Origin of the sequence: Lysobacter sp. BMK333-48F3, assembly GCF_019733395.1 — a bacterium.
GTDB lineage: Bacteria > Pseudomonadota > Gammaproteobacteria > Xanthomonadales > Xanthomonadaceae > Lysobacter.
Genome location: NZ_JAIHOO010000001.1, coordinates 4,280,983 through 4,337,633 on the forward strand (window position 1 = coordinate 4,280,983; position 56,651 = coordinate 4,337,633).

Here is a 56,651-nt window from a genome sequence, read left to right on the forward strand (position 1 = left end):
CCGCTCCGCAGCTCGGCCACGCGCTCAAGTCGCGGCAACTGGTGATGATGGGGTTGGGCAGCGCGATCGGCGCCGGTCTGTTCCTGGGCTCCGGCGTCGGCGTGCAGACCGCCGGGCCGGCGGTGCTGCTGTCGTACCTGATCGCCGGCACCCTGATCATCATCGTCATGCGTGCGCTCGGCGAAATGGCCGCGGCGCGCCCGACCAGCGGCGCGTTCTCGGTCTACGCCGCCGACGCGATGGGCCCGACCGCGGGCGCGACCCTGGGCTGGCTGTGGTGGGTGCAGATCGTCATCGTGGTCGCGGCCGAATCGGTCGGCGCCGCCGGACTGCTGGCGACGGTCTGGCCCGGATTGCCGGTGGCGGCGACCTCGCTGGTGTTCATGACCGCCTTCACCCTGGTCAACCTGCTCGGGGTGCGCAACTTCGGCGAGTTCGAATTCTGGTTCGCGATCCTCAAGGTCGGCGCGATCCTGGCCTTCATCGCCATCGGCGCGGCCCTGCTGCTGGGCCTGCTGCCGGAGGTGGCCTCGCCCGGTCTGGCCAATTTCACCGCCCACGGCGGTTTCGCACCCAAGGGCTGGGCCGGGGTCGGTGCCGCCTTGCTGGTGGTGGTATTCGCCTTCGGCGGCACCGAGATCGTCGCCGTCGCCGCGGCCGAAACCCAGGACCCGGAGCGCAGCATCACCCAGGCGATCCGCACCGTGGCCTGGCGCATCCTGGTGTTCTACGTCGGCTCGCTGGCGGTGATCATCGCGGTGGTGCCGTGGACCAGCGAGGCGTTGAAGTCGCCGTTCGCGGCGGTGCTGGAGGCGGCACGGATCCCGGGCGCAGCCACCGCGATCACCCTGGTCGCGGTGGTGGCGCTGCTGTCGGCGCTCAACGCCAACCTCTACGGCGCATCGCGCATGATTTATTCGCTGGCCCAGCGCCGCGAGGCGCCGCGCTTCCTCGCCCACCTCAGCCGCAGCCAGGTGCCGGTGGCGGCGGTGCTGGCCAGCGTCGCGTTCGGTTTCGTCGCCACCGCGCTGGAGCTGTTGTACCCGGAGAAGGTGTTGCCGGCCCTGCTCAACGTGGTCGGCTCGACCTGCTTGCTGGTGTGGACGCTGTCGCTGCTCTCGCAGTTGATCCTGCGCCGCCGCGCCGATCGCGACGGCACCGCGCTGCCGTTCAAGATGTGGGCGTTCCCGTACGTGACCTGGCTCGGCCTGGGCATCCTCGGCCTGGTCTTCGTCCTGGCCCTGATGACCCCGGGCCCGCGCCTGCAGTTGCTGTCGACCGTGGCCCTGACCCTGATCATCGCCGCGCTGAGCGAGATCGCCCGGCGCCTGCGGGCGCGTTCCTGATGGCGAATTACTTTAAATAAGTAATGTAATCTATTGATTTACATAATTAAGTGACGCGTAACTTAAAGTGATTTCGAGCTACGCCATCGCCGCCGGGCGAGCCATCGCACGGACCAGGGCATGAGCGCCGGCGAACACCGCATCGGCCTGGTCGGCGCCCTGCTGATGCGCGACGGCCAGGTCCTGCTCGGGCTGCGCGCCGGTTTCAAGCGCCTGGCGCCGAACCGCTGGGACATGCTCGGCGGCCATGTCGAGCCCGGCGAATCGCCGGAGCAGGCCTTGCGCCGCGAGCTCGAAGAAGAAGCCGGCGTGCGCATCCGCGCCTGCGCCGAGCTGGCCGAACTCGAGCGCGGCGGCATCGCACTGCGCGTCTACCGCGTCGACGCCTGGGACGGCGAGCCGCAGGCCTGCGGCGACGAGCACCGCTGCCTGCACTGGTTCGAGCCGGCGCAGGCGGCCGAGCGGCCCGACCTGTCCGATCCCTGGATGCGCGAGCTGCTGTTGAAGCTGGTTTGAGTGCCGGCCTCAGCCGCTGGTGAACTGCTCGATCAGCATCCGCTCTTCGAGGTTGTGCTCGCGGTCGAACAGCAGGGTCACGGTGCGGTCGCGCGACTCGCGGATCATCACCTCGACCACGTCGCGCACCTCGTGCGAATCGGCGGTGGCGCTGACCGGGCGCTTGTACGGGTCGAGCACGCGGAACTTGACCTCGGTATCGGCCTTGAGCAGCGCGCCGCGCCAGCGCCGCGGCCGGAACGCGGCGATCGGAGTCAGCGCGATCACCGCCGAGCCCAGCGGCAGGATCGGCCCGTGCGCGGAGAAGTTGTAGGCGGTGCTGCCGGCCGGGGTGGCGACCAGCACGCCGTCGCAGATCAGCTCGTCCAGGCGGGTCTGGCCGTTGAGGTCGATGCGCAGGTGCGCGGCCTGGCGGGTCTGGCGCAGCAGCGAAACCTCGTTGTAGGCCAGCGAGCCGAAGGTCGCGCCGGACTCGGTCTGGGCCACCATCTCCAGCGGCCGCAACACCGCCGGCTCGGCCACCGCCAGGCGTTCGAGCAAGCCGTCGCCGGCATCGGCGTACTGGTTCATCAGAAAGCCGACCGTGCCCAGCTTCATCCCGTACACCGGCTTGCCGAGCGCGCCGTGGCGGTGCAGGGTCTGCAGCATGAAACCGTCGCCGCCGAGCGCGACCAGGACGTCGGCATCGCCAGGTTCGTGCTGGCCGTGCCGCTGCGACAGGACCGCGAGCGCGCGCTGGGCGTCGTCGGTGTGACTGGCGAGGAAGGCGATGCGGGGCGTCGCGGTCATCGGCGGCTCCGTGAACAGGCCGCCAGCATAACCCGCCGACCGTGGCGGTTTCCGCACGCTGCGTCGCGCCTCGCCGGCGCCGGCCTGCGGGCGCGTTCCGCAGGACGCGCCGCATCCTTCCAGGGTAGGAGCGGCGCGAGCCGCGACCGCGTCGCCACAGCCACCGCGCAAGCGCCGCATTCCCTGCAGGAGCGGCGTAAGCCGCGGCCGCGCCGGCTCGGTTGCGGCGCCGGCCCGGATCGGCCGTGGTTCTGCGGTCGCGGCTTGTGACCAGAGGGAATCCCTGAGGGACGCCGCTCATACCCCGAAGAGAAGCATGGGCCAGACAACAAAAAGCCCCCTCCCTTGCGGGAGAGGGCTCGATGGCGATCGGTTGCCGCGCGCAGGACCGGCCTGGCGGCCGGTCCTCGCTCGATCAGCCGCGTGCGGCCAGCTGCGACAAGCGCTGCACCGCGACCGAGGCGGTCGGGTAGTCCAGGCTCTTCTGCGCCGCCAGCTCGTTCAACATCGCCAGGGTGAAGCGCAGCGACTGGTCGTCGCGGCCCAGCCACTGCTGCACCTTGGCCTCGGCGGTGGCGCCCGACATCTTCAGCACCTGGCCGACCAGGATCCGCTGCTGGGTCGAGAGCTCCTCGCGCAGCACGCCGCGCGCGACTGCGTGCCAGCGGCCGTCGACCACCAGGGCGTCGATCTGCTCCTGCAGCCACGGCAGGCGCAGCGCTTCGCCGAGGCGGAAGTGGACCTTGGCCACCTCGACCGGCTTGAGCTTGCGCTCGCGGGCCAGTTCGATGATGTCGCAGCTCGGCTCCAGGTACGGCAGCGCCGCCAGCTGCGCCGCCAGCGCTTCCGGCACGCCCTTGGCCTTCCAGTCGGCGTAGGCGGCGTCGTGCGCCGGCCGCTGGCCGTCGCCGAGGATGCCCTTGCCGGCGCGGATGTCCTTGAAGCCGTCGTGGTAACGCTCGACCGCGGTGGTGATGTCCGGAATCGCGCCCGGCCGCGACAGCAGCCAGCGGGTGAACGAGCGCTGCAGGTTCCAGATTACCTGCAGGGCGTCGATCTGGGTCGACTCGGCGACCGCGCCGTCGAGCGCGTCGATCTGCGTCCACAGGGCGCGCGCGTCGAGAGTCTCGCGGGTGATGGTGAAGGCCTTGGCGACTTCGCCCGGGGTGCGGCCGCTGTCTTCCTGCATGCGCAGCAGGAAGGTCGCGCCCATCCGGTTGATGGTCGAGTTGGTCACCGCGGTGGCGATGATTTCGCGCTTCAGGCGGTGGTTCTCCATCGCCTTGGCGTACTTCTTCTGCAGCGGCTCGGGGAAGTAACGGACCAGTTCCTTGGACAGGTAGGGGTCTTCCGGCACGTCCGAATCGAGCATCTGCTGGAACGCCACCAGCTTGGAGTACGACAGCAGCACCGACAGTTCCGGACGGGTCAGACCCTGGCCGCGCGCCTTGCGTTCGGCGATCTCGGCGTCGGACGGCAGGAACTCGATCTGGCGGTCGAGCAGGCCCTGCGACTCCAGGGTGCGGATGAAGTGCTGCTTGGAGCCCAGGCGGCTCAGGCTCATCCGCTCCATCAGGCTGATCGCCTGGTTCTGGCGGTAGTTGTCGTTCAACACCAGGCCGGCCACTTCGTCGGTCATCGACGCCAGCAGCTTGTTGCGCTCGGGCAGGGTCAGCTTCTTCGCCTGGACCTGGCCGTTGAGCAGGATCTTGATGTTGACCTCGTGGTCGGAGGTGTCGACGCCGGCCGAGTTGTCGATGAAGTCGGTGTTGAGCAGCACGCCATGCTGGGCCGCCTCGATGCGGCCGAGCTGGGTCAGGCCCAGGTTGCCGCCCTCGCCCACCGTCTTGCAGCGCAGATCGTTTCCGTTGACGCGCAGGCCGTTGTTGGCGCGGTCGCCGACGTCGGCGTTGGACTCGCTGGAGGCCTTGACGTAGGTGCCGATGCCGCCGTTCCACAGCAGGTCGACCGGGGCCTTGAGGATCGCGCTCATCAGCTCGACCGGGCTCATTGCCGCGACCGCGCCCTCGATGCCCAGCGCCGCCTTGATTTCCGGCGACAGCGGGATCGACTTAGCCGAACGCGGGTACACCCCGCCGCCCTTGCTGATCAGCTTCTTGTCGTAGTCGTCCCAGCTCGAGCGCGGCAGCTTGAACATGCGCTCGCGTTCCTTGAACGTCTTGGCCGCGTCCGGATTCGGGTCGAGGAAGATGTGGCGGTGGTCGAACGCGGCGAGCAGGCGGATGTGCTTGGACAGCAGCATGCCGTTGCCGAACACGTCGCCGGACATGTCGCCGATGCCGACCGCGGTGAAGTCCTGGCTCTGGCTGTCGCGGCCCATCGCGCGGAAGTGGCGCTTGACCGACTCCCAGGCGCCCTTGGCGGTGATGCCCATGCCCTTGTGGTCGTAGCCGACCGAGCCGCCGGAGGCGAAGGCGTCGTCGAGCCAGAACTTGTGCTCGGCGGCGATGCCGTTGGCGATGTCGGAGAAGGTCGCGGTGCCCTTGTCGGCGGCGACGACCAGGTAGGGGTCGTCGTTGTCGTGGCGCACCACGTTCTTCGGCGGCACGATCTTGCCGTCGACGATGTTGTCGGTGATGTCGAGCAGGCCGTTGATGAACATCTTGTAGCAGGCGATGCCTTCGGCCAGCACGGCGTCACGGTCGCCGCCCAGCGGCGGACGCTTGGCGAAGAAGCCGCCCTTCGAACCGACCGGCACGATCACGGTGTTCTTGACCATCTGCGCCTTGACCAGGCCCAGCACTTCGGTGCGGAAGTCTTCGCGGCGGTCCGACCAGCGCAGGCCGCCGCGGGCGACCGGGCCGAAGCGCAGGTGCACGCCTTCCACGCGCGGGCCGTAGACGAAGATCTCGCGGTAGGGCTTGGGCTTGGGCAGGTCCGGCACCTGGGCCGAATCGAACTTGTAGCTGACGTAGCCGCGCTCGCCGCCGTCGGCGGCGCGCTGGTAGTAGCTGGTGCGCAGGGTGGCGTTGATCACGCCGATGAAGCTGCGCAGGATGCGGTCTTCGTCGAGGCTGGAAACGCGGTCGAGCAGGCCCTTGAGCGCGCCCAGGGTCGCTTCGGCCTGGGCCTCGCGCTTGCCGCTGCGGGCGTCGAGCACCGGCTGCAGCACCGCCAGCACCGCGGCGTCGCCGCCGGCGAGCACTTCGAACTGCTCGCGCAGGCGCTCCTGGCCGGCCTTGATCTCGGCCTTGCTCTCGCTGCCGGTGGTCGGGTCGAAGCGGGCTTCGAACAGCTCGACCAGCAGGCGCGCCAGCAGCGGATAACGGCTGAAGGTTTCCTCGACGTAGCTCTGCGAGAACGGCACGCCGACCTGCAGCAGGTACTTGCAGTAGGCGCGCAGCATCGCGACCTGGCGCCAGGACAGGTTGGCGGCCAGGATCAGGCGGTTGAAGCCGTCGTTCTCGGCGTTGCCGCGCCAGATCTGCGCGAACGCGTCCTCGAAGGTCTCGTCGAGGCGGTCGACGTCGATGTCCTGGGTGGTGGTCTCGACCTCGAAGTCCTGGATGTAGACCGGCTGGCCGTCGACGCTCAACCGGTAAGGGTGCTCGGAGATCACCCGCAGGCCCATGTTCTCCATCATCGGCAGCGCGTCCGACAGCGGGATGTCGTCGAGCTGGCGGTAGAACTTGAAGCGCAGGCCGCCCTCGCCCGAACGGGTACGGCACAGGCTCAGGCGCAGATCGTCCGGGCCGCTCAACGCGGCCAGGTGGGCGATGTCCTGGGCGGCGACCGCGGCCGAGACTTCATCGATATAGCCCGCCGGCAAGGCGCGGCCGTAACGGTTGGCCAGGGCCAGGCCCTGCTGCTCGCCGTGGCCGCGGACCAACGCGTCGCGCAGCTCGTCCTGGCGGTTGCGCACGATCTCGGCCAGCTCGGCCTCGATCGCGGCGTTGTCGATCTGCACCGCCTCGCCCGACTTCGGCCGCACGATCAGGTGCAGCTGGGCCAGCGGCGATTCGCCGATGTGCACGGTGGTGTCGACGTGCTCGCCGTGCAGCTTGTCCTTGAGCATCGCTTCCACGCGCAGGCGCACGTCGGTGTTGAAGCGCTCGCGCGGGATGTAGGCCAGGCCGGAGAAGTAGCGGCCGTAGCGGTCGCGGCGCAGGAACAGCTTGCTGCGCACGCGCTCCTGCAGGCCGAGGATGCCCGAGGCGGTCTTGAACAGCTCTTCCTCGCTGGACTGGAACAGCTCGTCGCGCGGCAGGGTTTCCAGCACGTGGCGCAGGGTCTTGCCGCTGTGGCTGTCGGCGGCCAGGCCGGACTGCTGCATCACGTAGGCGTGGCGCTGGCGCACCAGCGGGATGTCCCAGGGGCGGCGGTTGTAGGCGCTGGAGGTGTACAGGCCGAGGAAGCGCTTTTCCGCCACCGGACGGCCTTCGGCGTCGAAGCTCAGCACGCCGATGTAGTCCATGTAGCCCGGACGGTGCACGGTCGAGCGGGCGTTGGTCTTGGTCAGGATCAGCGCGTCGACCGAACCGGACTGCGGCATGTAGTGCGCCGCCAGCGAGGTCAGCGGACGCGGCTTGCCCGCGTCCTTGCCGCGCAGCAGGCCCAGGCCGCTGTCCTTGATCGCGCGCAGCACCTCCTGGCCGCCCTGCTTGACCACCTCGTATTCGCGGTAGCCCAGGAAGGTGAAGTGGTTGTCGGCGGCCCAGTGCAGGAAGGCCTGCGCCTCGCGCTTGCCTTCATCGGCGACCGGCATGCGCTCGCCGACCAGGTCGTCGGCGACCGCGTTCATGCGCTCGCGCATCTGCGCCCAGTCGCGCACGATCGCGCGCACGTCGGCGAGCACCACGTCCAGGGCCTGCTTGATCGCGGCCATCGCCTCCGGCGTCTGGCGGTCGATTTCCAGGTGCATCAGCGACTCGGACACGCCCTGCCCGACCGCGACCAGCTTGCCGGCCTTGTCGCGCTGGAAGGTCACCACCGGGTGGCCGAGCACGTGCACGCCGATGCCCTGGTCGGCCAGGGCCATGGTCACCGAGTCGACCAGGAACGGCATGTCGTCGTTGGCGATCTGCAGCACGGTGTGCGGCGATTCCCAGCCCTGCGCCTTGAGGGTCGGGTTGAACAGGCGCACCAGCGCGGTGCCCGGCTTGCGGTCGCGGGCGAAGTCGAGGAAGTCGGCGGCCAGCGCGGCCCAGCCCTCGGCCGGGTGCTGCGGCAGTTCGTCGCCGCTCATGCGCTTGTAGAACGCCTGGGCGAAGGCCTGGGCCTCGACATGGCGCGCCTTCGGCAGGCGCTTGCGCATGGCTTCGACGATCGGGCCCAGGTCGACGGCCTGCGCTTCGGCCGCCGGCGCGATGCGCGGCGCCTTGGCCGCGGCGGACTTGGCGGCCGGCTGGGTCGCGGCCTGCTTGACCGGGGCTTGCTTGGACGAAGCCGGCTTGGCGGCCTTGGCCGGTTTGGCGGGTTCGGACTTGGAAGCTTTGGTTTTATTGCTCATGGGAACGTTGGCGATCCGGATGGAATGAGGCCCACGCTTTCGCGCGGGCCAAGAGGAAGTCGGTGCGGGGGATGGGGGCGATCGAGGCTTGCAGGGCGGCGATGGACGCGGCGCCGTAATCGAGCGACGCGCCCACGCGGCCGCGCGCCATCGGGCGCGGGCCGGGTACGGCGGCGGCGTTCGCGACGCGCAAGCCCATGCCGCCGTCCTCAGGACAGGCGGTGGGCCGTGACGAGCCGAAACGTTTCATCGGGCTGTGGCTTCAGCGCAGGCCGGTTTCGTTGCGGGCGATGACCAGGCGCTGGATTTCGCTGGTGCCTTCGTAGATTTCGGTGATCTTGGCGTCGCGGAAATAGCGCTCCAGCGGCATTTCCTTGGAATAGCCCATGCCGCCGTGGATCTGCACCGCCTGGTGGGCGATCCACATCGCCGCCTCCGAGGCGGTCAGCTTGGCGATCGCCGCCTCGTTGCTGAAGCGGCCGCCGTTCTTCTCGGCCTGGCCCTTCTGCCAGGCCGCGCGCAAGGTCAGCAGCAGGGCCGCGTCGAGCTTGCACTTCATGTCGGCGATCTTGGCCTGGGTCATCTGGAACGCGCCGATCGGCTGGCCGAAGGCCTTGCGCTCGCGCACGTAGGCCAGGGTCGCCTCGTAGGCGGCGCGGGCGATGCCGATGGCCTGGCTGGCGATGCCGATGCGGCCGGCGTCGAGCACGCCCATCGCGATCTTGAAGCCGTGACCCTCGTCGCCGAGCACGTCCTCGGCCGCGGCGACGTAGTTCTCGAACTCGATCTCGCAGGTGGCCGAGGCGCGGATGCCGAGCTTGGGCTCGGTCTTGCCGCGGTGGAAGCCCGGCTTGGCGGTATCGATCATGAACGCGGTGATGCCGCGCGCGCCCTTGTCCGGGTCGGTCATCGCGAACAGGACGATGTACTTGGCGACCGGGCCGGAGGTGATCCAGCTTTTCTTGCCGTTGATCACGAAGCTGCCGTCGGCCTGCTTGACCGCCTTGCAGCGCATCGCGGTGGCGTCGGAGCCCGACTGCGGCTCGGTCAGGGCGAAGGCGCCGATTTCGCGGCCCTCGGCGATGGCGCGCACGTACAGCTGCTTCTGCGCCTCGGTGCCGAACTTGAGGATGCCGTTGCAGAACAGCGAATTGTTGACCGAGACGATGGTCGAGTGGGCGGCGTCGCCGGCGGCGATCTCGACCATCGCCAGGACGTAGCTGATCGGGTCCATGCCCGCGCCGCCGTACTCGGCCGGCACTTCGATGCCCATCAGGCCGTTCTCGCCCAGGGTGCGGATGTTCTCGAGCGGGAACTCGCCGGTCTGGTCGTGGTGCTCGGCGCTGGGAGCAATCTTTTCCTGGGCGATACGGCGCGCCACGTCCTGGATCATCAACTGCTCTTCGGTAAAGCCAAAATCCACGTCGCACCTCTGCTGGGTTTGAGCGCTGCGGCCGTTCCCCCATCGCGGCGCGCTCTTCGGCGCTGCCGCGTCCCGGAACGACCGGCGCGTTGGTTCTGCGTCCTGGTCCGCGCTCCGTTGCCCGGACCGCGACTGCGAATTGTAGCCGCGCGCGCCGAATAACCCCACCCGTCCGGCTGCCCGGATCTGGCGTCATCCGCGCGCCGCCGGCGCGCTTCAGTCGCCGTTGCGGCTTGCTGCACCGCCGCACGACTTGACCTGGGCGCACGGTCGGCACACACTCATCGCTATATCGCGATACGTTGATGGAAGCCGGGAGTCGTTCACGGGAATCGGGAATCGGAAGAACCCCGCCGCGGCGCCCCGCTTTGCCGTACCGACTCCCCTATTCCCCATTCCCCATTCCCGACCCCATGGATCTCGAAGGCTGGTCCTCCCGACTCAAAGTATTCGCCGACGCCACCCGGGTCCGGCTGCTTGCGCTGCTCGAGCGCGAGGAGCTGACCGTGGCCGAGCTTTCGGCGATCACCCGGCTGGCGCAGCCGCGCGTGTCCACCCACCTGTCCAAGCTCAAGGAAGCCGGGCTGGTGCGCGACCGCCGCGCCGGCGTCTCGGCCTATTACCGTTTCGACGAGGCCGCGCTCGACCAGGCCCAGCGCGCCCTGTGGCAGACCCTGAGCACCGGCAGCGACGACCCGCTGCTGCGCCAGGACGCCGACCGCGTCGCCGCGGTGCTGGCGATGCGCGCCTCCGACCAGAACTGGGCCGATTCGGTCGCCGGGGACATGGAACGCCATTACTCCCCGGGCCGCACCTGGGAGGCGCTGGCGCGCTCGGCCCTGCCGCTGCTGCAGCCCGGCGACGTGCTCGACATCGCCTCCGGCGACGGCGTGCTGGCCGAGCTGCTGGCGCCGCACTCCAACCGCTATGTCTGCCTGGACGCCAGCACCAAGGTCGTGGCCGCGGCCTCCGAGCGCCTGCGCAAGCTGCGCAACGTCGAAGTCCGCGAGGGCGACATGCATGCCCTGCCGTTCGAGGCCGCCAGCTTCGACCTGGTGGTGCTGATGCACGCCCTGACCTATGCCGAACACCCGGCCCAGGCGGTGGTCGAGGCGGCGCGGGTGCTGCGCCCCGGCGGCCGCCTGCTGCTGACCAGCCTGGCCCGCCACGAGCACCGCGGCGCGGTCGAGGCCTTCGGCCACGTCAATCTGGGTTTCGCCGAAAAAGACCTGCAGAAGTTCGCCAACAAGGCCGGCTTCGACATCGTCAGCTGCGAAACCGTGACCCGCGAGCGCCGCCCGCCGCATTTCGAAGTGATCGCCCTGATGGCGCGCAAGCCCGGCGCCGAGCCGGCGCGCAAGCCGGCGAAGAAGTGAGGACCAGCCGATGAAGCAGCTACCGTGGATCCATCCCGAACGCGCCCAGGCCCTGCTGCAGGGGTTGGCGCAGCGCATCCTGGTCATCGACGGCGCGATGGGCACGATGATCCAGCAGCACACGCTGGAGGAAGCCGATTACCGCGGCGAACGCTTCGCCCACGGCTACGACCGGCTGTACCTGGCGCACGGCGACGACCACGTCCACGACGACGGCTGCGGCTGCGCGCGCGACCAGCGCGGCAACAACGACCTGTTGACCCTGACCCGGCCCGACATCATCGCCGGCATCCACCGCCAGTACCTGGAAGCCGGCGCCGACCTGGTCGAGACCAACACCTTCAACTCGACCACGATCTCGCTGGAAGACTACGGGCTGGAACACCTGGCCCGCGAACTCAACCTCGAAGGCGCGCGGCTGGCGCGCGGGGTCTGCGACGAGATCGAAGCGCGCGACCCGTCGCGGCCGCGCTTCGTGATCGGCGTGCTCGGCCCGACCAGCCGCACCGCCTCGTTGAGCCCGGACGTCAATCGCCCCGGCTACCGCGCGATCAGCTTCGATCAGCTGCGCGCGGCCTACCGCGAGGCGGCCGACGGCCTGATCGACGGCGGCGCGGACGTGCTGATGGTCGAGACCATCTTCGACACCCTCAACGCCAAGGCCGCGCTGTTCGCGATCGAGGAAGCCTTCGACGCCCGCGGCGCGCGCCTGCCGGTGATGATCTCCGGCACCATCACCGACGCCTCCGGCCGCACCCTGTCGGGCCAGACCGCCGAAGCCTTCTGGTACTCGGTGCGCCACGTCCAGCCGACCGCGATCGGCTTGAACTGCGCGCTCGGCGCCAAGGACCTGCGCGTGCACATCGACGTGCTGGCGCAGATCGCCGACGCCTGCGTCAGCACCCACCCCAATGCCGGCCTGCCGAACGCGTTCGGCGGCTACGACGAGACCCCGGAAGACATGGCCGGGGTGCTCGGCGAGTTCGCCCGTGCCGGCCTGCTCAACCTGGTCGGCGGCTGCTGCGGCACCAGCCCGGCGCACATCGCCGCGATCGCCCAGGCGGTCGAGGGCGTGGCGCCGCGGGCGCGGCTGCAGCTGATCGACGCGGCGGCATGAGTTTCCACCGCCTTCCCGCGCGCCCTTCCTATCGTCATTCCCGCGAAAGCGGGAATCCAGAGACTTCAAAGCCCTATCGCGATCAAGCCCCGGATCCCCGCTTGCGCGGGGGTGACGGGCAAAAGCGAACGCCAAGAATCAGCAGCAGGCAATGACCGATTCCCTTCCCCGCCATACCCGTCTCAGCGGCCTGGAGCCGCTGCAGATCACGCCCGAAAGCAACTTCGTCAACGTCGGCGAACGCACCAACGTCACCGGGAGCGCGCAGTTCAAGAAACTGATCCTGGAAGGCCGCTACGACGAAGCGGTCGTGGTCGCGCGGCAGCAGGTCGAAAGCGGCGCCCAGGTCATCGACGTCAACATGGACGAGGGCTTGCTCGATTCCGAGCAGGCGATGGTCACCTATCTCAACCTGATCGCCGCCGAGCCGGACATCGCCCGGGTCCCGGTGATGGTCGACAGCTCCAAGTGGAGCGTGATCGAGGCCGGGCTGAAGTGCCTGCAGGGCAAGGGCATCGTCAACTCGATCTCGATGAAGGAAGGCGAGGCCGAGTTCCTGCGCCAGGCCCGGCTGGTCCGCCGCTACGGCGCGGCGGTGGTGGTCATGGCCTTCGACGAGGTCGGCCAGGCCGACACGGTCGAGCGCAAGGTCGAGATCTGCTCGCGCGCCTACCGGTTGCTGACCGAAGAGATCGGCTTCCCGCCCGAAGACATCATCTTCGACCCCAACGTGTTCGCGGTCGCCACCGGCATCGAGGAACACAACGACTACGCGGTGGCGTTCATCGAGGGCACCCGCGAGCTCAAGCGCCGCTTCCCGCACAGCCACATCTCCGGCGGCGTCTCCAACGTCTCGTTCTCGTTCCGCGGCAACGAGCCGGTGCGCCAGGCGATCCATGTGGTGTTCCTGTACCACGCGATCCGCGCCGGCATGGACATGGGCATCGTCAACGCCGGCGCCCTGCCGCTGTACGACGACCTCGACGCCGAATTGCGCGAACGGGTCGAGGACGTGGTGCTCAACCGCCGCTCCGACGCCACCGAGCGCCTGCTCGAGATCGCCGACCGCTACAAGGGCAAGAAGGGCGAGAAGAAAGTCGAGGACCTGCGCTGGCGCGACAAGCCGGTGCGCGAACGCCTCAGCCACGCCCTGGTCCACGGCATCGACCAGTGGATCGAAGAGGACACCGAGGCCGCCCGCAGCCAGGCCACGCGCCCGCTGGACGTGATCGAAGGCCCGCTGATGGCGGGCATGAACGTGGTCGGCGACCTGTTCGGCGCCGGCAAGATGTTCCTGCCGCAGGTGGTCAAGTCGGCGCGGGTGATGAAGAAGGCGGTGGCCTACCTGCTGCCGTACATCGAGGCCGAGAAGTTGCGCACCGGCGACGCCGGCAAGTCCAACGGCAAGATCGTCATGGCCACGGTCAAGGGCGACGTGCACGACATCGGCAAGAACATCGTCGGCGTGGTGCTGGCCTGCAACAACTTCGACGTCGTCGATCTCGGCGTGATGGTGCCGGCGCAGACCATCCTCGACCGCGCCCGCGCCGAGAACGCCGACCTGATCGGCCTGTCCGGCCTGATCACCCCTTCGCTGGAAGAGATGAGCCACGTCGCCCGCGAGATGCAGCGCCAGGGCTTCACCATGCCGCTGCTGATCGGCGGCGCGACCACCTCGCGCGCGCACACCGCGTTGAAGATCGACCCGCACTACCAGGCGCCGACGATCTGGGTCAAGGACGCCTCGCGCGCGGTCGGCGTGGCCCAGTCGCTGATCTCGATCGAGCTGCGCGAGCCGTTCGTCGCCGCCAACGCCTCCGACTACGCCGAGATCCGCCAACGCCACCGCAACCGCGGCGACGGCAAGCGCCTGATCTCGCTGGACAAGGCGCGCGGCCAGCGCTTCGACGGCGGCTGGACCGAGTACGCGCCGCCGGCGCCGAAGCTGGCGCCGGGCGTGTACGCGTTCGACGACTATCCGCTGGACGAACTGGTCGACTACATCGACTGGACCCCGTTCTTCAACACCTGGGAACTGGCCGGGCGCTACCCGGCGATCCTCAGCGACGACATCGTCGGCGCCCAGGCCAGCGAGCTGTATCGCGACGCCCGGGCGATGCTGGGCAAGATCGTCGCCGAGAAGTGGATCTCGGCCAAGGCGGTGTTCGGCCTGTGGCCGGCCAACGCCGCCGCCGACGATGTCGTGGTCGATCTGGGCGACGCCGCCCCGGGGGCCGGCGATGCGCCGCAGTTCGCCGCCCCTGCCCCTCGCCGGGTCGAATCCCGGATCCCCAATCCCGAATCCCAAACCCTGCACTTCCTGCGCCAGCAGGCCGACAAGCCCGCCGACCGGCCGGACTTCTGCCTGGCCGACTTCATCGCCCCGCAGGGCAGCGGCCGGCAGGACTGGATCGGCGCGTTCGCGGTCACCGCGGGCCTGGGCATCGAGCCGCACGTGGCCCGCTTCGAAGCCGACCATGACGACTACAACGCGATCATGCTCAAGGCCCTGGCCGACCGTTTCGCCGAGGCCCTGGCCGAGCGCCTGCACGAGCGCGTGCGCAAGGAGTTCTGGGGCTACGCCGGCGACGAGGCGCTGGACAACGAGGCCCTGATCGACGAGGGCTACCGCGGCATCCGCCCCGCCCCCGGCTATCCGGCCTGCCCGGAGCACAGCGAGAAGGCCAGCCTGTTCGCGATGCTCGACGCCGGCGCCAACGCCGGCCTGGAGCTGACCGAAAGCTTCGCCATGTACCCGGCCGCGGCGGTGTCCGGCTATTACTTCAGCCATCCCGACAGCCAGTACTTCGTGGTCGGCCGGGTGTCCAAGGAGCAGGTCGAGGACTACGCCCGGCGCAAGGGCGCGAGCCTGGCCCAGGCCGAACGCTGGCTGGCCTCGAATCTGGATTACGATCCCGAGTGAGCGACGCGGGCCCTGCGGCCCGCGTCCGCTCGCGCCTCCCCGCCCGGTCCCATCGACCGCGACGTCCGCCGCGCGGCGGCGGTCGCGTTGTCGATGGCGGGCGCCCCGCCCCACCGACCATCGCCGTCACCCAGAGAGTTGCCAGGATGAGCGACATTCTGCTGCCCGAAGACATCGCCGAGGACGCCTCCTCGGACCCGCGCGGCAATGCCGCCTTCATCGAGAAGCACGCCGGCCCCGGCCGGATCGGCCTGTGCGGCGGCCGCGACTTCATCAACAAGCTGATCCGCAAGGCGCAGGCGCCGCTGACCGAGGACGGCCATCGCAGTCTGTGGTCGCACGCGTTCTTGTTCAACGAACGCCGCAGCGACGGCCAGTGGTGGGTGATCGAGTCCGACCTGGACCTGCGCTATCGGCAGATCCGCCTGGGCGTGCAGGAAAACCGGGTCGCGCGCTATTACGACGCCGAAGCCTTTCCGAACATCGCGATCCTCGACTTCGGCCTGGACCCGGCGCAGATCCGCCAGGTCCAGATCGCCGGGCTGGACCTGCTGGCCGGCTTGTCGAGCTATTCGATCAGCGAACTGGTCGGCACCTTGATGGCCATGCACAGCCGGCGCCTGCGCCGGCGCAGCAATCTGCTGGCCAAGGAGGGCGCGCTGTACTGCTCGGCCCTGGTCCAGCACTGCTATCACGCCGCCGGCATCGAGTTCCTGCCCGGCGTGCCGGGCAAGAACATCGCCCCGCACGACATCGACGACTCGCCGATCCCGCACGCCACCCACCGCATCATCCGCGACCTGGGCGTGTCGACGGTGCGCACCCTGGCCCACAGCGCCCGTGCGCGGCTGAGTTCGGCGCTGGACTGAAGCCCCGCGCAAGCGAACGCCGCCGGCGGGCCGGCGGCGTCGCGATGCTGGACGGCGGGTTCGAGCGAAACCGCGCCGCGGGGTTTACGGACCGGACGGCGGCAACGGACGCTCGACGTTGTGGCGGGTCACCGCGCATTCGGAGAAGCCCGAACGCTGGGTATTGATGAACACGTTCTCGACGCAGGTCGCGTCGACCGCGCCGGTCATGCCATTCGGCAGGCTCGGTTCGGACTGCATGATCGTGTTGTGCACCACCCGCGCCCGCGGCGAACGATCGAACTGGATCATCCGGTCGACGCCGGCGAAGTCGAGGAACTGGTTGCCGATCAGTTGGGTGTCCGGCGCATCGGCCAGCCACAGGCCGCGCCGGCCGTCGCGGAAGCCGGCGACGACGTTGTTGCTGAGGATCGCGCGGTTGAGGCCGATCACCTGCACCGCCGCGTGCGTGCCCCAGGACGGTTCGGTGTCGTAATAGCCGAAGATCCGATTGCCCGTGACCCGGATCGGCGTGGCCAAGGGGTCGTAGTGGCCGTGCACCAGCAGCGGCGCCTGCCTGGCGCGCAGCACCGTGTTGTTGACCAGTTGCGAGGCGCCGTTCGCGTCCAGTTCGATGCCGTGGTCGAAACCGTCGACGCGGCAATTGCGCACGATCAGGTTCTCGCCGTGGGCGCGGATGCCGGCGGGGCCTGCGCCGCCGCCGGGCGGCGCGATCAGGCTGCGGCTGCGGCAGTCCAGTTCGATGTTGCTGCCCTGGATCTCGATCGGCAGGCTGCGGTTGGCGCTGAGGCAGTACTTGCCGGGATGGAACACCTGCACCTGCTGGGGATCGAGCACGGTTTCGCAGGCCAGCGCGGTCGCGCTGAGCATCAGGCCCGACAGAGCCAGGCCGGTAATGGCGATGAGTCGCATGAAGTTCCTCTTCGTGAGTTGTCCGATTGCGGCACGGGGCGCCGCCCCGGCGCCCCGTCCGCATCACGATGATGGACCCGCGATGTCGCCCTGGCCGCGACCGGGGCCGCGGCCAGGGACCAACCCGACGATTCAAGGGACGGGCTGGTCAAGGGACGGGCTGGCTGATCTGCTCGAGGTTGTTGCGCTTGGCCGCGCACAGCGCCAGGTTCGACGGCGTGGTGTTGACGAACACGTTCTCGATGCAGGTGGCGTTGCCCACGCCCTCGCCTTCGATGCCGCGCACGTTGTACGGCCGCAGCGCGGTCACGGTGTTGTGGACCAGACGCGTGCGCGGCGAGTAGCGGTCCAGGTAGAAGGCCGAGCCCACGCCCGACTCGAAATCCAGCACCTGGTTGCCGGTCAGGCGCACGTCGGCCGAATGCTCGACATGGACCACGCCTTCGCCGCCGAAGCCGGCGACCACGTTGTTGACTGCCTCCAGGTGGTTGGCGCCCTGCAGCCGGATCGCCACCACCGGCTGCAGGGCGCCCTGGTTGCCGTAGTTGGCGATGCGGTTGCCGATCAGGCGCACGCCGTCGCCTTCGGGCGAGTCGTTGCCCTGCACCAGCAAGCCGGCCGACTGCGGGCGCAGCACGGTGTTGTTGACGATCTGGGTATCGCTGGCGCGGTCGACGTACACGCCGCGCGGCCAGCCCTCGATGCGGCAATTGCGCACGGTCACGCCGCGCCGCGGCGATACCGTAATGGCCGTGTCCCAGGACGACCCGGCGCCGTTGCCGAGCAGGCGGCCGCGGCAATCGAGTTCGACGTTGTCGCTGCGGATCTCGATAGGAAGTTCGCGGTCGGCGAACAGGCAGTACTTGCCGGGATCGTAGATATCGCGTTGGTCGGGCTGGAGCACGAAGTCGCAGGCCGAAGCCGAAGCGCTGGCGAAGACGGCGGCCAGGGCGAGGCCCGCACGGGAAACGATGCGCATGAAATCCCTCTCTTTGTGGTGGTCCATCGATGGCGATCGATTGACGGCAATCGATCCGGTGCGCGGCGAACGCACGAGCGCCGCGCCGGCCGAGTATGCGCGCGCGCCGTTTCACCGAGTCAGACAGGAACGGCAGAACGACGACCCGCGACGCCGGAACGGCGCCCTGCGGCAACGGCGCGGTCAGGGCGCGATCAGGGCCCGGCTTCGATCCAGTCCCGGGTCTGCGCCAGCAGTTCGGCCGACAGCTCGGGATCGTCGCTGGCGCGGGCCAGGATCAGCGCGCCGACCATCGCCGACCAGCGCCCGATCGCATGGCGGCGGCGCTCGGTTTCGTTTGCGCCGGGCGCCGAGGCGGTCATCGCCTGCAAGGCCTGGCGCAGGAACCCGGTCATCGCCGCGCGCGCCTGCGGCGACTGGCGCAGGGTCTCGGCCGCCAGGCCCGCGGTCGCGCAGCCGCCGGCGAGATCGGCGCAATGCTCGGGCGAGAGATAGGCGGCCAGGAACGCCGCCGGGTCGGCGGGCGTCGCGGTGGAGGCCAGGGCATGGGCCAGGGCCTGCGCGATCAGATCGTCCTTGGACTGGAAATGGCCGTAGAAGGCGCCATGGGTGAGCCCCGCCGCCTTCATCACCTCGGCCACCGTCACCGCCTCGAACCCGCGCTCGCGGAACAAGCGCGCCGCGGCCTGCAGGATCCGCCGACGGTTTTCTTCCACCTGCTCGCGACTGACTTTCATGACCCCTCCGGCACAGGCTTGACATGTTACATGATGATCATCATGATAACTTAAACATGACGTTCATCATAAATAAATCGCTGTCCTCGCCCTTCCGCCCGCTGCCTCCTGCCTTTCAACCGCTAGCTGCTAGCCCACCCAGGCCCTACCCATGCCCACTCCCACCGTCCTCATCACCGGCGCCTCCAGCGGCATCGGCGCCGTCTACGCCGACCGCTTCGCCCGCCGCGGTCACAATCTTGTCCTGGTCGCGCGCGATCGCGCCCGCCTGGACGCCCTCGCCGAGCGCCTGCGTCGCGACGCCGGGGTCCAAGCCGACGTGCTGGTCGCCGACCTCAGCGATCCGGCCGCGCTGACGGCGGTCGAAGCCCGCCTGCGCGACGACGCTGCGATCGAAGTGCTGATCAACAACGCCGGCGCCGCCCTCGCCGGCGGCTTCCTCGACCAGGGCCCGGACCGGATCGGCCAGCTGATCGCGCTCAACGCCGTCGCCCCGGCGCGACTGGCCGCGGCGATCGCGCCGCGCCTGGCGGCCGCCGGCCGCGGCGCGATCGTCAACATCGGCTCGGTGGTCGGGCTGGCGCCGGAGTTCGCGATGGCGGTGTATGGCGGCACCAAGGCCTTCGTCCAGCATTTCAGCCAGGCCTTGCAGGTCGAACTGGGCCCGCGCGGCGTGTACGTGCAGGCGGTGCTGCCGGCGGCGACCCGTACCGAGATCTGGCAGCGCTCGGGCAAGGACGTCGACAGCCTGCAAGGGGTCATGGAGGTCGACGAACTGGTCGACGCCGCCCTGCTCGGCTACGACCGCCGCGAGCCGGTGACGATCCCGCCGCTGCCGGACGAGGCGCAGTGGACGGCATTGGAAAACGCCCGCCGGGCGATGCTGCCGAACTTCGCCCAGTCCCGCGCCGCCGCGCGCTATCGCAACCGCGACTGAGCGCGGCGCGGGCCGTCTGCGCCGGGCGCCGCAAACCGCGGCGCGCGGCGCTGTCGCCCGACAGTACGCAATGGTATGTTTGGCGCCCCGCGCCGCTTCGCCGGCGGCATCCGCGACCCGCGCCCGCTCCATGACCGATCTGTTGTTGTTCTCCCACGCCAATGGCTTTCCGGCCCCGGTCTACGACCTGATGCTGGAGTCCCTGGCCGGTCGCTTCCGGATCGAGCGCCCGGAACGGATCGGACACGACCCGCGCTACCCGGTCACCCGCGACTGGCCGCACCTGGTCGAGGAGCTCAGCGCCCGCATCGGCGCGACCGCCGGCGACGCCGGCCGGATCTGGCTGGTCGGGCATTCCTTGGGCGGTTATCTCAGCCTGCTGGCCTCGCTGCGCCTGGCCGGCAGCGCGCTGGGCGCGCGCGTGGCCGGAGTGGTGATGCTGGACTCGCCGCTGATCGCCGGCTGGCGCGCGCGCCTGGTCCAGGTCGGCCGCCGCACCGGCCTGGACAATCTGGTCATGCCGACACGCGCCACCTTGCAGCGCCGTCGGCATTGGCCCGACCCGGACGCGGTGCGCGCGCATTTCCTGGCCAAGCCGGCGTTCGCGCGTTGGGATCGGCGGGTGCTGGACGCCTACGTCGAACACGGCACCCGCGCCGCCGACGACGGCTCGCGCGAGTTGGCCTTCGAACGCGAGATCGAGTACCGCATCTACCGCAGCCTGCCGACCACCGCGCTCAGCGACTGCGTGCCGCAGGTGCCGGTGCCGGTCGGGTTCCTGGCCGGCACCCGTTCGCGCGAGTTGCGCCACGCCGGCCACGCCGCCACCCGGCGCCTGGTCGGCGAACGCTGGCGCTGGCTGGAAGGCAGCCATCTGTTCCCGATGGAACGGCCGCTGGACACGGCGCAGGCGATCGAGGCGATGATCGACAGCCTGACGCCGCAGGCTCGGCGCTGAGCGCGCAAGCGGTCCGGCGCGCGATCGCCGCGCCGGCGCCGTAGCGGCGCGTCCGCGGCGGCTGGGGCTCGCGGCCCCACAAACGAAAACAGCGGCATTGCGCCGCTGCTCGACCGTCGACGAGGCGCCGGGCCTGGACGACCCGGCGCGGCGGACTCACCAGACCAGGTCGTCGGGCACCTGATACTGCGGATCGGCGTACGGGTCTTCGTCGGCCGGCGCATTCGGGTCGACCTTCAGCGCCACCGCCGGGGCGAACACCGCCTCGGCCTGGGCCAGCATCGCCGCGGTCACCAGCACGTAGCGGCCTTCCATCTGCACCACGCCGAGCTCGCCGGCGTTGAGCTGCTTGAGCTGGGCTTCGGTGACGTAGATGCGCTTGATCTTGCCGCCATAGGGAAAATGGCGCGCGATCTCGGCGTCGGCGACGTTCAGCGCCTGGTCCTTGAGCAGTTCGGCGAGCTTGGCGCGCGCCTCGCGGCGCAGGCGCGCCTCTTCCTGCTTGGCCTGCTCGGCGGCGATGCGCTCTTCCTTCTCGCGCTGGGCGCGGATCGCATAGGCCTTGGCCAGGTCGATGTCCTCGCGCGTGCGCGGCTTGCCCTGACCCGGACGGCCTTGTCCCGGTCGGCCCTGGCCGGGCTTGGCACCGCCCGGCTTGTGGCCGCCGGACGGACGGCCGTCGGCGCGGGCGCCGTCGGGCCGGGGGCCGCCGGGCTTGCGCGCGTCGTGGCGCGGCTGGCCCGGGCGCGCGCCCGGCTTGGCGTCGGCGCGGGCGCCGCCGGGCTTGCCGCCGCGGCGTTCGTCGGGCTTGCGCTCGCTGCGTTCGGGCTTGGGCGCGGGCTTGAAGCCCAGGCCCAGCAATTGGTCGCGGAGACTGTCGCTCATGATTCGGTACTTGAGGTTCGGTGCTGGAGCGAAAGCGCTCAGTAATGCGGCGGGGGCGGTTCGGCGGCGGCGTCGCCGGTCAACGGCGTCGCGGCCATGGCGGCGCGCAGGTGCTTGATCTCGTCGAGCGCGCGGTACAGCAGCAGCGAATTGCGCGCTTCTTCGCTGCGCGCGGCGGCCAGCGCGTCGCTGAGTTCGTTGAGCGCGTGCTCCTGGAACGCGAGCCGCGTTTCCAGGTCGATCAGGCGCCGGTCGAGTTCGGTGGTCACGGTTGCGCTCGCTCGCAAGAAAGGCGGTCGGCCGGCTCAGCCGGCGTCGACCAGGATCGAACGGCCGCGGCCGATGCCGTAGTACGCCAGTTCGGCGGCTTCGACTTCGTCGGGGTGGTAGAGGTTGCGCCCGTCGAAGATCACCGCGTCGGCCAGAGCTTGCCGGATGCGGAGGAAATCCGGGCTGCGGAACTGCTTCCACTCGGTCACCACCACCAGCGCGTCGGCGTCGGCCAGGGCGGCGCGGGCCGAGTCGCACAGCACCAGGTCCTCGCGCTCGCCGAAGATCCGCTCGGCTTCCTCGTTGGCTTCCGGGTCGTAGGCGCGCACCCGCGCGCCGGCCGCCCACAGCTGCGCCAGCAGGGTGCGGCTGGAGGCCTCGCGCATGTCGTCGGTGTTGGGCTTGAACGCCAGGCCCCAGACCGCGAAGGTCTTGCCCTTCACCTCGCCGCCGTAATGGCGCTGGATCAGTTCGAACAGATGGCCCTTCTGGCTGTCGTTGACCGCCTCGACCGCGTCCAGCAGGCGCGCGCCGTAGCCGTGCTGCTGGGCGGTGCGGGCCAGGGCTTGCACGTCCTTGGGAAAGCACGAGCCGCCGTAGCCGGCGCCGGGGTAGATGAAATGCCAGCCGATGCGCGGATCCGAGCCGATGCCCTGGCGGACCATCTCGATGTCGGCGCCGACCTTCTCGGCGATGTTGGCGATCTCGTTCATGAAGCTGATCTTGGTCGCCAGCATCGCGTTCGCCGCGTACTTGGTCAGCTCGGCCGAGCGCACGTCCATCACCACGATGCGCTCATGGTTGCGGTTGAACGGCGCGTACAGGCGCTTGAGCTTCTCCACCGCGGCCGGGTTGGACGAACCCACGACGATGCGGTCCGGGCGCATGCAGTCGTTGACCGCGTCGCCTTCCTTGAGGAATTCGGGGTTGGAGGCCACGTCGAAGGCGATCTCCAACCCGCGCTCGCGCAGCTGCGCGGCGATGGCGGCCTGGACCTTGTCGGCGGTGCCCACCGGCACGGTCGACTTGTTGACCACCACCACCGGGCGCTCGATGTGGCGGCCGATGGTCGCGGCGACCGCGAGCACGTACTTGAGGTCGGCGCTGCCGTCCTCGTCCGGCGGCGTGCCGACGGCGATGAAGATCAGGTCGCCGTGGCCGATCGCGCTGGCGGCGTCGGTGGTGAAATGCAGCCGGCCGGCGGCGTGGTTGGCCTTGACCATCGGCTCCAGGCCCGGCTCGTAGATCGGGATCACGCCGTGGTTGAGGCCCTCGACCTTGGCCTGGTCGATGTCGACGCAGACCACGTCGTGGCCGACGTCGGCCAGGCAGGTTCCGGTGACCAGACCCACATAGCCGGTACCGAAGATGGTGACGCGCATTCGTTGCTCTCAGTGCTGGGTGTTGCGGCGCCTGGGCGGCGCGCCGCGTCCGGATTGCGGACGCGGCGCGCGCCGGAGGCTCACTTCTGCTGCGGCGGCTGGGTGCCCATCGCGGCCGACTCGGCGCCCTGCGCGTTCGGCTTGACGATGTCGAGCAGCTCGACGTCGAACACCAGGGTGGCGTTCGGGCCGATCGGACCGCCCGGGGTGCCCTGCTCGCCGTAGCCGAGCTTGCTCGGGATCCACAGCTTGAACTTGCTGCCGACCGGCATCAGCGCGATGCCTTCCTGCCAGCCCGGCACCACCGCGCCGAGCGGGAACACCGCCGGCTCGTTGCGGTCGTAGGAGCTGTCGAAGGTCTTGCCGTCGAGCAGCGCGCCCTTGTAATGCACGCGCACGGTGTCGCTGGCCTTGGGCTTGGCGCCCTTGCCTTCGCTGACGATCTGGTACTGCAGGCCCGAAGCAGTGGTCACCACGCCCGGCTTCTTGCCGTTGGCGGCGAGGAACTTGTCGCCCTCTTCCTGGTTGGTCTTGGCCATCGCGACCATCTTTTCCATCTGCTTGGTGCGCACCTTGTTCTGCAGGCGCTCGCGGATCTGGCGCGCTTCCTCGTCGCTCAGCAGCGGCTTGTCGCCCTTGATGTTGGCCTGCATGGCCTTCTGCAGCACGGCCAGGTCGAGGTCGTCCTTCAGCAGTTCCAGCGAACGGCCCATGTCCATGCCGATCAGGTAGCTGTCCTGCTCCTTCTCGGTCTTCATCCCGCCGATCGCCTTGACCTCGGCGCCCTTGGCCTCGGTCGCGGCCTTGGCGTCGGCGGCCGGCTTGTCGCCCGGCTTGCCGGCCTGGTTGCAGCCGGCGGCGAACAGCGCCATCGAACCCACGGCCACGGCGAAGGCGGTGTTACGCATGAAAGGCTTCATCAAACTGCACTCCTGAATACGGAAAAGCGGAAACGGAATGGGAACCGGCCCGGCGGCACAAACTGCCAGCCGGCAGCTGAACGCAACGAGTCTGCGCGGCGACCGGTCAGAGGATGTCGAGCAGTTCGACTTCGAATTCCAGGGTCGCGTTGGGGCCGATCTTCGGCGGCGCGCCCGACGGGCCGTAGGCCAGTTCGGCCGGAATCCAGAACTTGAACTTGCTGCCCACCGGCATCATCGCCAGGCCTTCCTGCCAGCCCTGGATCACGCCGTTGACCGGGAATTCGGCCGGCTGGCCGCGGTCGTAGGAGCTGTCGAAGGTGCTGCCGTCGAGCAGCGTGCCCTTGTAGTTGACGCTGACCTTGTCGGTCGGCTTGGGACGCTCGCCCGAACCCTGGCGCAGCACCATGTACTGCAGGCCCGAGCCGGTCACGAACACGCCCTTGACCTTCTTGTTGGCTTCCAGGAACTCGGCGCCCTTCTTGCGGTTGGTCTCGCCGGCGACGGCGGCCTCGGCCTTCATCTTGGCCTGCAGGCGCTCGCTGAAGTTGGTCAGCACGGTGCGCGCGTCGCCCTCGGCGAGCAGCGGCTTGCCGCCGCTGAGCGAGGTGCGCAGCGCCTGCACCAGCACCGGCAGCTCGATCTCGGCTTTGATCTGCTGCAGCGAGGGGCCGACCATGTAGGTGCCGATCAGCAGGCCGACCTTGTCCTTGGCCACTTCCGGCGGCTTGGCGCCCGGGGCCTGGCCCGGCACCGGCTTGCCGTCGCGGGCGGCGATGCGCGCGCGCAGGGCCTGGTCGACGCTGCGCGCCTCGTCCTGGCCGATCAGCGGCTTGCCGCCGTCGAACACGTTCTTGACCGCGCGCTCGAACGCGGCGGTATCCAGGTCCGGTCCGACCGGCTTGAGCGAACTGGCCACGTCGAGGCCGATGGCATAGCTGACTTTTTCGCGATCGTTGGCGAGCACGGTCTTTTCCTGGGCAGAGGCGACGCCGCCGAACAGCGTCGCAGTGGTGATCAACACGGCCGCGCCGCGCACGAAAGCCTTCATCGGGGTCCTGCTCCTGGTTGCAGTCCTGGTGGTGTATCGATACGCCGCAGTCCGGCGCAAGCCCGTCATTGTCGCGGGCCGGCGCTATGGCGGCAATGTTCCAGTGTGACGTCGCTCAAGCTGCGAAGTTCCGCACCCTAGCGGCTCGCGCGCGGCCGAAACCCGACCGCGCGCGCAAATCCCGCCGGGCCGGCTCAGCGCCGGCCCACCGCGGCCGGACGCGGCGCGGCCAGGGCGCGCTCGATCGCCGCGACCAGCGCCGGGTCGTTCGGCGCGGTCTTGCTGCCGTAGCTGGCGATCAGCCGGCCGTCGCGGCCGACCAGATACTTGTGGAAGTTCCACTTCGGCGCCTCGCCGGCGCTGCGGGCCAGGTCCCGGTACAGCGGCGTGGCCTGCTCGCCGACCACATGCACCTTCTCGAACATCGGGAACTTGACCCCGTAAGTCAGGGTGCAGAACTCCTGGATCTGCTTCTCGTCGTCGAATTCCTGCGCCTTGAAGTCGCCGGAGGGAAAGCCGAGCACGGCGAAGCCGCGCGCCTTGTACTTGGCCTGCAGGCCTTCCAGGGCCTCGAACTGCGGGGTGAAGCCGCATTTGCTGGCGGTGTTGACCACCAGCAGCACCTGGCCGCCGTACTGCGCCTGCAGGTTGACCGGCGTCTTGCCGGCCAGCGGGCGGAAGCTGCGGTCGAGCAGGCCGGCGCTGGCCGCGGCGGCGGCGCCGGCCGCCAGCACGGTCAGGCACAGCGCGGCCAGGGCCGCCCGGCGCGCCGGGCGAGGCCGCGAAACGGCGGGAAACAGCGGGGTCTGGGACATGAACAGGCTCCGTCGCAAGGGGCAGGCCCGGTCGGGACCGGGCGGTGCGGGCAAGTATGACTTTAGTTGGGCCGGCGGCGATTGACGCGACGTGTTTAGGTGTTATAGTTGCATACAACACCGGCCCACTAACGAGCAGGACGTTCGCATGAACCGCAAGCTCCATAACTCCATTTCGGCCCTGATGGCCGCCGGCGGCGCCCTGGTCCTGGGCCTGGTGATCGCCCTGCCGGCGCCGAGCGCCCCGGCCGGGCAGTTCGCCGCCGCGCAGAGCCGCCCGCTCGAACTCGACCTGGGCCTGGTCCAGGCCCGGGTCCGCTTCGACTCCGCCTATGTCGAGCGCGCCCGCGCCCGCAGCGGCGACCTGGCCCGGGTCGCCGGCCGCATCGGCGCTCGCGCCGAGCAGTTGGAACGCGACGGCGCGGCCCTGGCCTTCGCCACCGGCATGGCCGGCGAAGTCGCCGACCTGGCCGCGATCGCCTCGACCCTGGAATCCCCCGCTGCCGCGGAGCCGGCCAGCACCGAAAGCAAGCGCAAGGCCGGGAAGGCCGCGCGCCGCAACCGACGGAACCTCGTCATGCCTTACTTCTCCTTCCTGCCGCGGGGCTGAACCATGACCGCAATCCAATGGAGCGACGGCGCTCCGATCTATCGCCAGCTCAAGGAGCGCGTCGTCGCGATGATGCTCGACGGTGTGCTCAAGCCGGGCGATGCCCTGCCGTCCGTGCGGCAGGTGGCCGCCGAATACCAACTCAACCCCATCACCGTCTCGCGCGCCTATCAGGAATTGGCCGACGAGGCGCTGGTCGAAAAACGCCGAGGCCTGGGCATGTACGTGACCGAAGAAGCCGCAAGGAAACTGCTCCTCAACGAGCGCGAACGCTTCCTGAAAGAAGAATGGCCGCTGGTCCTGGAGCGCATCCAGCGCCTGGGCCTGAGCACCGAGGAGTTGCTCGGCGGCGGCAACGACCAGAAGGCGGGCTCGCCATGACCGACGCCATCCGCATCGACCCGGGCCACATCGTCACCGCGCGCAACCTGCGCAAGCGCTATCGCAGCAAGCTGGCGCTCGACGATGCGGCCTTCGACATCCCGGCCGGCCGCATCGTCGGCCTGATCGGTCCCAACGGCGCCGGCAAGACCACCGCGCTGAAGGCCATCCTCGGCCTGATCGCGTTCGACGGCGATCTGTCGGTGCTCGGCCGCGACCCGCGCACCCAGCGCGACGACCTGATGCGCGACGTGTGCTTCATCGCCGACGTAGCGGTGCTGCCGCGCTGGCTGCGGGTGCGCGAGGCGATCGACTTCGTCGCCGGCGTGCATCCGCGCTTCGACCGCGCCAAGTGCGAGCGTTTCCTGCACGGCACCCAGCTCAAGCCCAACCTGCGCGTGCGCGAAATGTCCAAGGGCATGATCGTGCAGCTGCACCTGGCGCTGGTGATGGCGATCGACGCCCGCCTGCTGGTGCTGGACGAGCCGACCCTGGGCCTGGACATCCTGTACCGCAAGCAGTTCTACCAGCGCCTGCTGGAAGACTACTTCGACGAGAACAAGACCATCCTGATCACCACCCACCAGGTCGAGGAGATCGAACACATCCTCACCGACGTGATGTTCATCCGCGACGGCAAGGTCGTGCTGGACAGCCAGATGGAGGTGCTCGGCGAGCGGTTCGTCGAGGTGCTGGTCAACCCCGACCAGGCCGTGCACGCGCGCAACCTCGGCCCGATCGACGAACGCGCGCTGCCGTTCGGCAAGACCGTGATGCTGTTCGACGGCATTCCGGCCGCGCAGCTCGACGGGCTCGGCGAAACCCGCACCCCGGGCCTGGCCGACCTGTTCGTCGCCACCATGAAGGGAACCTACGCATGAACGCCGCAGACGACATCCTCGCCCCCTCGCCCGCCGCGCCGCGCGCGATCGCCGCGACGCCGAGCCTGCAGACCTTCAAGATGCTGCTCAAGCGCGAGTACTGGGAACACCGCGGCGGCTTCCTGTGGGCGCCGTCGATCGTCGGCGCCATCGCGATCGTGTTCACCCTGCTCGGGGTGGTCGCCAGCACCGTGATGCTGCGCAGCGCCGTCAGCAAAGGCGAAATCGACCTGGAGAACGTCAGGATCGGCGTTGGCGCCGGCTCCGACGCGGGCTTCGCCGGCGACGTGGCCCTGCTCGGCGGCATCGGCATGGTCAGCATCGTGCTGGTGTTCGTGGTGTTCTTCTACGCCCTGGGCTCGATCTACGACGAGCGCAAGGACCGCAGCATCCTGTTCTGGAAGTCGCTGCCGGTCTCCGACACCCAGACGGTGCTGTCCAAGCTGGCCTGGGCCCTGCTCCTGGCGCCGCTGCTGACGATGGCGATCGGTCTGGTGGTCGGCGCGGTGCTGTGGCTGATCTCGTGGCTGGCGATGGTGATCAACGGCGTCCCCGGCGCCAGCGCCCTGCTCACCGAAGCGCATCCGTTCCGGCTGATCTTCCAGTTGCTGTGCGCGGTGCCGGTGTACGCCCTGTGGGCCCTGCCGACCATCGGCTGGCTGATGCTGTGCTCGGCCTGGGCCCGCAGCGTGCCCTTCGTCTGGGCGGTGGTCGCGCCGCTGCTGGCCTGCATCTTCGTCAGCTGGCTCGACGTCCTGCCGGGCATCGAGATCCCGCACGACAAGATCTGGTACGCCGTCGCCTTCCGCGGCCTGCTGAGCATGGTTCCGGCGAGCTGGTACCTGAGCCCGGGCATGGAGCACGTCCGCGACTCGGCCATCCACGGCCCGGAAGACCTGGCCCGCTCGATCGAACTGGGCAGCAGCCTGCACGCCCTGGGCACGGCCGACCTGTGGATCGGCGCGATCCTCGGCGCGGCCATGGTCTACGGCGCGATCCGCTTGCGCCGCTGGCGCGACGAGGGCTGAGCCCCGCGGCCCCGCCCGCCTCCGGCGCGGCGGGGCCTTGCCGGAAAGATCGTCGGTCGCGCAGGCCGCCGCCGACCCGCCTCCGAGTCTCCGAGTCTCCGAGTCTCCGCCACGCAACCATCGCGGCTTGCGCCGCATCCATCGAACTTCCACCCATCCCTGGAGCTTCCGATGCGCCCCACCGTCGCCCCGATCCGTTTCGTTCCCGCCCTGCTCGCCCTGGCCCTGCTGCCGCTGGCGGCCCAGGCCGAGCGGCACTGCGAGCACAGCCAGCCGCGCGAGCTCAAGCTCGACCTCGCCGGAGTCAAGGCGGTGGTGTTCGAGACCGGTTCCGACGACCTGCACATCGTCGGCGCGCCCGGCGCCCGCGCCGAAGTGCGCGGCAAGGCCTGCGCCTCCAGCGCCGCCGACCTGGCCGGGCTGCGCCTGAGCCAGCGCCGCGCCGGCGACAAGCTGATCGTGCGCGCCGAGCACGAGTCCAAGCTCAGTCTGTCGTTCAACCGCTACGCCTACATGGTCCTGCACGCGAGCCTGCCCGACAGCGCCCGGGTCCAGCTCAAGACCGGCTCCGGCGACGTCGATGTCGCCCGGGTCGCGGCGCTGAGCGTCGACGTCGGCTCCGGCGACATCAAGGCGCGCCAGGTGCGCGGCCTGACCGTGGCCGATGTCGGCTCCGGCGATGTCGAGCTGGACGATATCGGCTCGCTGCAGGTGATTTCGCTCGGTTCCGGCGACCTGCTCGCGCGCGGCATCGGCGGCGACGCCAAGCTCGGCTCGATCGGCTCCGGCGACGTCGCCCTGGAACGCGTCGGCGGCTCGGTGAGCCTGGAGCGGATCGGCTCGGGCGATCTGGAAGTGCGCGACGTGCGCGGCGACCTGCGCGTGCGTTCGGTCGGCAGCGGCGCGGTCAAGCACACCGGCGTCGTCGGCCGGGTCGACGTGCCCAGCGACGACTGACGCCGCTTGCGGCGTCCCCTACCCCTTAAGTACCCCACCCAGGAATTTTGGCGATGAAACTTCCGTTCGTGTCCGCGCTGTGTCTGGCCCTGCTCGTTGCCGCCGCCGGCAGCGGCTGCTCGAACGGCACGCCCGAGGTGCACGTGATCGCGCCGGTCAGCCTGTCCGGCGACCGCATCCAGGTCCGCGGCCAGGGCGGCGTGCGCGCCGAGATCGGCCCCGACGGCGCCTTGCGTATCGACGGCCAAGCGGTCTCGCTCGATCCGGCGCAGTTGGCGGCGAGCCGGCGCTACTACGTCCAGGCGATGGGCATGACCCAGGACGGCATCGCCGTCGGCAAGGCCGGCGCGGCCCTGGCCGGCAAGGCGGTCGGCAACGTCGTCGCCGGCCTGACCCAGGGCGATACCGAGTCGATCGAGCGCAAGGTCGAGGCCGATGCCAAGGAAGTCGAACGCCAGGCGCTACGCCTGTGCGAGCGCATGGCGTCGCTGCGCACCGCCCAGGACGAGCTCGTCGGCGCCCTGCCGGCGTTCCAGCCGTTCGCGGTGCTCGACGCCGATTCGGTCGACGACTGCAAGCATTGAGGCGCACGCCACGGGCGCCGAACGGCGCCCGCTGGCGACGACGCGGCCTCAGTCTTCGTAATCGCGGCCGGACGAATCGCGGGTGTTCTTCTGCACCGCGATCGCGCCGAACAGGCTCAAGGCGAAGGCCATGCCGTAGAAGCCCTTCTCGCTGAGCAACAGTTGCGCGTTCCACAGGCCGACGAACAACAGCAACAAGGCGCCGACCATCGAGAACCAGGCCAGGCCGTAGTACAGGCCGGTGACCGGAATGCCCTCCATCCTGTCGCGCACGCTCTTTTGCACCGACACCGCGGCGAACAGGCCGTACAGCAGCAGGGTCAGGTAATAGCCCTTCTCGTTGAGCAGCATGTCGGCGTTCCACAGGCCGATCAGGAAGGCCGTTGCGCCGAGCAGCAGTGCGCCCCAGGACGCGCCGACGAAAGCGGCGGAGGGCTTGCGGGAAATGACGCGATTCATGGATGAGTCCTTGTCGTGGGTAGCGGCCATGCCGGGCGGCCGCGCGCCATGCCCGGCATGGATCCGGGGCGGCGCCGCGCTCGGCGGCCGGTGCGGGCACCGGCCTGTGTCGTACGGGCGCTCCCAGCCCGCGCGCGCACTATGCCGCGCGCCGGGACTTCTGTCATCCAACCGCCCTGGTCGGGCTTGCTCGATCAGGCCGCGCCGGCGACCGAGGCCACGCCCGCTGCGCCGCGGTCGGCGCTGACCCGGTCGCGGCCGGCGCTCTTGCTGGCGTACAAGGCCGCATCGGCGCGGCGCAGCAGTTGTTCGCCGCTCTCGCCCGCCCGCAGTTCGGCCACGCCCAGGCTCAACGCGATCGGGATCAGCCGGCCCTCGATCGACAAGGGGTGATCGTTCAAGGACAGGCGCATGTGCTCGGCCACCCGCAGCGCCTCGTCCAGGTCCGCGCCGATCAGCACCGCGACCATTTCGTCGCCGCCGTAGCGCCCGCACAGATCGCCGCGGCGCAAGCGGTTGCGCGCGCGCAGGGCGACGATGCGCAGGGCCTCGTCGCCGGCGCGGTGACCGTGCTCGTCGTTGATGCGCTTGAAATGGTCGATGTCCAGGAACAGCACCGACAAGGCCTCGCCGCTGCGCTGCGCATGCGCCACCGCCGCGGCCAGCGCCTCCTCCAGCGCGGTACGCGCCAGCACCCCGGTCAGCGCGTCGTAGGACGCGCGGTGCTGGGCGCGGTCGCGGTCGTGACGCAGCTGGCGCAGGCGCGAGGTCAGGCCGAACAGCAGCGCCAGGCCGCTGAAGGCCAGGCTGGAGGGAAAGGCGAACTCCAGCCAGCGGTACATCGGCCACCAGCGCTGGTAGGCGCCGACCAGGGCCACCAGACTGATGATCAGCGGACTCCAAGCGACCAGCAGGAACATGCCTTCGCGCTGGCGCCGCCACACCGCGTTGGCGATCGCGTACAGCACCACCGCGATCGCCGCCAACAGCACCAGGTTGCCGAAGCTGCCGCTGTAGGGCCAGGTCTTGAACACGGTCACCGCGATCAGGCCGCCGAGCAGCAGGCAGCAGCCGTCGAGCAGCCGCGCCGCGCGCGGCTGCAGCTCGCGCAGGCGCAGGAACAGGCTGAAGAAGCGCAGCGAAGCGATCACCGCCGCGGTGTTGAGGATGATGTCCATGCGCCGGTCCAGGGTCAGCGGCCCCAGTTCCAGCCAGGCGCGCATCTCGCCGCCCTCGATCGCCATCGCCAGCATCTGGCTGGCCAGGGTCAGGCCGAGGAACACGTAGCCGCGCTCGCGCAGGCCGATCCACAGGCCGAACGCCAGCGCCGCGATCAGGCCGAGCACGGTCAGCACGAAGGTGCGCACCGCGACATAGACGATGTCGCCGCGGTAAACCTCCTGGCCGGGCAAAATCGAAACCTGCGACGGCACCACGTCGGCGGCGATCATGCGCAGGTACAAGGCGTCGCCGCGGCGCAGGCCCTGCGGCAGCGGAAACACCAGGAACCGGGTCGAGTGGCTGTAGTCGGCGTCGTCGCCGTAGATCGCGCGCGCCAATGGCTCGCTGTCGCCGGGTCGCCACAGCTCGACCCGCTTGCGGTGCGGCGGGGTCAGCACCAGTTGCGGCGCGTTGCCCGGGGCGATGTCGCGCAGCGCGACCAGGCGCCACCAACCGACTTCGCGGCGCGCGGTCGGAATCAGCCGGCCGTCCTCGACCTCGGCGAAACCCGACGCGGCCGCGCCGGACAGGACCTGCCACAGCGCGGGTTCTTCGGCGCCGGTCCAGCGCGCGACCGCCAGCTCGGCGGCCGGCGGCGGCAAAGCGGTCTGCGCCCGCAGCGGGCTCCACCACCCCAGAATCAGGCACAACAGCGCGAGTCCTGCCCCGCCGATGCGCCACGCCGCTCGATCCATGCACGTAATCCGATGGTGCCCGTTGCAACCGCCGCGATCAGGGTCCGCTGCCGCGACCGGCGGGGCGCGAACCGGCGCCAGGGCGCCTGCGGCGGCAAAGAGTAACCCGGGAAAGCGACGATCGTCGTCGCCGCTGGCTGCTGCGCATGCTCCGCGGGGCGCGCCGTCGCGGGCAGCCGCCCCGGCCGACGGACCCGGCCCGGGCCGGCCGCGCGCCGGCGCGCAAACGCCGCCGAAGCCGGCGGCGCGGATTCGTCCGGAGGGCCTCGGCCCTCCGGACGGACCCAGCTCGCTCAGCCCGCCGCGCGGGCGTCGTCGGCCGCCGGCGCCGCGGCGGGCGCGGCCTGCGCGCTGAGATCGACATGGATCTCATCGCCTTCCGGCTCGAGCTGCGGGTTGCAGGCGGTGGTGCCGACGAGCAGCGACAGGACGGCGGCGTAGCGCAGCAAATGGGTGGATTTCATGAGCGAAGCTCCTGGTTATGGCGACCGGATCGAGTCCGGGGGTCGGGGGAAAATCGCCCGCGCGGCAGATACGGCGCCGTTCGGGCGAAAAGCATAAACCGCAAAGATAACCCGGCCGTTGCGCATCGATTACCGCTCAATAACCGATCGCCGACGCCGTGCTTCCGCGGCGGGCCCGGCGGCTTGCGCCGCCGGATCGGCGCCTGCGCCGGGGCCGGCGTAGACGCGCGAGTGTGTCACGACGGCCGGCCCGGCGGCGGTTCCATCCGCGTCCGGTCCTGCGCCGCCGGGGTCGAGTTTATCCGCGCCAGTGCCTGCGAATATCCCCCCTTGCGTGCGGCGAGGATATCCAAGCGGCGGTAATGGAAAATACCACCTGAGTCGCGAAACTAAATCTCCGAACATTTTCCGATAAAGGCCGTCGGGCACATTCAGCCGCCGGCGCCGCCCCCGCCGGCCTGGATTCCGCCGCGGGTCAGCGCGGCCGGGTCGAGCAGCCGGCGCAGTTGTTTCTCGCTCAGGCCGCTGTCCTCCAGCGCCACCTCCAGCACCGGCCGGCCCTCCTTGTAGGCGCGCTTGGCGATCGCCGCGGCCTTTTCGTAGCCGATGATCGGATTGAGTGCGGTGACCAGGATCGGATTGCGGTCCAGCGCTTCGCGCACCCGCTCCTCGCGCACCCGCAGCCCGGCGATCGCGCTGTCGGCGAGCAGGCGCATCGCGTTGCCGAGCAGGCGGATCGAATCGAGCAGGTCGTAGGCGATCAGCGGCAGCATCACGTTGAGCTGGAAATTGCCGCTCTGCCCGGCCACGGTGATCGCGGCGTGGTGGCCCACGACCTGGGCGCAGACCATCGCCAGCGCTTCGGGAATCACCGGGTTGACCTTGCCCGGCATGATCGAGCTGCCCGGCTGCAGGGCCGGCAGTTCGATCTCGCCCAGGCCGGCCAACGGACCGGAGTTCATCCAGCGCAGGTCGTTGGAGATCTTGCTCAGCGCCACCGCCAGCGCGCCGAGCTGGCCGGACAGTTCGACCGCGTCGTCCTGCGCCGCCAGGCCTTCGAACTTGTCGCCGGCCGACTCGAAGCGGGTGCCGGTCGCCGCCGACAAGGCCTTGGCCATGGCCTTGCCGAAGCGCGGATCGGCGTTGATGCCGGTGCCGATCGCGGTGCCGCCGATCGGCAGCCGGCGCAGCCGCTTGAGGCTGTCCTCGATGCGCTGCTGCGCCGAGTCCAGCTGCGCCGCCCAGGCGCCGAACTCCTGGCCGAAGGTCAGCGGCATCGCGTCCATCAGATGGGTGCGGCCGGTCTTGACCACCTTGGACAGCTCGCGCGCACGGCGCTCGATGGTCTTGCGCAGATGCGCCAGCGCCGGCAGCAGGGTCTCCACCGTCGCCAGCTGCGCCGACACCCGGATCGCGGTCGGGATGACGTCGTTGGAGCTCTGGCCGAGGTTGACGTGGTCGTTGGGGTGGATCGGCTGGCGGCCGCTGCGCGAAGCCAGGGTGGCGATGACCTCGTTGGCGTTCATGTTGCTCGAGGTGCCCGAGCCGGTCTGGAACACGTCGATCGGGAACTGCGCGTCGTGCTCGCCGGCGGCGACCTGCGCGGCGGCGGCGCGGATCGCCGCAGCCTGGGCCTTGCCGAGCAGGCCGAAGCCGCCGTTGACCTCGGCCGCGGCGCCCTTGACCAGGGCCAGGGCGCGGATGAACTCGCGCGGCATCGGCACGCCGGAGATCGGGAAGTTCTGCACCGCGCGCTGGGTCTGCGCGCCCCACAGGGCCTGCTCGGGGACGCTGAGCTCGCCCATGCTGTCGTGTTCGATGCGGAAGCCCGCCGCGGCCTGGGCCGTCTTGCCGGCCGTCTTGCCGGCTTTCCCGCCGCGGGCCGCTTTCGTGCCCGGCGCCTTGTCCTGCTTGCCGGCCGCGCCCGCGGCCGGGGTCTTGCGTTTGCTCGCCATTGCCAACTCCATTGAGTCGTGGGGGAGACGCGCCGCCTGCGCCGCGCGTCGTGTCGATCGGATCGCATCGACTCGCTTCAAGACCGGCCGTAAGGGGGCGGTCGTGAACGAGGTCGTCGTGCTGGCATCGGATTCCGCTGGCGGGCGCCATCATCGCCGCGGCATCGGCGGGCGTCGAGTGCGTGCGCGCTTGACGCCCGATTCGGCCTGTCGGCGGTCCGTCCGCGGCCCCTCGCCGGCCCCGTCGTGGGGCCGGCGTCGGCGGCTGCGGGCGGCGCGGGCCGCGCAGGGGGTAGAATGGCGGACTGTTTCCTCCCCGCTGCGTGCCATGTCCGCCGACCCCAAGACCACCCTGCTCGCCCTGTCCCCGCTCGATGGCCGCTACGCCGGCAAGGTCGACGCGTTGCGGCCGATCTTCTCCGAATTCGGCCTGATCAAGGCCCGCGTCAAGGTTGAGGTGGAGTGGCTGCTGGCGCTGGCCAACGAACCGGGCATCGTCGAGCTGGCGCCGTTCTCCGAGGCCGCGGCCGCGCGCCTGCGCCTGCTCGCCGACGAGCTGTCGATCGAGGACGCGGCGCGGGTTAAGGAGATCGAGCGCACCACCAACCACGACGTCAAGGCGGTCGAGTACCTGATCAAGGAGCGGCTGAAGGACGACGCCGAGCTCGGCCCGGCCCTGGAATTCGTCCATTTCGCCTGCACCAGCGAGGACATCAACAACCTCAGCTACGCGCTGATGCTCAACCAGGCCCGCCAGCACGTGTTGCTGCCGCGCCTGGACGAGCTGATCCAGAAGCTGCGCGCGATGGCGCACGAGTACGCCGCGCTGCCGATGCTGTCGCGCACCCACGGCCAGACCGCCTCGCCGAGCACGGTCGGCAAGGAGATCGCCAACGTGGTCGCGCGCCTGCAGCGCCAGGGCGAAACCCTGGCCGGGGCGCAGATGCCGGGCAAGATCAACGGCGCGGTCGGCAACTACAACGCCCACCTCTCGGCCTACCCGGACATCGATTGGCCGGCGTTCTCGCAGCGCTTCGTCGGCTCGCTGGGCCTGGACTGGCAGCCCTACACCACCCAGATCGAACCGCACGACGGCATCGCCGAACTCTGCGACGCCCAGCGCCGCATCGACACCATCTGCATCGATCTGTGCCGCGACGTCTGGGGCTACATCTCGCTGGGTTATTTCAAGCAGGCGGTCAAGGCCGGCGAAGTCGGCAGCTCGACCATGCCGCACAAGGTCAACCCGATCGACTTCGAGAACGCCGAGGGCAACTTCGGCATCGCCAACGCGCTGTTCGAGCATTTCACCGCCAAGCTGCCGATCAGCCGCTGGCAGCGCGACCTGACCGACTCGACCGTGCTGCGCGCGCTCGGCACCGCCTTCGGCCACGCCCTGATCGGCCTGGACGCCCTGCAGCGCGGGCTGGGCAAGCTCAGCGCCAACCCCGAGCGCCTGGCCGCCGACCTGGACGCGTCCTGGGAAGTGCTGGCCGAGGCCGTGCAGACGGTGATGCGCCGCCACGGCCTGCCCAACCCCTACGAACAGCTCAAGGCGCTGACCCGCGGCCAGGGCATCAACGAGGCCTCGATGCGCGAATTCATCGCCTCGCTGGACCTGCCGGCCGAGGCCAAGCAGCGCCTGCTGGCGATGACCCCAGGCAGCTACACCGGCCTGGCCGAGCAGCTCGCGCGCGAGATCTGAGCGCAGCCGCCGCTTCCCTGAGGCGATGCGGACGCCTCCGGTAGGAGCGGCGCAAGCCGCGACCGCGGGCTTGCGGACAGCGGCGCGGCACGCGGTCGCGACTCGCGTCGCTCCTACCCGGAGGCGGCGCGGCCTCGCCTACTGTAGGAGCGGCGTGAGCCGCGACCGTCGACGAGGGCGGATACCACGTCGGCATCCGAAGCCAGCGGCAACCGGTCGATCCGGCTTCGGGACAGGTCGCTTGCGTTCGTCGCTTCGGCTGTCGCGGCTCACGCCGCTCCTCCAAAAGAACAAACCCGGCGGTTTCGCTGCGCGGCCCGATCGAACATAGTGGCTGACCCTGTGCTGACGTCCGAGATCCGCCGATGCGATTGCGTGCCGGTTTTTCCGCCGCCTCCCTGCTCTGCCTGTTGACCGCCTGCGCCGCGCACGCGCCGGCCAAGCCCGACCCGAGCGCCGGCCCGGCCTTCGCGCCCTGCGAAGCCGATCCGGACTGGAACCAGCCGACCCAGCCGCGACGCATCCACGGCAACACCTGGTATGTCGGCACCTGCGGCCTCAGCGCGGTGTTGATCACCTCCGCGCAGGGTCATGTGCTGATCGACGGCGCCAGCGAACGCGGCGGCCCGCTGATCGAGGCCAGCATCCGTGCGCTCGGCATCGACCCGCGCCAGGTCCGCTACCTGCTCAACTCGCACGAACACAACGACCACGCCGGCGGCCTGGCCCATCTGCAGCGCGTCACCGGCGCGACCGTGGTCGCGCGCGCGCCGGCGATCGCGGCGCTGCAAAGCGGCAAGGGCGACCGCAGCGACCCGCAGTTCCTCAGCGTGTCGCGGTTCGCGCCGGTGCGCGCGGTGCAGCGCATCGGCGACGGCGACACCCTGCGCCTGGGCCCGATCGAGCTGACCGCGCACGCCACGCCCGGCCACACCCCCGGCGGCACCAGTTGGAGCTGGCGCGCCTGCGACGAGGCCGGCGACTGCAAGGCGATCGCCTACGCCGACAGCCTCACCCCGCTCACCGACGAGGCCTATAGATATAGCGACGAGGCCGCGCATCCGGGCGTGCTGGCGGCGTTCCGGCGCAGCATCCAGACCGTCGCCGACCTGCCCTGCGACATCCTGGTCACCCCGCATCCGAACGCCAGCAACCTGCTCGCGCGCCTGGACGCGCCGGGCCCGGCGCCGCAGGGCACGGCCAGCTACTGCCGGGCCTACGCCGCGTCCGGCAACGGCAAGCTCGAGGAACAGCTGCGCAAGGAAGCCGCCCCGGCGCCCTGAGCGCGAGCCTGCACGCCGCGCCCGGACCGGCGCGGCGCGCATCGCCACGCCGCCTTAGCGCCGCGCTGCGCACACTCGGGCCTCACGCCTGCGGAGCCAGCCGATGCAGCAACTGATCAATATCGATGTGCCCGACCTGGACGCCGCGCTGGCGTTCTACACCCGCGCCTTCGGCCTGCACATCGGCCGCCGTCTCGGTGCGGACGCGATCGAACTGCTCGGCGGCGCCGCGCCGATCTATCTGCTGCGCAAGCCCGAGGGCTCGCCGGCGGCCGGCGACGAGACCCGCCGCTACGCCCGCCATTGGTCGCCGATCCATCTCGACGTGGCGGTGACCGACCTCGACGCGGCCCTGGCCAGCGCCCTGGCCGCCGGCGCGCGCCAGGAAGGCCGGATCCGCAGTGCGAACTGGGGCCGGATCGTCGCCATCGCCGATCCGTTCGGCCACGGCTGGTGCCTGCTGCAATTCCTCGGCCGCGGCTACGACGAAATCACTGGTTGAAGCTGCGCCGGCTGAAGCTGCACCGGCTGGAGCTGCGCCGACTGGAGCTGCGCTGGCCGGGCTGCGCTGGCTGAAGCTCGCCGGCGAGGACGCGCCGGCCGCAGCGGGCGCCTAGGGTCGGCCCTAGCTCGGGTCGCTCCGGATGGCGGACCGGCGCAGGCTGTGGCGAGATTCGGGCAGCCCGTCTCATCCCGCTCGCCGAGGCCGCCATGTCTTTCGTCAGCGATATCGCCGGTACCGTCAGCCGCGTCGTCGAGCAGTTGCTGCAACGCGAACCGCCGCCGCCCCCGCCGGCGCTGAGCGCCGAACAGATCCAGGCCCGCGCCGATGCGGCGACCTCCGACCCGCAGCAGCGCGAGCTGCTGGTGCAGGGCTACACCCAGGCCCAGCAGGATCGCGACGGCGCGCTGTGGCAGCAGACCGAGCAATTGCAGACCCTTTACCACGACCGCGAGGTACTGACCCTGAGCCGTTCGCTGGGCGCCGACGACAGCGTGCCGGAGGGCTGGCAGCGCGCCAGCGATGCGCAACTGGCGCAGTACGGGCTCAGCGCCGAGCAACTGCATCCGCAGGGCTCGGGCTTCAACGCGCAATTGTTCATTCCCGACCCGGCGGTGTTCGGGCCGGACGCGGCGCCGGTGCTGCAGTTCGAAGGCACCGATTTCGGCGACCTGGAAGACGTCAACGCCGACGTCGCCCAGGCAATCGGCAACGACGAGGCCTATTACAACCAGGCCATCGACATCGCCCAGTCGGTCGCCGAGCACGGCGGCGACGACGTGGTCTTCAGCGGCCACTCGCTCGGCGGCGGCCTGGCCACCGCCGCGGCCCTGGTCACCGGCAACCGCGGCGTGGTGTCCAACCCGGCCGGCGTGCATCCGGCCACGGTCGAGGCCGCGCTGGCCGAACGCGGCCTGAGCTTCGAGCAGGCCGACGGCAACATCACCACCTACGCGGTCGACGGCGACCTGCTGACCGAGCTGCAGGCGGCCACCAGCGGCCTGTCGGCCGACAACGCCGACGGCTTCGCCGCGATCCTCAACGGCGTCGGCCTGGCGGCGAACCGGTTCCAGGACGAGGTCCGCCTGCCGACCGACGCCACCGCCGAGGGCGTGCTCAACCTGCCCGATGCGGTCGGGCGCCGGGTGACCCTGGACGCCACCGACGAACAGGGCGATCCGCGCCCGGACATCGTCTCGCTGGAAGACACCATCGACGGGATCAACGCCGCCTCCGACCAGTTGCCGATCGGCGAACTCGGCGACGTGGCCGAGACCGTCGGCGACGGCGGCGGCCTGTTCGGCGATATCGTCGGCGGCTTCGGCGACCTGGTCGACAGCGGCACCGAATTCATCGACGAACATCTGCCCGGCCCGGCCGGCGCGATCGTCGGCGCGTTCGGCGACGGCGTGGAGACCCTGGGCGACGGCATCGAATCGCTGGGCGATCTGGTCGAGCAAGGCGGCGACCTCGCCGCCGACGCGACCGACGCGATCGAGACCGGCGTCGCCACCGCGCTCGAGGCCGGGCTGGAGCCCGACACCATCCCGAGCGTGCTGGAAATGGTCGACCGGCACAGCTTCGGCGTATTCGACGATTCCATGGCCAGCCACATCGGCGAGCAGGAAGCGGCGCTGCGCGAACGGCTGGGGCAGTGACAGCCGCGGCCCCGTCTGCACCGCGCCTTGCCGCGTTCGCGCCGATACTGACGGAATGCACTGCCGGCATGCCGTCCGCATCCTTAGCGCCGCCGAGCGCATCCGCTGGCTGTGGCCGGCGCTACTGCTGGGCCTGAGCGCCTGCGCCGAGCGCGCCCCCGCCGCCCTCCCTCATTCCGCCGCCGAGCCCACCGCAATGACCGCCACCCCGCACCTGGAGCAGCATTTCAGCGGCCCCGAACTGGCCCTGGCCGAAGCCGCCGCGGCCGGTCGCCGCGACGAAGTGCTGCGCCTGGCGAGGGAAGAGCGCGCCGACCCCAACGCGGTTTCGCCCGGCGGCCTGCCCTTGCTGGCCTGGCCGATCCTGCATGGCAACGCCGAGGGTGCGGCCGCCCTGCTCGACGCTGGCGCCGACCCCAATCGCGCCGTGCCCGCGCTCGGCACGGTGATGGTCTGGGCGGCCAAGGCCGAGCGGCCGGAGCTGCTGCGCACCCTGCTCGAACACGGCGGCGACCCCGATGCGCACGACCTGGACCGCCAGCCCTTGACCCGGGTCGCGGCGCTGGCCGGGCATTGGGACAACGTGCGCCTGCTGATCGAACACGGCGCGCAAGTCGACGCGGTCGCCCACGACCGCCGCGGCGACACCTTGCTGGCCTATTACTCGCGCGGCCAGTTCGACAAGGCGCACTGGCTGTTGGAACGCGGCGCGGACCCCGGCCATCGCCTGGACCACGCCGCCGACCCGCAGCGTGTCGGCGCCCAGCCGGTGGTCGAGAACGTCTACTGGTGGCCGGTCGACGCCGGCAAGTTTCCGCAGTTGGCGCAGTGGCAGCAGCGCTGCCAGGCCCTGCTCGCCGCGCGCGGCCTGCGCCTGCCGCAGGAGCCGGCGCATCTTGCCCGGCTGCGCGCCGCCCAGGGCGGCGCCGGCGCCGCGCCCGCGCGCGACCTCGGCGAGGAGATCGAGCGCCGCGAACGCGAACTGGGCCAGGCCCTGCCGCAACGCTGAGGCCCCGACCCGGGTAACGGTCGCGGCGGCGGCATTGGCGTAGACTTCGCGCCCATGCGACCGCTCCCCCTCGAAATAGACGCCGCGCGACGCCCGCCGTTGGGCATGTCCGCCGCGGTTTTCCTGCGCGATTACTGGCAAAAACGCCCGCTGCTGATCCGCAACGCCTTCCCCGGCTACCGCTCGCCGATCCAGCCCGAAGACCTGGCCGGCCTGGCCTGCGAAGACGGCGTGCTGGCGCGGCTCATCCAGCACGACCGCGCCAGCGATCGCTACTCGCTGCGCCACGGCCCGTTCGACGAAGCCGAGTTTCCCGGCCTTCCGACCCAGGACTGGACCTTGCTGGTGCAGGACGTCGACAAATGGGACGCCGACGTCGCCGCGCTGTTGCCGGCGTTCGATTTCCTGCCGCGCTGGCGGATCGACGACATCATGGTCTCCTTCGCCGCGCCGGGCGGCTCGGTCGGCGCCCACACCGACCAGTACGACGTGTTCCTGCTCCAGGCCCAGGGCCACCGGCGCTGGCAGATCGACGCCCGCCCCGGCGCGCCGCAGGATTTCCGCCCCGACGCCGAGCTCAAGCTGCTGCGCGAATTCGAGCCCAGCCACGACTGGGTGCTCGGTCCCGGCGACATGCTCTACCTGCCGCCCGGCGTGCCCCACCACGGCGTCGCCGAGGACGCCTGCCTGACCTTCTCGGTCGGCATGCGCGCGCCGTCCGCGGCCGAGCTGATGGGCGACTACATCGACACCCTCGCCGCAGAGGCCGACGAAAGCCTGCGCTACGCCGATCCGGACCTGGCGCCGCCGCGCGACCCCAACGAGATCGACGCCACCGCGATGGGCCGGGTGGTGGAAGCGTTGAACGTGCTGCGGATGAACGATCCCGACCGCCTCGGCGACTGGTTCGGCCGCTTCATCACCGTCTACCGTGCCGCCGGCGAGGTCTCCGCGGGCGGCGCGCCGGCGCGCTCGCGGATCGAGATCGAATGGGACCTGGAGCGCGGCGCCGGCCTGTGGCGCCACCCCTGGTCGCGGATGGCCTGGCGCCGCGCCCACCGCCGCGGCTCCGCCGCGCGGCTGTACGTCAGCGGCCAGGAATTCGCCCTGCCCGCGCGCGACGCCCAGGCCCTGGCCGGCGCGGCCGAACTCGACGCCGCGGCCTACTCGGCCTTGTCCGAGGCCGGGCGCGAGTGCGTGCTGGCGCTGATCGCCGGCGGCCATTACCGGCTCGGCCTGGACGAAGACGAAGATCAAGACGAGGCCGACGCCGGCCCGGACGGGGACGGAGAAGAACAATGAGCGCCGGGTTCCGGGTGGTCGAGGTCGAGGACTACGCCGCCGCCCTGCCGGCCCTGCGCGCAGTGCGCGAGGCGGTGTTCGTGCAGGAGCAGCAGGTCCCGGCCGAGCTGGAACACGACCTCGCCGGCGACCCGCAATGCCGGCACGTGCTGGCCCTGGACGCGCAGGACCGCCCGATCGGCACCGGCCGGCTGACCCCGGACCGGCGCATCGGCCGGCTCGCGGTGCTGGCCGCCTGGCGCGGCCGCGGCGTCGGCGAGGCCCTGCTGCAGGCCTTGATCGCCCAGGCCGCGGCGCTGGGCTGGCGCCGGCTGAACCTGCACGCACAGGCGCCGACGGTCGGCTTCTACGCCCGCCAGGGCTTCCTGCCGCACGGCCCGCGCTTCTTCGAAGCCGGGATCGAACACCAGGACATGCAGCGCCAGCTCGACGGCCCCAGCCCGGTCGAGGACGCCGAGGCCGCCCTGGCGGCGCTGCTCGGCGCCGCCGCCGGCGCTCGCCGCGAGCTGTGGATCTACAGCCGCGAGCTCGACCCCGGCCTGCTCGACCGCCCCGAGGCTCTGGCCGCGCTGCGCCGGCTGGCCACCGACGGCGGCCGCAGCCGGATCCTGTTGCAAGACCCGCAGGCGCCGCAGCGCGCCCTGGCGCCGCTGCTGGGCCTGGCCCAGCGCCTGCCCAGCGGCTTCGAATTCCGCGCGATCGAGGAGCCGGTCGACCTGGACTACGCCTCGGCCTACCTGGTCAACGACCGCGACGGCTGGTACTTCCGCCCGCTCGGCCACCGCTACGACGGCGAAGCCCGGATCGACGGCGGCGCCCGCGCCCGCCAGTTGCGCGCGCACTTCCTGCCGGTCTGGGAGCGCGCCCGGCCCTGCAGCGAGTTCCGCGCCCTGGGGATTTGACGGTGATGGGCCCCAGTCCGCGAATCTGAGGCCCGGCTAAACCGCGCCGGCCGCCCGCGCCGCCGCGCCGCCCCGGCTTGAAAGCCGGCGACGGCCCCCAAACTCCAGCGCATTGCCGGAACGGTCCGTATCCCGCGCAGGGGCCGATAACGGCCCGAAACGGCCGCCTAGACGTAAGTAGTTATGCCGCTGGCCTTAACACTACCGTTATACTTCCGATTCTTATGAGCGCCGACCGCCGCCCGCGTGCGCGCGACGCCGCTTCCGAACCTCCCCCTGAGTTTCCCGATGCCATCGTGGACAGTCTCCTGAAGCAGTTTTCGCAGTCCTCGCAACTCGGCGCCAACGCCGCCTTCATCGAAGACCTGTACGAGCAGTACCTGGTCGATCCCGACAGCGTCGGGCCCAAATGGAAAGCCTATTTCGACGGCTTCAAGGGCCGCGAAGCCGGCGATGTCCCGCATTCGGCGGCGATCGAGAGCATCGCCGCGGCCGGCCGCGCCGCCTCGCGCGGCGTGGTCACCGCCGCGGCCGGCGGCGGCAGCGACGAGCGCGAGCGCGCGGTCGGCAAGGTCATCACCGCCTACCGCTCGCGCGGCCACCTGGCGGCCAACATCGACCCGCTGGGCCTGCTGCAGAAGCCCGACGCGCCGGACCTGGCGCTGGGCTTCCACCGCCTGTCCGAAAGCGACACCGGCAGCGAGTTCTCCACCGGCGGCGTCGCCGGCAAGGAACGGATGAAGCTCGGCGACCTGCTCGCCCTGCTCAAGGCGACCTACACCGGCCCGATCGGCGCCGAGTTCATGCACATCGCCGATGCCGAGCAGCGCCGCTGGATGTACGAGCGCCTGGAAGGCGCCGGCGGCAAGTTCGGCCGCACCGCCGAGGACAAGAAGCGCATCCTGGAGCGGCTGACCGCGGCCGACGGCCTGGAGCGCTACCTGGGTACCAAGTACGTCGGCCAGAAGCGCTTCTCGCTGGAAGGCGGCGACGCGCTGATCCCGCTGATGGACGTGACCATCCGCCGCGCCGGCGAACAGGGCGTGCAGGACGTGGTCATCGGCATGGCCCACCGCGGCCGCCTCAACGTCCTGGTCAACACCCTCGGCAAGCCGCCGCGCAAGCTGTTCGACGAGTTCGAAGGCAAGTTCGACCACGACGAGCACGCCCACACCGGCGACGTGAAGTACCACATGGGCTTCAGCGCCGACGTCGCCACTCCGGGCGGCCCGGTCCACCTGGCCCTGGCGTTCAACCCCTCGCACCTGGAAATCGTCAACCCGGTGGTCGCCGGCAGCGTGCGTTCGCGCCAGACCCGCCGCGGCGACAAGGGCCGCGCCCAGGTCCTGCCGATCCTGCTCCACGGCGACGCCGCGTTCGCCGGCCAGGGCGTGGGCATGGAACTGTTCCAGATGTCGCAGGCGCGCGGTTTCGCGGTCGGCGGCACGGTCCACGTGGTGATCAACAACCAGGTCGGCTTCACCACCAGCGAGCGCCAGGACGCCCGCTCGACCCTGTACTGCACCGACGTGGCCAAGATGGTCGGCGCGCCGATCCTGCACGTGAACTCCGACCACCCCGAAGCGGTTGTGTTCTGCGCCGAGCTGGCGCTGGACTTCCGCCAGCGCTTCGGCCGCGACGTGGTCATCGACCTGGTCTGCTACCGCCGCCACGGCCATAACGAGGCCGACGAGCCGGCGGCGACCCAGCCGCTGATGTACCAGGTGATCCGCAAGCACAAGACCCCGCGCGAGCTCTACGCCGAGCAGCTGGTCGCCGAAGGCACGCTCAAGGCCGACGAGGCCCAGGCCCTGGTCGACCAGTACCGCGACAAGCTCGACGCCGGCGCGGTCACCACCGAGCTGGTCGAGGTCAAGCCCGACGAGTTCACCATCGACTGGTCCAAGTACCTGTCGGGCAAGCTCAGCGACGCGGTCGACACCAAGTTCGAGCGCAGCAGGCTCGATGCCCTGGCGGTCGAGATCAACGCCGTTCCGGACAGCGTCAAGCTGCATCCGCGCGTGGCCAAGATCTACGAAGACCGGCGCAAGATGGCCGCCGGCGAACAGGCCGGCGATTGGGGCTTCGCCGAGAACCTGGCCTACGCCACCCTGCTCAGCGAAGGCTACAAGCTGCGCCTGGTCGGCCAGGACAGCGGCCGCGGCACCTTCTTCCACCGCCATGCGATCCTGCACGAGCAGAGCACCGACGAGTACGTCATGCCGCTGCGCCGTCTGGTCAAGAACCCGACCGACGTGACCATCATCGACTCGCTGCTGTCCGAGGAAGCGGTGATGGCGTTCGAGTACGGCTACTCGACCGCTGATCCCATGACCCTGGACATCTGGGAAGCGCAGTTCGGCGACTTCGCCAACGGCGCCCAGGTGGTGATCGACCAGTTCCTGTCCTCGGGCGAGGCCAAGTGGGGCCGCCTGTGCGGTCTGGCCCTGTTCCTGCCGCACGGCTACGAGGGCCAGGGCCCCGAGCACAGCTCGGCGCGCCTGGAGCGCTTCCTGCAGCTGTGCGCGCTGGAGAACATGCTGGTCTGCGCCCCGACCACCCCGGCCCAGGCCTACCACATGATCCGCCGGCAGATGCGCATGAGCACGCGCAAGCCGCTGGTGGTGATGACGCCCAAGTCGCTGCTGCGCCACAAGCTGGCGGTGTCGAGCCTGGACGAACTGGCCAACGGCGAGTTCCAGCACCTGATCCCGGACAACGCGGCCAACGCCAAGAAGGTCAAGCGCGTGGTGCTGTGCTCGGGCAAGGTCTACTACGACCTGTTCGAACAGGCGCAGAAGGACGGCCTGGACGACGTCGCCCTGGTCCGCGTCGAGCAGCTCTACCCGTTCCCGCGCGAAGCCCTCGCCGCCGAGCTCAAGCGCTTCAGCGCCGCCAAGGACGTGGTGTGGTGCCAGGAAGAGCCGCAGAACCAGGGCGCGTGGTATCAGATCCGCCACCACCTCAGCGCCTGCCTGGCGCCGAAGCAGGCCCTGCACTACGCCGGCCGCGCCCGTTCGCCGTCGCCGGCGGCCGGCCATCTGGCCGACCACGTCGCCGAGCAGGCCAAGCTGGTCGCCGACGCGCTGGTCAATTCGCTGCAAGGAGAGTCCAGCGCCGAATAAGGCGCTGGTTCTTCGAGTCGTACCCCTTACGCATACCCACATACAAGCAATCCAGGATGCCTGCCCCATGAGCACCGAGATCAAAGTCCCCGTCCTTCCCGAGTCGGTCTCCGACGCCACGATCGCGACGTGGCACAAGAAGCCGGGCGATGCGGTCAAGCGCGACGAGAACCTGGTCGATCTGGAAACCGACAAGGTCGTGCTCGAAGTGCCCTCGCCGGTCGACGGCGTGCTCAAGGAAATCAAGTTCGAGGAAGGCGCGACCGTGACCAGCCAGCAGCTGATCGCGATCGTCGAGGCCGGCGCCGTCGCCGCCGCCGCGCCCGCCGCTCCGGTTCAGGCCGCAGCCGCCCCGGCCCCGGCCAAGACCGAAGCCGCCAAGCCGGCCGCTCCGGCCGCCGCCTCGGCCAACGACCAGCTGCCGCCGGGCGCGCGCTTCGCCGCCAACGTCCAGGGCGTCGACGCCGCCCAGGTCGAAGGCACCGGCCGCAAGGGCGCGGTGACCAAGGAAGACATCGTCAACTACGCCAAGTCCGGCGGCGTCGGCGCGGCCGCCGGCCTGCGTCCGGAAGAGCGCGTGCCGATGACCCGCATGCGCGCCCGCATCGCCGAGCGCCTGATGCAGTCGAAGAACTCGATCGCCATGCTGACCTCGTTCAACGAAGTCAACCTGGGCAAGGTCATGGCCATGCGCAAGGAGCTGGGCGAGACCTTCGAGAAGGCCAACGGCGTCAAGCTGGGCTTCATGAGCTTCTTCGCCAAGGCCGCGGCGAACGCGCTGCAGCGCCATCCGATCGTCAACGCCTCGGTCGACGGCAACGACGTCATCTACCACGGCTACTCCGACATCTCGATCGCCGTGTCGACCGACAAGGGCCTGGTGACCCCGGTCCTGCGCAACGTCGAGCGGATGGGCTTCGCCGACATCGAGAAGGCCATCGGCGACTACGCCAAGAAGGCCCGCGACGGCAAGCTGGCGCTGGAAGACCTGCAGGGCGGCACCTTCACCATCACCAACGGCGGCACCTTCGGCTCGCTGATGTCGACCCCGATCGTCAACCCGCCGCAGTCGGCCATCCTCGGCATGCACGCGATCAAGGAACGCGCCATCGTCGAGAACGGCCAGGTCGTCGCCGCGCCGATGATGTACATCGCGCTGTCCTACGACCACCGCATCATCGACGGCAAGGACGCGGTGCTGTTCCTGGTCGACATCAAGAACCAGCTGGAAAACCCGCACCGCATGCTGCTGGGAATGTAAGAAGCCGGGAATAGGGAATGGGGAATAGGGAATCGCAAGAGCCCGCCCCGTTCCCGCCTTTCCGATTCTCGATTCCCCATTCCCCATTCCCGTGAGCGAAGCATGAGCGAACAACAACAATTCGACGTAGTCGTCATCGGCGCCGGTCCGGCCGGCTACCACGCCGCCATCCGCGCCGCCCAGCTCGGTCTGAAGACCGCCTGCATCGACGCCGCGCTGGGCAAGGACGGCAAGCCGGCCCTGGGCGGCACCTGCCTGCGCGTGGGGTGCATTCCGTCCAAGGCGCTGCTCGACAGCTCGCGCCAGTTCTGGAACCTGCAGCACCTGTTCGGCGAGCACGGCATCAGCGCCGACAACGCCAAGATCGACGTCGGCACCATGGTCGGTCGCAAGGACAAGATCGTGAAGCAGTTCACCGGCGGCATCGCGATGCTGTTCAAGGCGAACAAGGTCACCCCGTACTACGGCTTCGGCACCCTGCATCCGGGCAACGTGGTCAAGGTCAAGCAGCACGACGGTTCCGAGGTCGAGCTCAAGGGCACCAACGTCATCCTCGCCGCCGGCTCGGATTCGATCGAGCTGCCGTTCGCCAAGTTCGACGGCGACAAGATCGTCGACAACGTCGGCGCGCTGGACTTCACCGCGGTGCCCAAGCGCCTGGGCGTGATCGGCGCCGGCGTGATCGGCCTGGAACTGGGCAGCGTGTGGAAGCGCCTCGGCGCCGAGGTCACCATCCTGGAAGCCCTGCCCGACTTCCTCGCCGTCGCCGACGCCGAGGTCGCCAAGACCGCGGCCAAGGAATTCAAGAAGCAGGGCCTGGAGATCAAGCTCGGCGCCAAGGTTTCCAAGGCCGAGGTCAAGGGCGATGAAGTCCACCTGACCTACAACGACGGCAAGGCCGACCAGCAACTGGTCGTGGACAAGCTGCTGGTGGCCGTCGGCCGCCGCGCCGCGTCCAAGGGCCTGCTCGCCGACGGCACCGGCGTGAAGCTCAACGAGCGCGGCCAGATCGAAGTCGACGATCACTGCCACACCGGCGTCGACGGCGTCTGGGCGATCGGCGACTGCGTGCGCGGCCCGATGCTGGCGCACAAGGGCTTCGAGGAGGGCATCGCCGTGGCCGAACTGATCGCCGGCCTACCGGGCCACGTCAACTTCGACACCATTCCGTGGGTGATCTACACCGAGCCGGAAATCGCCTGGGTCGGCCGCACCGAGCAGCAGCTCAAGGCCGACGGCGTGCCGTACAAGACCGGCAGCTTCCCGTTCGCGGCGATCGGCCGCGCGGTGGCCATGGGCGAGCCGGCCGGCTTCGTCAAGGTCATCGCCCATGCCGAGACCGACCGCGTGCTCGGCCTGCACCTGGTCGGCGTCGGCGTCTCCGAGCTGGTCCACGAAGGCGTGCTGACCATGGAGTTCAAGGGCTCCGCCGACGACCTCGCCCGCATCTGCCACGCCCACCCGACCCTGTCGGAAGCGATCCACGACGCGGCGATGGCGGTCGACAAGCGCGCGATTCACAAGGCGAATTAAGCCGGGAATCGGGAATGGAGAATCGGGAATCGGAACAGCGCGACGCGCTAGTCCGGTTCCCGATTCGCTTTTGGGGCTTGGGATCGGGAATGGGGAATCGGGAATAGGGAATCGCAAGAACCCTTCTCGATCCACCCGCCCACTCCCCCCGGATCTTTCCCGCACTCGGCTCTTACGACTCCCGACTCCCGATTCCCGATTCCCCATTCCCGGCTCCACGATGAAAACCCTCTGCGTCTACTGCGGCTCCAACTCCGGCTCCAAGCCGATCTACACCGAACGGGCGATGGCGCTCGGCCATCGCCTGGCCCAGGACGGCATCGCCCTGGCGTACGGCGGCGGCAACGTCGGCCTGATGGGCGTGGTCGCCGATGCCGTGCTCGAAGGCGGCGGCCAGGTGATCGGGGTGATCCCGCAGCAACTGGTCAACTGGGAAGTGGCGCATCGCGGCCTGAGCCAGTTGGAGATCGTCGGCTCGATGCACGAGCGCAAGCAGCGCATGTTCGACCTCGCCGACGGCTTCGTCGCCCTGCCCGGCGGCTTCGGCACCCTCGACGAGATGTTCGAGATGCTGACCTGGCGCCAGCTCGGCATCGGCAACAAGCCCTGCGCCTTCCTCGACATCGACGGCTTCTATACGCCGCTGATGGGCATGCTCGACCGCATGGTCGCCGAGCGTTTCCTGCATCCGGACCAGCGCCAGGACCTGTGGCACGGCGACGACATCGAGGCCATGCTGGACTGGATGCGCGGCTACCAGCCGGCGTCCTCGAGCAAGTGGATGGACGAGAAGCGCCGCAACGCGCTGCGCTAAGCTGCAGCGTCCGCCCCGGCCGGAACCGCGCGGACCCGCCGCGCGAACCGGCCCGGGCCTATTCGGATACAGGAGTGCCCGACCATGCGCGCGATCTCAGCGCCGCTCGCCTTGCTGACCCTGTCCCTGCTGTGCGCCTGCCACCCGGCATCGCGCGGCGGCGCCAGCGCGATGGAGGACACCATCGTCGAGGTCGAACGCGACGGTGGCGGCGACGGCAGTCCGGTCTATCGCCTGCGCATCGACGGCAACGGCATCGCCCTGTTCGGCGCGCGCGATTTCACCGGTCGCCATCCGCTGCGCCAGTCGACCGGCGAAGTCGCGGCCGTGCACCAACTCGACGAGGCCCAGCATGTCGCCCTGGTCGGGCTGCTGCACTCGCAGGCCTACGCCGCCTTGGCGCCCCGCTATGAAGCCGCCGTCTCCGACGGGCCCAGGACCACGATCACGGTGTCCACACCCGCGGGCGTGCGCCGCGTGACCCGCTATGCCGTCGCCTGCCTGCGCGACAGCCGCGAACCGCAGGCGTTGCCCGCCACGACCGTCCATGCCGGCTCGCGCTTCGTGCCGGACGTGTTCTGCGAGGCCGTCGACCTGATCGAGAACGCCAGCTGCGCCGGCTACTGGTCGGCGCAGACCCGGCCGCCCGCCGATCGCGACGATCCGCGCCTGTCGCCGCCGCCACGCTGCCGCCTGCCGACCCAGCGCGGCGCCGGCGCGGCACCGATTCTCTGATCCGCAGGCTGTTCGATCCGCAAGGCGCCGAGCGGGCCTGCCGTTGCGCCGCTGCGCCTGCCGGCGCGCACACCGGCCCGCGCGCCGGCGAGGCTTTGCCGGCACGGGCGGAACCGAACGCGCGCGCGCGCTCCGCGACGCCTGCCCCGATCGCTCCGGCGCGCTCGGCTATCATCGCGCTTCTCTCTCGCCCGCGGCCGCAGCGCCGCGCGCCATCGGACGGACCGACGCCATGCCCCTGCCCGCCTCGTTCAACGCCTTCCGCATCCACAACGACGCCGCCGGCTACCGCGGCGGCATCGAAGCGGTCGGCATCGACGACCTCGCGCCCGGCGAGGTGGTGATCAAGACCGCCTATTCCTCGATCAACTACAAGGACGCCCTGGCCGGCACCGGCGAAGGCAAGATCCTGCGCCGCTTTCCGCTGGTCGGCGGCATCGACGTCGCCGGCCACGTGGTCGCCTCGACCGATCCGCGCTTCAAGGAAGGCGATGCGGTGCTGACCACCGGCTGCGGCCTCAGCGAGACCCGCGACGGCGGCTACAGCGAGTACGCGCGGCTGGAAGCGCAGTGGACGATCGCGCTGCCGCCCGGGTTGAGCCTGCGCGAGAGCATGATCCTCGGCACCGCCGGCTTCACCGCCGCGCTGGCCCTGCACCGCATGCTCGACAACCGCCAGACCCCGGAACTGGGCCCGCTGGCGGTGACCGGCGCCAGCGGCGGGGTCGGTTCGCTGGCGCTGGACATCTTCAGCCGCGCCGGCTTCGAGGTGCATGCGATCAGCGGCAAGGCCGATCAGGCCGATTACCTCAAGAGCATCGGCGCCAGCCAGGTGCTCGGCCGCGACGCCCTGCAGACCGCGCGGCCGATGGAATCGGCGCGCTTCGGCGGCGGCCTGGACAACGTCGGCGGGCCGATGTTGGCCAGCCTGCTGGCGCAGACCGCGCCCTACGGCAACGTCGCCACCGCCGGCCTCGCCGCCAGCCACGAGTTGGCGACCACGGTGATGCCCTTCATCATCCGCGGCGTGTCCCTGCTCGGGGTGGCCTCGGCCGGCACCGCGCGCGAGATCCGCGACGAGATCTGGCAGCGCCTGGGCAGCGACTGGAAGCCGCGCCACCTGGAGCGGATCCGCACCCGCGAAGTGCCTTTGAGCGGGTTGGCCGAGGTCTTCTCCGGCATGCTTTCGGGCGGTTCGCTGGGCCGGACCCTCGTCGTGATCTAGTTGGCATTGCAGCGGCGCGGCGCGTCGTTACAATCGGCCGCAGATATTTGGGGGAATCACATGGCGCGCATTCTGATCGTCGACGACTCGCCGTCCCAGCTGATGGGCATCCGTCGCATCGTCGAAAAACTGGGGCACGAGGCCTTGACCGCGGAAGACGGCGCCGCCGGCGTCGAGGCGGCCAAGCGCGAGCTGCCCGACCTGATACTGATGGACGTGGTGATGCCCAACCTCAACGGCTTCCAGGCCACGCGCTCGATCTGCCGCGAGCCGACCACCAAGCACATCCCGATCGTGCTGGTCACCACCAAGGACCAGGACACCGACCGCGTCTGGGGCATGCGCCAGGGCGCCAAGGCCTATATCACCAAGCCGTTCAGCGAAACCGACCTGTCGGAAATCATCGGCCAGCTGCTGCCGTCGGCGGCCTGAACGGGCGACCAGCGCCAGCGCTGCGCGCAGCTCGCGATACAGAAAAGTCCCGGCCGTAGCCGGGATTTTTCGTTTCCGTCGCGCATCGCGCGGCGGCGACCTGCCGCGGCGCGCTCAGTCCCGCCGCCATTCCTCGCCGAACGCGGCGCGCAGGCCCTCGTAGGCGTCGCGCTGGGCCTCGTTGTCGGGCTTGGGCGCCAGCACTTCCAGTTCGACGATCTGGTCGCCCGAGGGGCTACCGGGCAGGCCGCGGCCGCGCAGGCGCAGCTTGCGTCCGGCTTCGGAGGCGGCGGGGATCTTCAGTTCGACCGCGCCGCCCAGGGTCGGCACGCTGATCGTGGCGCCGAGCGCGGCCTCCCACGGCGCCAGCGGCAGCACGTGGACCACGTTGCGGCCGTCGACTTCGAACTGCGGATGGGCGGCGTATTCGATCTCCAGCAGCAGGTCGCCGTGCGCGCCCTGGCCGGCCAGGCGGATCAGCTGGCCCGGCCGGATGCCCTTGGGCACGCGCACGTCCAGGGTCTTGTTGTTGACCGAAATGCGCACGCTGCCGCCGTCGTAGACGGTTTCCAGCGACACCGCCAGCTTGGCCCGGGTGTCGCCGCGCGGCGGCGCGCTGCGCCCGGCCTGGCCGGCGAAACCGCCGCCCGCCGAACGGCCGCGGCCGAACAGGTTCTCGAAGAAGTCGCTGAAACCGCCGCCCGCGCCGCCGCCGGCGAAGATCTCCTCGAAATCGACCCCGCCGCCGCCGTAGCCGCCGCCGAACCCGCCCGGCGGCGGCTGCACTTCGTCGCCGGGGCGGTAGCCGCGCGCGCGCAACTGATCGTAGGCGGCGCGCTTGGCCGGGTCGCGCAGCGCCTCGTAGGCCTCGTTGACGGCCTTGAACTTGTCCTCCGCGCCGGCCTCCTTGCTGACGTCGGGGTGGTACTTGCGCGCCAGGCGCCGATAGGCCGTCTTGATCTCGGCCTCGCCCGCGCTCGGCTCCAGGCCGAGGGTTTCGTAATAATCCTTGAACTGCATCGCTCGCTCCCGACTCGCAACCGCCAGCGCCGGCGTACTGAACTCACGCCGCCTTGACGCATCATTAAGCGGACAGCATGGCGGCGCCGGGCGCGATTTCAAGTCGCCTTGACGCGGCATTAGCGCCGCCTGCCTAGACTCGACCCCATCACAGGAGAAACCCATGAGCATCCAGGTCGGCGAACGCCTGCCCGAAGTCGTACTCAAGCGCATCAACGACGGCGTCGAGAGCGTGGACACCCGCGCCCTGTTCGACGGCCGCAAGGCCGTGCTGTTCGCCGTGCCCGGCGCTTTCACCCCGACCTGTTCGGAAAAGCACCTGCCCGGCTTCGTCGAGCACTTCCAGCAGTTCCGCGACAAGGGCATCGAAGTGGCCTGCATGGCCGTCAACGACCCCTTCGTCATGCAGGCCTGGGCCAAGAGCCAGCACGTGCCCGACGGGCTGATGATGCTGTCCGACGGCAACGGCGATTTCACCCGCGCGCTCGGCCTGGAACTGGATGCCAGCGCCTACGGCATGGGCATCCGCGCCAAGCGCTTCGCCCTGTACGCCGAAGACGGCGTGGTCAAGCAACTCCACGTCGAGGCGCCCGGCGAATACAAGGTGTCTTCGGCCGAGCACCTGCTCGCATCGATCTGACCCGGTCCGCGGCCGCGCGACCGGTTCGCGCGGCCGCCGTACTTCCTTCCCACCCTTGCACGCCGAGGTCCACCGCCCCACTTCCCCCACCGCCAGGAGGCCGCCATGCCTGCCAAGCCCATGCGCAAGAACGACGCGTCCGCGTTCGTCACCGACCTTGCGACCATCCGCGCCCGCGCCCGCCAGCACATCGAGGACGGCGCGATCACCGCCAGCTACACCGCCGACCGCGGCGCGGTGATCAAGCTGCTCAACGAAGCCCTGGCGACCGAGATCGTCTGCGTGCTGCGCTACAAGCGCCACTACTTCATGGCCAGCGGCCTGATGGCCGACGCGGTCAAGGCCGAATTCCTCGAGCACGCCAACGAAGAGCAGGCCCACGCCGACCGCATCGCCGAGCGGATCGTGCAACTGGGCGGCGAGCCCGACCTCAACCCCGACGTGCTGTCCAAGCACGCCCACGCCGAGTACGTCGAAGGCAGCGACCTGCGCGACATGGTCAAGGAGGACCTGGTCGCCGAACGCATCGCCATCGACAGCTATCGCGAGATCATCCGCTTCGTCGGCGACCGCGACACCACCACCAAGCGGCTGATGGAAGACATCCTGGCCCAGGAAGAGGAGCACGCCGACGAACTGGCCGACCTGCTCGACGGCTGGACCGGCAAGTAAGCGCCCCTGTAGGAGCGATGTCCGACGGGATTTCTTCCGGTCGCAAGCGGCGGCCGCCGAGGCGGCGTATGCAAGCGACCTTTCCGCAGCCCGGGTCGTTGGCGAGTTCTGTCGCTGCCGGGCTTCGGATGACACGCTGTCGAACACCGCTTCGGTTGGTCGCGGCTCACGCCGCTCCTACAAGAGCCTGCTCGGCGAACAGGCCGCGGCCGAGTTCGAACGCGGTCTGCAGCTGCGCGGCGGCCTCTTCCGGGCTGGTGTGCAGCAGCAACTCCGAGGTCCGCACCTGCGCGCCGCAGTAGTCGAAGATGCCATGGTCGATCTGGGTCTTCATCGCCGCCTCGTATCCGTGCTTGGCGTAGGTGCGTCGGCCGGCGCCGCCCACGCCGATCAGGTGCACCTTCAGCCGCTGCAGCTGCTTGACCACCCGGCCGTCGGCCTCGTCGTAGGCCCAGCCGTTGGCGAACACACGATCGACCCAGCCCTTGAGCAGCGCCGGCATCGACCACCAGTACACCGGAAACACCAGCGCCAGGGCGTCGGCGCGGTCGATTCGCGCCTGTTCGGCGAGCACGTCGGCCGGCGCGTCCTCGCGCCGATAAAAACCCTCGATGTCGCCGGCGTTGAAGCGCGGGTCGAAGCCTTCGGCGGCCAGGTCGGCGGTTTCGGCGCGGTGGCCGGACTCGGCCAGGCCGGCGGCGAGGCGGGCGGCGACGGCGTGGGTCAGCGATTGCGGGTCGGGATGAGCGACGACGATGAGAGCTTGCATGAGATGTCCTGAGTTGAAATTACCAAAGGTAACTTACCTTAAGTAGGCTACGATTGGTACATTTCCCCGTCGAGACTCGGATTCGGACCGATTGGCGTCGCCTGCCCCCTGGCCGCCTAGACTGCGCGGCATGGACCGACAAAGCGAAATCGCCCGCCTGCGCCAACGCCTGGAACGCGACCACTGGCCGCGCCTGCAGATGAGCCTGATCGTGCTGCTGACCGGCGCGGTCGGCTTCCTGGTCTCCTACGCCCTGCTCGCCGCCGGCGTCGACGCTATGGCGCTGCGCTATCCGCTCGCCGCCGCCGGGGCCTATCTGGCCTTCCTCGCCCTGCTCTGGACCTGGGCGCGGACCCGCGAACACGATGCCTGGAGCGAAGCCGACCCGACCGAGATCGGTTTCGACGCGGGCAACGGGCGGCCGGCGGCGCAAACCGCGGACGCCGGCGACGGCGATTGGGATCTGTCCGCGGCCGACGCCGGCGACGAAGCGGCCTGGGTCGTGGCGGCGCTGGCCGTGGCGCTGTGCGCCGTGCTCGCCGCGCTGTGGGTGATCTGGATCGCGCCGGCCCTGATGGCCGAGCTGATCCTCGACGTCGCCCTGGCCGGCGGCCTGTACCGGCGCCTGCGCCGGATCGAAACCTCGCATTGGCTGAGCACGGCGCTGCGCCGCACCGCCTTGCCGTTCCTGATCATCGCCGCGATCGCCGCCGGCGCCGGCGCGGCGGGCGCCGCTTATGCGCCGGGCGCGCAGACCTTCGGCGATATGCTGGCGGTCTGGCACGGCGCGGGTTGAGCGCCTACGCGCCATATCGGCGGCCAGCCCCCAAGCCGACGATGTTGCCCATGTAGGAGCGGCGTGAGCCTCGACCACCGCAGCGACGGACGAAAGCGCGGCCTCCGAAGCCGGGGCCGTCGATGTGTTTCGGCATGTTCCGAGGCGTGCCGACGGTTCGGGCCTCGGTCGCAACACTGGCGTACACCACTGCGGTTGTCGCGGCTTATGACCGAAGGAAATCCGGTGGTACCCCGCTCCTACAACAATCTCGGCGTCGCGCTCAGCGCAGCACCTTGAACCGCACCCGCGACCAGGCGCCGGTATCGGCCAGCGCGGTCAGCACGTGCTCGCCGGGTTCGCCGAAGTCGTGTTCGAA

Annotated in this window: 49 protein-coding genes and 2 pseudogenes (1 of these 51 running past the window's edge); 31 read left to right on the forward strand and 20 right to left on the reverse strand. The window is 70.0% G+C overall.

Annotated features, from left to right (window positions below):
* On the forward strand, positions 1-1,346 hold a 1,346-nt coding region (locus K4L06_RS18465), incomplete at its 5' end, for an amino acid permease (RefSeq protein ID WP_221672787.1).
* Positions 1,347-1,466: 120 nt separating this feature from the next.
* Positions 1,467-1,862: an NUDIX domain-containing protein gene (locus K4L06_RS18470; protein ID WP_221672788.1), complete on the forward strand. Its 396-nt coding sequence runs from the start codon at positions 1,467-1,469 to the stop codon at positions 1,860-1,862.
* Positions 1,863-1,871: 9 nt separating this feature from the next.
* On the opposite strand, the gene K4L06_RS18475 is transcribed toward K4L06_RS18470, so the two are convergent.
* From K4L06_RS18475 to K4L06_RS18490, 4 genes are all read right to left on the reverse strand, one after another.
* Complete coding sequence (locus tag K4L06_RS18475) at positions 1,872-2,651, reverse strand: NAD kinase (protein WP_221672789.1); 780 nt, start codon at positions 2,649-2,651, stop codon at positions 1,872-1,874.
* Positions 2,652-3,066: 415 nt separating this feature from the next.
* Positions 3,067-8,121: an NAD-glutamate dehydrogenase domain-containing protein gene (locus tag K4L06_RS18480; protein WP_221672790.1), complete on the reverse strand. Its 5,055-nt coding sequence runs from the start codon at positions 8,119-8,121 to the stop codon at positions 3,067-3,069.
* Complete coding sequence (locus tag K4L06_RS18485; RefSeq protein ID WP_221672791.1) at positions 8,111-8,371, reverse strand: hypothetical protein; 261 nt, start codon at positions 8,369-8,371, stop codon at positions 8,111-8,113. Before K4L06_RS18485 ends, K4L06_RS18480 begins: the two co-directional genes overlap by 11 nt.
* Before the next feature lie 12 nt (positions 8,372-8,383).
* On the reverse strand, positions 8,384-9,544 hold the full coding sequence (locus K4L06_RS18490) for an acyl-CoA dehydrogenase family protein (RefSeq protein WP_221672792.1): 1,161 nt from the start codon (positions 9,542-9,544) through the stop codon (positions 8,384-8,386).
* 413 nt (positions 9,545-9,957) lie between these two features.
* On the opposite strand from K4L06_RS18490, the pseudogene K4L06_RS18495 reads away from it, so the two are divergent.
* From K4L06_RS18495 to K4L06_RS18510, 4 genes and pseudogenes are all read left to right on the forward strand, one after another.
* Positions 9,958-10,887: pseudogene (locus K4L06_RS18495) on the forward strand (metalloregulator ArsR/SmtB family transcription factor); the annotation flags it as partial.
* A 43-nt stretch (positions 10,888-10,930) separates the two neighbouring features.
* Positions 10,931-12,037, forward strand: coding sequence for a homocysteine S-methyltransferase family protein (locus K4L06_RS18500; RefSeq protein ID WP_221672794.1), 1,107 nt, complete (start codon positions 10,931-10,933; stop codon positions 12,035-12,037).
* Positions 12,038-12,179: 142 nt separating this feature from the next.
* A pseudogene (gene metH, locus K4L06_RS18505) lies at positions 12,180-14,960 on the forward strand (methionine synthase); the annotation flags it as partial.
* 146 nt (positions 14,961-15,106) lie between these two features.
* Positions 15,107-15,829, forward strand: coding sequence for a hypothetical protein (locus K4L06_RS18510; protein ID WP_221672796.1), 723 nt, complete (start codon positions 15,107-15,109; stop codon positions 15,827-15,829).
* A gap of 84 nt (positions 15,830-15,913) precedes the next feature.
* Here the strand turns inward: K4L06_RS18510 and K4L06_RS18515 are convergent, their stop codons facing one another.
* The 3 genes from K4L06_RS18515 to K4L06_RS18525 form a co-directional block, all read right to left on the reverse strand.
* Positions 15,914-16,741, reverse strand: coding sequence for a right-handed parallel beta-helix repeat-containing protein (locus tag K4L06_RS18515; protein WP_221672797.1), 828 nt, complete (start codon positions 16,739-16,741; stop codon positions 15,914-15,916).
* Positions 16,742-16,889: 148 nt separating this feature from the next.
* Entirely contained in the window at positions 16,890-17,720 is an 831-nt protein-coding gene (locus K4L06_RS18520) for a right-handed parallel beta-helix repeat-containing protein (protein WP_221672798.1), read from the reverse strand.
* A 194-nt stretch (positions 17,721-17,914) separates the two neighbouring features.
* A complete protein-coding gene (locus tag K4L06_RS18525; RefSeq protein WP_221672799.1) occupies positions 17,915-18,457 on the reverse strand; it encodes a TetR/AcrR family transcriptional regulator in 543 nt (180 codons plus the stop codon).
* Positions 18,458-18,608: 151 nt separating this feature from the next.
* Here K4L06_RS18525 and K4L06_RS18530 point away from each other — a divergent pair, with 151 nt between their 5' ends.
* Both K4L06_RS18530 and K4L06_RS18535 read left to right on the forward strand, forming a co-directional pair.
* Entirely contained in the window at positions 18,609-19,394 is a 786-nt protein-coding gene (locus K4L06_RS18530; protein WP_221672800.1) for an SDR family oxidoreductase, read from the forward strand.
* Between the two features lie 130 nt (positions 19,395-19,524).
* Positions 19,525-20,352: an alpha/beta hydrolase gene (locus K4L06_RS18535; RefSeq protein WP_221672801.1), complete on the forward strand. Its 828-nt coding sequence runs from the start codon at positions 19,525-19,527 to the stop codon at positions 20,350-20,352.
* Between the two features lie 156 nt (positions 20,353-20,508).
* On the opposite strand, the gene K4L06_RS18540 is transcribed toward K4L06_RS18535, so the two are convergent.
* The 6 genes from K4L06_RS18540 to K4L06_RS18565 form a co-directional block, all read right to left on the reverse strand.
* Positions 20,509-21,237 (reverse strand): DUF2058 family protein, encoded by a 729-nt coding sequence (locus K4L06_RS18540; RefSeq protein ID WP_221672802.1) that lies wholly within the window; start codon positions 21,235-21,237, stop codon positions 20,509-20,511.
* Between the two features lie 38 nt (positions 21,238-21,275).
* Complete coding sequence (locus K4L06_RS18545; protein ID WP_343225782.1) at positions 21,276-21,506, reverse strand: SlyX family protein; 231 nt, start codon at positions 21,504-21,506, stop codon at positions 21,276-21,278.
* Between the two features lie 36 nt (positions 21,507-21,542).
* Complete coding sequence (locus K4L06_RS18550; protein WP_221672804.1) at positions 21,543-22,889, reverse strand: UDP-glucose/GDP-mannose dehydrogenase family protein; 1,347 nt, start codon at positions 22,887-22,889, stop codon at positions 21,543-21,545.
* An 80-nt stretch (positions 22,890-22,969) separates the two neighbouring features.
* Positions 22,970-23,797 carry an FKBP-type peptidyl-prolyl cis-trans isomerase gene (locus K4L06_RS18555; protein WP_221672805.1) on the reverse strand — a complete coding sequence of 276 codons (828 nt, stop codon included), beginning with the start codon at positions 23,795-23,797 and terminating at the stop codon, positions 22,970-22,972.
* A 118-nt stretch (positions 23,798-23,915) separates the two neighbouring features.
* Positions 23,916-24,860, reverse strand: coding sequence for an FKBP-type peptidyl-prolyl cis-trans isomerase (locus K4L06_RS18560; RefSeq protein WP_221672806.1), 945 nt, complete (start codon positions 24,858-24,860; stop codon positions 23,916-23,918).
* Positions 24,861-25,054: 194 nt separating this feature from the next.
* The gene (locus K4L06_RS18565) at positions 25,055-25,675 is read right to left on the reverse strand and encodes a glutathione peroxidase (RefSeq protein ID WP_221672807.1); all 621 of its coding nucleotides are present in this window, start codon (positions 25,673-25,675) and stop codon (positions 25,055-25,057) included.
* Between the two features lie 148 nt (positions 25,676-25,823).
* On the opposite strand from K4L06_RS18565, the gene K4L06_RS18570 reads away from it, so the two are divergent.
* From K4L06_RS18570 to K4L06_RS18595, 6 genes are all read left to right on the forward strand, one after another.
* Positions 25,824-26,285, forward strand: a complete 462-nt coding sequence (locus K4L06_RS18570) for a hypothetical protein (protein ID WP_221672808.1) — start codon at positions 25,824-25,826, stop codon at positions 26,283-26,285.
* 3 nt (positions 26,286-26,288) lie between these two features.
* Positions 26,289-26,666: a GntR family transcriptional regulator gene (locus tag K4L06_RS18575; protein WP_221672809.1), complete on the forward strand. Its 378-nt coding sequence runs from the start codon at positions 26,289-26,291 to the stop codon at positions 26,664-26,666.
* A complete protein-coding gene (locus K4L06_RS18580; protein WP_221672810.1) occupies positions 26,663-27,547 on the forward strand; it encodes an ABC transporter ATP-binding protein in 885 nt (294 codons plus the stop codon). The genes K4L06_RS18575 and K4L06_RS18580 overlap by 4 nt, the downstream gene beginning before the upstream one ends.
* Positions 27,548-27,627: 80 nt before the next feature.
* A complete protein-coding gene (locus K4L06_RS18585) occupies positions 27,628-28,575 on the forward strand; it encodes an ABC transporter permease (RefSeq protein ID WP_221673686.1) in 948 nt (315 codons plus the stop codon).
* A gap of 171 nt (positions 28,576-28,746) precedes the next feature.
* The gene (locus K4L06_RS18590) at positions 28,747-29,532 is read left to right on the forward strand and encodes a DUF4097 family beta strand repeat-containing protein (protein WP_221672811.1); all 786 of its coding nucleotides are present in this window, start codon (positions 28,747-28,749) and stop codon (positions 29,530-29,532) included.
* 53 nt (positions 29,533-29,585) lie between these two features.
* On the forward strand, positions 29,586-30,116 hold the full coding sequence (locus tag K4L06_RS18595) for a DUF2884 family protein (RefSeq protein ID WP_221672812.1): 531 nt from the start codon (positions 29,586-29,588) through the stop codon (positions 30,114-30,116).
* Between the two features lie 48 nt (positions 30,117-30,164).
* On the opposite strand, the gene yiaA is transcribed toward K4L06_RS18595, so the two are convergent.
* The 4 genes from yiaA to K4L06_RS18615 form a co-directional block, all read right to left on the reverse strand.
* Positions 30,165-30,575 carry an inner membrane protein YiaA gene (gene yiaA, locus K4L06_RS18600; RefSeq protein ID WP_221672813.1) on the reverse strand — a complete coding sequence of 137 codons (411 nt, stop codon included), beginning with the start codon at positions 30,573-30,575 and terminating at the stop codon, positions 30,165-30,167.
* 194 nt (positions 30,576-30,769) lie between these two features.
* Entirely contained in the window at positions 30,770-32,491 is a 1,722-nt protein-coding gene (locus K4L06_RS18605; protein ID WP_221672814.1) for a diguanylate cyclase, read from the reverse strand.
* 293 nt (positions 32,492-32,784) lie between these two features.
* On the reverse strand, positions 32,785-32,955 hold the full coding sequence (locus K4L06_RS18610) for a hypothetical protein (RefSeq protein ID WP_221672815.1): 171 nt from the start codon (positions 32,953-32,955) through the stop codon (positions 32,785-32,787).
* A 431-nt stretch (positions 32,956-33,386) separates the two neighbouring features.
* Entirely contained in the window at positions 33,387-34,910 is a 1,524-nt protein-coding gene (locus tag K4L06_RS18615; RefSeq protein WP_221672816.1) for a class II fumarate hydratase, read from the reverse strand.
* Positions 34,911-35,238: 328 nt separating this feature from the next.
* Between K4L06_RS18615 and purB the strand changes: the two genes are divergently transcribed.
* From purB to K4L06_RS18685, 14 genes are all read left to right on the forward strand, one after another.
* The gene (gene purB, locus K4L06_RS18620) at positions 35,239-36,615 is read left to right on the forward strand and encodes an adenylosuccinate lyase (RefSeq protein ID WP_221672817.1); all 1,377 of its coding nucleotides are present in this window, start codon (positions 35,239-35,241) and stop codon (positions 36,613-36,615) included.
* Between the two features lie 365 nt (positions 36,616-36,980).
* On the forward strand, positions 36,981-37,898 hold the full coding sequence (bla, locus tag K4L06_RS18625) for a subclass B3 metallo-beta-lactamase (RefSeq protein WP_221672818.1): 918 nt from the start codon (positions 36,981-36,983) through the stop codon (positions 37,896-37,898).
* Positions 37,899-38,001: 103 nt separating this feature from the next.
* The gene (locus K4L06_RS18630) at positions 38,002-38,400 is read left to right on the forward strand and encodes a VOC family protein (protein WP_221672819.1); all 399 of its coding nucleotides are present in this window, start codon (positions 38,002-38,004) and stop codon (positions 38,398-38,400) included.
* A 209-nt stretch (positions 38,401-38,609) separates the two neighbouring features.
* The gene (locus tag K4L06_RS18635; RefSeq protein WP_221672820.1) at positions 38,610-40,058 is read left to right on the forward strand and encodes a lipase family protein; all 1,449 of its coding nucleotides are present in this window, start codon (positions 38,610-38,612) and stop codon (positions 40,056-40,058) included.
* Positions 40,059-40,254: 196 nt separating this feature from the next.
* Positions 40,255-41,067: an ankyrin repeat domain-containing protein gene (locus tag K4L06_RS18640; protein ID WP_221672821.1), complete on the forward strand. Its 813-nt coding sequence runs from the start codon at positions 40,255-40,257 to the stop codon at positions 41,065-41,067.
* A gap of 54 nt (positions 41,068-41,121) precedes the next feature.
* Positions 41,122-42,369 carry a cupin domain-containing protein gene (locus K4L06_RS18645; protein ID WP_221672822.1) on the forward strand — a complete coding sequence of 416 codons (1,248 nt, stop codon included), beginning with the start codon at positions 41,122-41,124 and terminating at the stop codon, positions 42,367-42,369.
* Positions 42,366-43,271 carry a GNAT family N-acetyltransferase gene (locus K4L06_RS18650; protein WP_221672823.1) on the forward strand — a complete coding sequence of 302 codons (906 nt, stop codon included), beginning with the start codon at positions 42,366-42,368 and terminating at the stop codon, positions 43,269-43,271. The genes K4L06_RS18645 and K4L06_RS18650 overlap by 4 nt, the downstream gene beginning before the upstream one ends.
* Before the next feature lie 296 nt (positions 43,272-43,567).
* Positions 43,568-46,396, forward strand: coding sequence for a 2-oxoglutarate dehydrogenase E1 component (locus K4L06_RS18655; protein WP_343225783.1), 2,829 nt, complete (start codon positions 43,568-43,570; stop codon positions 46,394-46,396).
* A gap of 67 nt (positions 46,397-46,463) precedes the next feature.
* A complete protein-coding gene (sucB, locus tag K4L06_RS18660) occupies positions 46,464-47,657 on the forward strand; it encodes a dihydrolipoyllysine-residue succinyltransferase (RefSeq protein ID WP_221672825.1) in 1,194 nt (397 codons plus the stop codon).
* A 102-nt stretch (positions 47,658-47,759) separates the two neighbouring features.
* Positions 47,760-49,190, forward strand: coding sequence for a dihydrolipoyl dehydrogenase (lpdA, locus tag K4L06_RS18665; RefSeq protein WP_221672826.1), 1,431 nt, complete (start codon positions 47,760-47,762; stop codon positions 49,188-49,190).
* A gap of 220 nt (positions 49,191-49,410) precedes the next feature.
* Positions 49,411-50,004 carry a TIGR00730 family Rossman fold protein gene (locus K4L06_RS18670; RefSeq protein ID WP_221672827.1) on the forward strand — a complete coding sequence of 198 codons (594 nt, stop codon included), beginning with the start codon at positions 49,411-49,413 and terminating at the stop codon, positions 50,002-50,004.
* An 84-nt stretch (positions 50,005-50,088) separates the two neighbouring features.
* Entirely contained in the window at positions 50,089-50,739 is a 651-nt protein-coding gene (locus tag K4L06_RS18675) for a hypothetical protein (RefSeq protein ID WP_221672828.1), read from the forward strand.
* A 232-nt stretch (positions 50,740-50,971) separates the two neighbouring features.
* Positions 50,972-51,964 (forward strand): YhdH/YhfP family quinone oxidoreductase, encoded by a 993-nt coding sequence (locus tag K4L06_RS18680; RefSeq protein ID WP_221672829.1) that lies wholly within the window; start codon positions 50,972-50,974, stop codon positions 51,962-51,964.
* Positions 51,965-52,024: 60 nt separating this feature from the next.
* Positions 52,025-52,396: a response regulator gene (locus K4L06_RS18685; RefSeq protein ID WP_064747881.1), complete on the forward strand. Its 372-nt coding sequence runs from the start codon at positions 52,025-52,027 to the stop codon at positions 52,394-52,396.
* 114 nt (positions 52,397-52,510) lie between these two features.
* On the opposite strand, the gene K4L06_RS18690 is transcribed toward K4L06_RS18685, so the two are convergent.
* Positions 52,511-53,416: a DnaJ C-terminal domain-containing protein gene (locus K4L06_RS18690; RefSeq protein WP_221672830.1), complete on the reverse strand. Its 906-nt coding sequence runs from the start codon at positions 53,414-53,416 to the stop codon at positions 52,511-52,513.
* 163 nt (positions 53,417-53,579) lie between these two features.
* Here K4L06_RS18690 and K4L06_RS18695 point away from each other — a divergent pair, with 163 nt between their 5' ends.
* Both K4L06_RS18695 and K4L06_RS18700 read left to right on the forward strand, forming a co-directional pair.
* Positions 53,580-54,056, forward strand: coding sequence for a peroxiredoxin (locus tag K4L06_RS18695; RefSeq protein ID WP_221672831.1), 477 nt, complete (start codon positions 53,580-53,582; stop codon positions 54,054-54,056).
* Between the two features lie 105 nt (positions 54,057-54,161).
* Positions 54,162-54,728, forward strand: a complete 567-nt coding sequence (locus K4L06_RS18700; RefSeq protein WP_221672832.1) for a DUF892 family protein — start codon at positions 54,162-54,164, stop codon at positions 54,726-54,728.
* A gap of 166 nt (positions 54,729-54,894) precedes the next feature.
* Here the strand turns inward: K4L06_RS18700 and K4L06_RS18705 are convergent, their stop codons facing one another.
* The gene (locus K4L06_RS18705; RefSeq protein WP_221672833.1) at positions 54,895-55,497 is read right to left on the reverse strand and encodes an NAD(P)H-dependent oxidoreductase; all 603 of its coding nucleotides are present in this window, start codon (positions 55,495-55,497) and stop codon (positions 54,895-54,897) included.
* 130 nt (positions 55,498-55,627) lie between these two features.
* Here K4L06_RS18705 and K4L06_RS18710 point away from each other — a divergent pair, with 130 nt between their 5' ends.
* A complete protein-coding gene (locus tag K4L06_RS18710) occupies positions 55,628-56,293 on the forward strand; it encodes a hypothetical protein (RefSeq protein ID WP_221672834.1) in 666 nt (221 codons plus the stop codon).
* Between the two features lie 262 nt (positions 56,294-56,555).
* Here the strand turns inward: K4L06_RS18710 and pbpC are convergent, their stop codons facing one another.
* On the reverse strand, positions 56,556-56,651 hold the 3' portion of the coding sequence (gene pbpC / locus K4L06_RS18715) for a penicillin-binding protein 1C (protein WP_221672835.1). 2,322 nt of this gene lie beyond the right edge of the window; the window shows 96 of its 2,418 coding nt (coding positions 2,323-2,418); its start codon lies beyond the right edge, outside the window; it ends in the stop codon at positions 56,556-56,558.

Bases quoted from the DNA above. Each gene is read 5' to 3' on its own strand.
- K4L06_RS18470 (WP_221672788.1), top strand. From the start codon at position 1,467: ATGAGCGCCGGCGAACACCGCATCGGCCTGGTCGGCGCCCTGCTGATG.
- K4L06_RS18475 (WP_221672789.1), bottom strand. From the start codon at position 2,651: ATGACCGCGACGCCCCGCATCGCCTTCCTCGCCAGTCACACCGACGAC.
- K4L06_RS18480 (WP_221672790.1), bottom strand. From the start codon at position 8,121: ATGAGCAATAAAACCAAAGCTTCCAAGTCCGAACCCGCCAAACCGGCC.
- K4L06_RS18485 (WP_221672791.1), bottom strand. From the start codon at position 8,371: ATGAAACGTTTCGGCTCGTCACGGCCCACCGCCTGTCCTGAGGACGGC.
- K4L06_RS18500 (WP_221672794.1), top strand. From the start codon at position 10,931: ATGAAGCAGCTACCGTGGATCCATCCCGAACGCGCCCAGGCCCTGCTG.
- K4L06_RS18510 (WP_221672796.1), top strand. From the start codon at position 15,107: ATGAGCGACATTCTGCTGCCCGAAGACATCGCCGAGGACGCCTCCTCG.
- K4L06_RS18515 (WP_221672797.1), bottom strand. From the start codon at position 16,741: ATGCGACTCATCGCCATTACCGGCCTGGCTCTGTCGGGCCTGATGCTC.
- K4L06_RS18520 (WP_221672798.1), bottom strand. From the start codon at position 17,720: ATGCGCATCGTTTCCCGTGCGGGCCTCGCCCTGGCCGCCGTCTTCGCC.
- K4L06_RS18525 (WP_221672799.1), bottom strand. From the start codon at position 18,457: ATGAAAGTCAGTCGCGAGCAGGTGGAAGAAAACCGTCGGCGGATCCTG.
- K4L06_RS18530 (WP_221672800.1), top strand. From the start codon at position 18,609: ATGCCCACTCCCACCGTCCTCATCACCGGCGCCTCCAGCGGCATCGGC.
- K4L06_RS18535 (WP_221672801.1), top strand. From the start codon at position 19,525: ATGACCGATCTGTTGTTGTTCTCCCACGCCAATGGCTTTCCGGCCCCG.
- K4L06_RS18540 (WP_221672802.1), bottom strand. From the start codon at position 21,237: ATGAGCGACAGTCTCCGCGACCAATTGCTGGGCCTGGGCTTCAAGCCC.
- K4L06_RS18550 (WP_221672804.1), bottom strand. From the start codon at position 22,889: ATGCGCGTCACCATCTTCGGTACCGGCTATGTGGGTCTGGTCACCGGA.
- K4L06_RS18555 (WP_221672805.1), bottom strand. From the start codon at position 23,797: ATGCGTAACACCGCCTTCGCCGTGGCCGTGGGTTCGATGGCGCTGTTC.
- K4L06_RS18560 (WP_221672806.1), bottom strand. From the start codon at position 24,860: ATGAAGGCTTTCGTGCGCGGCGCGGCCGTGTTGATCACCACTGCGACG.
- K4L06_RS18565 (WP_221672807.1), bottom strand. From the start codon at position 25,675: ATGTCCCAGACCCCGCTGTTTCCCGCCGTTTCGCGGCCTCGCCCGGCG.
- K4L06_RS18570 (WP_221672808.1), top strand. From the start codon at position 25,824: ATGAACCGCAAGCTCCATAACTCCATTTCGGCCCTGATGGCCGCCGGC.
- K4L06_RS18575 (WP_221672809.1), top strand. From the start codon at position 26,289: ATGACCGCAATCCAATGGAGCGACGGCGCTCCGATCTATCGCCAGCTC.
- K4L06_RS18580 (WP_221672810.1), top strand. From the start codon at position 26,663: ATGACCGACGCCATCCGCATCGACCCGGGCCACATCGTCACCGCGCGC.
- K4L06_RS18585 (WP_221673686.1), top strand. From the start codon at position 27,628: ATGCTGCTCAAGCGCGAGTACTGGGAACACCGCGGCGGCTTCCTGTGG.
- K4L06_RS18590 (WP_221672811.1), top strand. From the start codon at position 28,747: ATGCGCCCCACCGTCGCCCCGATCCGTTTCGTTCCCGCCCTGCTCGCC.
- K4L06_RS18595 (WP_221672812.1), top strand. From the start codon at position 29,586: ATGAAACTTCCGTTCGTGTCCGCGCTGTGTCTGGCCCTGCTCGTTGCC.
- yiaA (WP_221672813.1), bottom strand. From the start codon at position 30,575: ATGAATCGCGTCATTTCCCGCAAGCCCTCCGCCGCTTTCGTCGGCGCG.
- K4L06_RS18605 (WP_221672814.1), bottom strand. From the start codon at position 32,491: ATGGATCGAGCGGCGTGGCGCATCGGCGGGGCAGGACTCGCGCTGTTG.
- K4L06_RS18610 (WP_221672815.1), bottom strand. From the start codon at position 32,955: ATGAAATCCACCCATTTGCTGCGCTACGCCGCCGTCCTGTCGCTGCTC.
- K4L06_RS18615 (WP_221672816.1), bottom strand. From the start codon at position 34,910: ATGGCGAGCAAACGCAAGACCCCGGCCGCGGGCGCGGCCGGCAAGCAG.
- purB (WP_221672817.1), top strand. From the start codon at position 35,239: ATGTCCGCCGACCCCAAGACCACCCTGCTCGCCCTGTCCCCGCTCGAT.
- bla (WP_221672818.1), top strand. From the start codon at position 36,981: ATGCGATTGCGTGCCGGTTTTTCCGCCGCCTCCCTGCTCTGCCTGTTG.
- K4L06_RS18630 (WP_221672819.1), top strand. From the start codon at position 38,002: ATGCAGCAACTGATCAATATCGATGTGCCCGACCTGGACGCCGCGCTG.
- K4L06_RS18635 (WP_221672820.1), top strand. From the start codon at position 38,610: ATGTCTTTCGTCAGCGATATCGCCGGTACCGTCAGCCGCGTCGTCGAG.
- K4L06_RS18640 (WP_221672821.1), top strand. From the start codon at position 40,255: ATGACCGCCACCCCGCACCTGGAGCAGCATTTCAGCGGCCCCGAACTG.
- K4L06_RS18645 (WP_221672822.1), top strand. From the start codon at position 41,122: ATGCGACCGCTCCCCCTCGAAATAGACGCCGCGCGACGCCCGCCGTTG.
- K4L06_RS18650 (WP_221672823.1), top strand. From the start codon at position 42,366: ATGAGCGCCGGGTTCCGGGTGGTCGAGGTCGAGGACTACGCCGCCGCC.
- sucB (WP_221672825.1), top strand. From the start codon at position 46,464: ATGAGCACCGAGATCAAAGTCCCCGTCCTTCCCGAGTCGGTCTCCGAC.
- lpdA (WP_221672826.1), top strand. From the start codon at position 47,760: ATGAGCGAACAACAACAATTCGACGTAGTCGTCATCGGCGCCGGTCCG.
- K4L06_RS18670 (WP_221672827.1), top strand. From the start codon at position 49,411: ATGAAAACCCTCTGCGTCTACTGCGGCTCCAACTCCGGCTCCAAGCCG.
- K4L06_RS18675 (WP_221672828.1), top strand. From the start codon at position 50,089: ATGCGCGCGATCTCAGCGCCGCTCGCCTTGCTGACCCTGTCCCTGCTG.
- K4L06_RS18680 (WP_221672829.1), top strand. From the start codon at position 50,972: ATGCCCCTGCCCGCCTCGTTCAACGCCTTCCGCATCCACAACGACGCC.
- K4L06_RS18685 (WP_064747881.1), top strand. From the start codon at position 52,025: ATGGCGCGCATTCTGATCGTCGACGACTCGCCGTCCCAGCTGATGGGC.
- K4L06_RS18690 (WP_221672830.1), bottom strand. From the start codon at position 53,416: ATGCAGTTCAAGGATTATTACGAAACCCTCGGCCTGGAGCCGAGCGCG.
- K4L06_RS18695 (WP_221672831.1), top strand. From the start codon at position 53,580: ATGAGCATCCAGGTCGGCGAACGCCTGCCCGAAGTCGTACTCAAGCGC.
- K4L06_RS18700 (WP_221672832.1), top strand. From the start codon at position 54,162: ATGCCTGCCAAGCCCATGCGCAAGAACGACGCGTCCGCGTTCGTCACC.
- K4L06_RS18705 (WP_221672833.1), bottom strand. From the start codon at position 55,497: ATGCAAGCTCTCATCGTCGTCGCTCATCCCGACCCGCAATCGCTGACC.
- K4L06_RS18710 (WP_221672834.1), top strand. From the start codon at position 55,628: ATGGACCGACAAAGCGAAATCGCCCGCCTGCGCCAACGCCTGGAACGC.